Annotated in this window: 53 protein-coding genes (1 of these 53 running past the window's edge); 22 read left to right on the top strand and 31 right to left on the bottom strand. The window is 72.4% G+C overall.

The window, feature by feature from the left end:
* Positions 1-482, bottom strand: the 5' portion of a protein-coding gene (locus D7147_RS29590; RefSeq protein WP_120683590.1) for a S8 family peptidase. It extends 1,393 nt beyond the left edge of the window; only the first 482 of its 1,875 coding nucleotides appear in the window; the start codon lies at positions 480-482; the stop codon falls past the left edge of the window.
* Between the two features lie 215 nt (positions 483-697).
* Between D7147_RS29590 and D7147_RS29585 the strand changes: the two genes are divergently transcribed.
* Positions 698-1,297 (top strand): hypothetical protein, encoded by a 600-nt coding sequence (locus D7147_RS29585; RefSeq protein ID WP_120683588.1) that lies wholly within the window; start codon positions 698-700, stop codon positions 1,295-1,297.
* Here D7147_RS29585 and D7147_RS29580 read toward each other — a convergent pair.
* From D7147_RS29580 to D7147_RS29570, 3 genes are all read right to left on the bottom strand, one after another.
* A complete protein-coding gene (locus D7147_RS29580; protein ID WP_120683586.1) occupies positions 1,265-1,651 on the bottom strand; it encodes a hypothetical protein in 387 nt (128 codons plus the stop codon). The two genes, D7147_RS29585 and D7147_RS29580, sit on opposite strands and share 33 nt — an antisense overlap.
* Before the next feature lie 261 nt (positions 1,652-1,912).
* A complete protein-coding gene (locus D7147_RS29575; RefSeq protein ID WP_120683584.1) occupies positions 1,913-2,134 on the bottom strand; it encodes a DUF397 domain-containing protein in 222 nt (73 codons plus the stop codon).
* Entirely contained in the window at positions 2,104-2,985 is an 882-nt protein-coding gene (locus tag D7147_RS29570) for a helix-turn-helix domain-containing protein (protein ID WP_120683582.1), read from the bottom strand. Before D7147_RS29570 ends, D7147_RS29575 begins: the two co-directional genes overlap by 31 nt.
* A 668-nt stretch (positions 2,986-3,653) precedes the next feature.
* On the opposite strand from D7147_RS29570, the gene D7147_RS29565 reads away from it, so the two are divergent.
* Entirely contained in the window at positions 3,654-3,947 is a 294-nt protein-coding gene (locus D7147_RS29565; RefSeq protein ID WP_120683580.1) for a hypothetical protein, read from the top strand.
* Positions 3,948-4,047: 100 nt separating this feature from the next.
* Complete coding sequence (locus tag D7147_RS29560) at positions 4,048-4,530, top strand: hypothetical protein (protein WP_120683578.1); 483 nt, start codon at positions 4,048-4,050, stop codon at positions 4,528-4,530.
* A 47-nt stretch (positions 4,531-4,577) separates the two neighbouring features.
* On the opposite strand, the gene D7147_RS29555 is transcribed toward D7147_RS29560, so the two are convergent.
* Entirely contained in the window at positions 4,578-5,363 is a 786-nt protein-coding gene (locus D7147_RS29555; protein WP_120683576.1) for a PASTA domain-containing protein, read from the bottom strand.
* A gap of 144 nt (positions 5,364-5,507) precedes the next feature.
* The gene (locus D7147_RS29550) at positions 5,508-6,191 is read right to left on the bottom strand and encodes a PASTA domain-containing protein (protein ID WP_120683574.1); all 684 of its coding nucleotides are present in this window, start codon (positions 6,189-6,191) and stop codon (positions 5,508-5,510) included.
* A 122-nt stretch (positions 6,192-6,313) separates the two neighbouring features.
* On the opposite strand from D7147_RS29550, the gene D7147_RS29545 reads away from it, so the two are divergent.
* Positions 6,314-7,738 (top strand): hypothetical protein, encoded by a 1,425-nt coding sequence (locus D7147_RS29545; RefSeq protein WP_120683572.1) that lies wholly within the window; start codon positions 6,314-6,316, stop codon positions 7,736-7,738.
* A gap of 174 nt (positions 7,739-7,912) precedes the next feature.
* On the opposite strand, the gene D7147_RS29540 is transcribed toward D7147_RS29545, so the two are convergent.
* Positions 7,913-9,391: a glutamate--cysteine ligase family protein gene (locus D7147_RS29540; protein ID WP_120683570.1), complete on the bottom strand. Its 1,479-nt coding sequence runs from the start codon at positions 9,389-9,391 to the stop codon at positions 7,913-7,915.
* Between the two features lie 286 nt (positions 9,392-9,677).
* Positions 9,678-10,259, bottom strand: a complete 582-nt coding sequence (locus D7147_RS29535) for a YceI family protein (RefSeq protein ID WP_120683568.1) — start codon at positions 10,257-10,259, stop codon at positions 9,678-9,680.
* A 99-nt stretch (positions 10,260-10,358) separates the two neighbouring features.
* On the opposite strand from D7147_RS29535, the gene D7147_RS29530 reads away from it, so the two are divergent.
* Positions 10,359-10,865 carry a MarR family winged helix-turn-helix transcriptional regulator gene (locus D7147_RS29530; protein WP_120683566.1) on the top strand — a complete coding sequence of 169 codons (507 nt, stop codon included), beginning with the start codon at positions 10,359-10,361 and terminating at the stop codon, positions 10,863-10,865.
* A 239-nt stretch (positions 10,866-11,104) separates the two neighbouring features.
* Here D7147_RS29530 and D7147_RS29525 read toward each other — a convergent pair whose 3' ends face one another.
* The 3 genes from D7147_RS29525 to D7147_RS29515 all read right to left on the bottom strand — a co-directional run bounded on the left by D7147_RS29525 (position 11,105) and on the right by D7147_RS29515 (position 16,695).
* Complete coding sequence (locus tag D7147_RS29525; RefSeq protein ID WP_120683564.1) at positions 11,105-13,774, bottom strand: ATP-binding protein; 2,670 nt, start codon at positions 13,772-13,774, stop codon at positions 11,105-11,107.
* Positions 13,775-13,941: 167 nt separating this feature from the next.
* Positions 13,942-15,096, bottom strand: a complete 1,155-nt coding sequence (locus D7147_RS29520; protein ID WP_120683562.1) for an acyl-CoA dehydrogenase family protein — start codon at positions 15,094-15,096, stop codon at positions 13,942-13,944.
* 66 nt (positions 15,097-15,162) lie between these two features.
* Positions 15,163-16,695 carry an acyl-CoA carboxylase subunit beta gene (locus D7147_RS29515; RefSeq protein WP_120683560.1) on the bottom strand — a complete coding sequence of 511 codons (1,533 nt, stop codon included), beginning with the start codon at positions 16,693-16,695 and terminating at the stop codon, positions 15,163-15,165.
* Between the two features lie 268 nt (positions 16,696-16,963).
* On the opposite strand from D7147_RS29515, the gene D7147_RS29510 reads away from it, so the two are divergent.
* On the top strand, positions 16,964-17,533 hold the full coding sequence (locus D7147_RS29510) for a snapalysin family zinc-dependent metalloprotease (RefSeq protein WP_199716725.1): 570 nt from the start codon (positions 16,964-16,966) through the stop codon (positions 17,531-17,533).
* Positions 17,534-17,745: 212 nt separating this feature from the next.
* On the opposite strand, the gene D7147_RS29505 is transcribed toward D7147_RS29510, so the two are convergent.
* From D7147_RS29505 to D7147_RS29485, 5 genes are all read right to left on the bottom strand, one after another.
* Entirely contained in the window at positions 17,746-18,657 is a 912-nt protein-coding gene (locus tag D7147_RS29505) for a hydroxymethylglutaryl-CoA lyase (protein WP_120683556.1), read from the bottom strand.
* A gap of 159 nt (positions 18,658-18,816) precedes the next feature.
* A complete protein-coding gene (locus tag D7147_RS29500) occupies positions 18,817-20,154 on the bottom strand; it encodes an acetyl-CoA carboxylase biotin carboxylase subunit (RefSeq protein ID WP_120683554.1) in 1,338 nt (445 codons plus the stop codon).
* A gap of 176 nt (positions 20,155-20,330) precedes the next feature.
* Positions 20,331-20,930 carry a TetR/AcrR family transcriptional regulator gene (locus D7147_RS29495; RefSeq protein WP_120683552.1) on the bottom strand — a complete coding sequence of 200 codons (600 nt, stop codon included), beginning with the start codon at positions 20,928-20,930 and terminating at the stop codon, positions 20,331-20,333.
* A 113-nt stretch (positions 20,931-21,043) separates the two neighbouring features.
* Entirely contained in the window at positions 21,044-23,902 is a 2,859-nt protein-coding gene (locus D7147_RS29490; protein WP_233563565.1) for a hypothetical protein, read from the bottom strand.
* Between the two features lie 3 nt (positions 23,903-23,905).
* Positions 23,906-25,693 carry an HSP90 family protein gene (locus D7147_RS29485; protein ID WP_120683550.1) on the bottom strand — a complete coding sequence of 596 codons (1,788 nt, stop codon included), beginning with the start codon at positions 25,691-25,693 and terminating at the stop codon, positions 23,906-23,908.
* A gap of 119 nt (positions 25,694-25,812) precedes the next feature.
* Between D7147_RS29485 and D7147_RS29480 the strand changes: the two genes are divergently transcribed.
* Entirely contained in the window at positions 25,813-27,096 is a 1,284-nt protein-coding gene (locus D7147_RS29480; protein WP_120683548.1) for an MFS transporter, read from the top strand.
* Here D7147_RS29480 and D7147_RS29475 read toward each other — a convergent pair.
* Both D7147_RS29475 and D7147_RS29470 read right to left on the bottom strand, forming a co-directional pair.
* Entirely contained in the window at positions 26,987-27,556 is a 570-nt protein-coding gene (locus tag D7147_RS29475) for a VanZ family protein (RefSeq protein WP_120683546.1), read from the bottom strand. The two genes, D7147_RS29480 and D7147_RS29475, sit on opposite strands and share 110 nt — an antisense overlap.
* 9 nt (positions 27,557-27,565) lie before the next feature.
* A complete protein-coding gene (locus D7147_RS29470) occupies positions 27,566-28,723 on the bottom strand; it encodes an FAD-dependent oxidoreductase (protein ID WP_120683760.1) in 1,158 nt (385 codons plus the stop codon).
* A gap of 107 nt (positions 28,724-28,830) precedes the next feature.
* On the opposite strand from D7147_RS29470, the gene D7147_RS29465 reads away from it, so the two are divergent.
* From D7147_RS29465 to D7147_RS29455, 3 genes are all read left to right on the top strand, one after another.
* On the top strand, positions 28,831-29,412 hold the full coding sequence (locus D7147_RS29465; protein ID WP_120683544.1) for a TetR/AcrR family transcriptional regulator: 582 nt from the start codon (positions 28,831-28,833) through the stop codon (positions 29,410-29,412).
* Between the two features lie 70 nt (positions 29,413-29,482).
* Positions 29,483-30,010: a SigE family RNA polymerase sigma factor gene (locus tag D7147_RS29460; protein WP_120683542.1), complete on the top strand. Its 528-nt coding sequence runs from the start codon at positions 29,483-29,485 to the stop codon at positions 30,008-30,010.
* Entirely contained in the window at positions 30,007-31,191 is a 1,185-nt protein-coding gene (locus D7147_RS29455; protein ID WP_120683540.1) for a hypothetical protein, read from the top strand. The genes D7147_RS29460 and D7147_RS29455 overlap by 4 nt, the downstream gene beginning before the upstream one ends.
* 72 nt (positions 31,192-31,263) lie before the next feature.
* Here the strand turns inward: D7147_RS29455 and D7147_RS29450 are convergent, their stop codons facing one another.
* The 5 genes from D7147_RS29450 to D7147_RS29430 form a co-directional block, all read right to left on the bottom strand.
* Complete coding sequence (locus D7147_RS29450; protein ID WP_120683538.1) at positions 31,264-32,166, bottom strand: sulfurtransferase; 903 nt, start codon at positions 32,164-32,166, stop codon at positions 31,264-31,266.
* A 71-nt stretch (positions 32,167-32,237) separates the two neighbouring features.
* Complete coding sequence (locus D7147_RS29445; RefSeq protein ID WP_120683536.1) at positions 32,238-33,005, bottom strand: SGNH/GDSL hydrolase family protein; 768 nt, start codon at positions 33,003-33,005, stop codon at positions 32,238-32,240.
* A 171-nt stretch (positions 33,006-33,176) separates the two neighbouring features.
* Positions 33,177-34,304 (bottom strand): hypothetical protein, encoded by a 1,128-nt coding sequence (locus D7147_RS29440; RefSeq protein WP_120683534.1) that lies wholly within the window; start codon positions 34,302-34,304, stop codon positions 33,177-33,179.
* A 326-nt stretch (positions 34,305-34,630) separates the two neighbouring features.
* Complete coding sequence (locus D7147_RS29435; protein ID WP_120683532.1) at positions 34,631-35,812, bottom strand: TolB-like translocation protein; 1,182 nt, start codon at positions 35,810-35,812, stop codon at positions 34,631-34,633.
* Positions 35,809-36,339 (bottom strand): SigE family RNA polymerase sigma factor, encoded by a 531-nt coding sequence (locus tag D7147_RS29430; protein WP_120683530.1) that lies wholly within the window; start codon positions 36,337-36,339, stop codon positions 35,809-35,811. The genes D7147_RS29435 and D7147_RS29430 overlap by 4 nt, the downstream gene beginning before the upstream one ends.
* Before the next feature lie 154 nt (positions 36,340-36,493).
* Here D7147_RS29430 and D7147_RS29425 point away from each other — a divergent pair, with 154 nt between their 5' ends.
* Genes D7147_RS29425 through D7147_RS29410 form a run of 4 tightly spaced genes read left to right on the top strand, consistent with a single transcriptional unit; the run spans position 36,494 to position 39,882 of the window.
* Positions 36,494-38,257, top strand: a complete 1,764-nt coding sequence (locus D7147_RS29425; protein WP_120683528.1) for a proline--tRNA ligase — start codon at positions 36,494-36,496, stop codon at positions 38,255-38,257.
* A gap of 58 nt (positions 38,258-38,315) precedes the next feature.
* Positions 38,316-38,741: a CBS domain-containing protein gene (locus D7147_RS29420; RefSeq protein WP_120683526.1), complete on the top strand. Its 426-nt coding sequence runs from the start codon at positions 38,316-38,318 to the stop codon at positions 38,739-38,741.
* Positions 38,742-38,797: 56 nt separating this feature from the next.
* Positions 38,798-39,226: a SufE family protein gene (locus D7147_RS29415; protein WP_120683523.1), complete on the top strand. Its 429-nt coding sequence runs from the start codon at positions 38,798-38,800 to the stop codon at positions 39,224-39,226.
* Between the two features lie 20 nt (positions 39,227-39,246).
* Positions 39,247-39,882 carry a DsbA family oxidoreductase gene (locus D7147_RS29410; RefSeq protein WP_120683521.1) on the top strand — a complete coding sequence of 212 codons (636 nt, stop codon included), beginning with the start codon at positions 39,247-39,249 and terminating at the stop codon, positions 39,880-39,882.
* 118 nt (positions 39,883-40,000) lie between these two features.
* On the opposite strand, the gene D7147_RS29405 is transcribed toward D7147_RS29410, so the two are convergent.
* The 6 genes from D7147_RS29405 to D7147_RS29380 all read right to left on the bottom strand — a co-directional run bounded on the left by D7147_RS29405 (position 40,001) and on the right by D7147_RS29380 (position 44,280).
* Positions 40,001-40,549 (bottom strand): YbaK/EbsC family protein, encoded by a 549-nt coding sequence (locus D7147_RS29405; protein WP_120683519.1) that lies wholly within the window; start codon positions 40,547-40,549, stop codon positions 40,001-40,003.
* A 150-nt stretch (positions 40,550-40,699) separates the two neighbouring features.
* Positions 40,700-40,894 carry a hypothetical protein gene (locus D7147_RS29400; RefSeq protein ID WP_120683517.1) on the bottom strand — a complete coding sequence of 65 codons (195 nt, stop codon included), beginning with the start codon at positions 40,892-40,894 and terminating at the stop codon, positions 40,700-40,702.
* A gap of 37 nt (positions 40,895-40,931) precedes the next feature.
* Complete coding sequence (locus D7147_RS29395; protein WP_120683515.1) at positions 40,932-41,717, bottom strand: SDR family oxidoreductase; 786 nt, start codon at positions 41,715-41,717, stop codon at positions 40,932-40,934.
* A gap of 18 nt (positions 41,718-41,735) precedes the next feature.
* Positions 41,736-42,386, bottom strand: coding sequence for a GAP family protein (locus D7147_RS29390; RefSeq protein WP_120683513.1), 651 nt, complete (start codon positions 42,384-42,386; stop codon positions 41,736-41,738).
* Positions 42,387-42,556: 170 nt separating this feature from the next.
* Complete coding sequence (locus tag D7147_RS29385; protein WP_233563564.1) at positions 42,557-43,918, bottom strand: MFS transporter; 1,362 nt, start codon at positions 43,916-43,918, stop codon at positions 42,557-42,559.
* A gap of 101 nt (positions 43,919-44,019) precedes the next feature.
* Positions 44,020-44,280, bottom strand: coding sequence for a hypothetical protein (locus D7147_RS29380; RefSeq protein ID WP_233563563.1), 261 nt, complete (start codon positions 44,278-44,280; stop codon positions 44,020-44,022).
* A gap of 216 nt (positions 44,281-44,496) precedes the next feature.
* Here D7147_RS29380 and D7147_RS29375 point away from each other — a divergent pair, with 216 nt between their 5' ends.
* Positions 44,497-48,993, top strand: a complete 4,497-nt coding sequence (locus D7147_RS29375; protein WP_120683509.1) for a cation-translocating P-type ATPase — start codon at positions 44,497-44,499, stop codon at positions 48,991-48,993.
* Positions 48,994-49,304: 311 nt separating this feature from the next.
* Positions 49,305-50,165, top strand: coding sequence for an FUSC family protein (locus D7147_RS29370; RefSeq protein ID WP_120683507.1), 861 nt, complete (start codon positions 49,305-49,307; stop codon positions 50,163-50,165).
* A 269-nt stretch (positions 50,166-50,434) separates the two neighbouring features.
* Here the strand turns inward: D7147_RS29370 and D7147_RS29360 are convergent, their stop codons facing one another.
* Together D7147_RS29360 and D7147_RS29355 are read right to left on the bottom strand one after the other, a co-directional pair.
* The gene (locus tag D7147_RS29360) at positions 50,435-50,830 is read right to left on the bottom strand and encodes a VOC family protein (protein ID WP_120683503.1); all 396 of its coding nucleotides are present in this window, start codon (positions 50,828-50,830) and stop codon (positions 50,435-50,437) included.
* Positions 50,831-50,905: 75 nt separating this feature from the next.
* Positions 50,906-51,403: a cupin domain-containing protein gene (locus D7147_RS29355; protein WP_120683501.1), complete on the bottom strand. Its 498-nt coding sequence runs from the start codon at positions 51,401-51,403 to the stop codon at positions 50,906-50,908.
* Positions 51,404-51,538: 135 nt separating this feature from the next.
* Between D7147_RS29355 and D7147_RS29350 the strand changes: the two genes are divergently transcribed.
* The 6 genes from D7147_RS29350 to D7147_RS29325 all read left to right on the top strand — a co-directional run.
* On the top strand, positions 51,539-52,450 hold the full coding sequence (locus D7147_RS29350) for an alpha/beta hydrolase family protein (protein ID WP_120683499.1): 912 nt from the start codon (positions 51,539-51,541) through the stop codon (positions 52,448-52,450).
* Between the two features lie 27 nt (positions 52,451-52,477).
* Positions 52,478-53,089, top strand: coding sequence for a cadmium resistance transporter (locus tag D7147_RS29345; RefSeq protein WP_120683497.1), 612 nt, complete (start codon positions 52,478-52,480; stop codon positions 53,087-53,089).
* 165 nt (positions 53,090-53,254) lie between these two features.
* A complete protein-coding gene (locus D7147_RS29340; protein ID WP_120683495.1) occupies positions 53,255-53,767 on the top strand; it encodes an NUDIX domain-containing protein in 513 nt (170 codons plus the stop codon).
* 1,185 nt (positions 53,768-54,952) lie between these two features.
* Complete coding sequence (locus tag D7147_RS29335; protein ID WP_120683493.1) at positions 54,953-55,489, top strand: alpha/beta hydrolase; 537 nt, start codon at positions 54,953-54,955, stop codon at positions 55,487-55,489.
* Between the two features lie 422 nt (positions 55,490-55,911).
* Positions 55,912-56,223, top strand: a complete 312-nt coding sequence (locus tag D7147_RS29330; protein WP_120683491.1) for a putative quinol monooxygenase — start codon at positions 55,912-55,914, stop codon at positions 56,221-56,223.
* Positions 56,220-56,885: helix-turn-helix domain-containing protein (locus D7147_RS29325; protein ID WP_147437467.1), on the top strand; the 666-nt coding region annotated here is incomplete at its 3' end. The genes D7147_RS29330 and D7147_RS29325, both read left to right, overlap by 4 nt.

Genomic DNA, 56,885 nt, shown 5'->3' with positions numbered 1-56,885 from the left:
AATCGGATGCCGGTGTCGATGATGTAGGCGCGGACGTTGGACGCCGTGTTCGGGTAGGTGTAGGAGCTGTTCAGGGGCAGGTTCCGCTGGTCGATCCGGTCCAGGCCCCAGGACGGCGGGTTGGGCTGGGTGTCGGCGATCGAAACGGTGTGGTTCTGCTCGACGTACGCCACGGCGGGGTCGGCCGCGATCCGTGCGGCGGTCTTCTCGTCGACCCGCGCCTCGAATCCGCGCAGCGCGGCTTCGTAGGTGCGGGCGACGGATCCGCCGTGCCGCCCGGTCAGGCGGTGGGCGTTGTCGCTGACGGAGTCCCGGCCGACCGCGGTGTCCTTGAAGACGACGATGTAGCTGTCGGCCACGGCGGTGGCCCCGCCCGCCGCTCGGATGGTGCCGGTCGGTTCGGCGGCCAGTGCGGGCGTGGCGGCGGCCAGCATGCTGAGCGTGGCCACCCCGACGAGTACGGACCTGTGGGCAAGACCCATCTCTCTACCTCCCTCCGACTGGCAGCCGTCCGAAACGGGTACCCGATCGGATCGACGACTGCCGATCTAGCCGAGAGTAGAGCGAGGGGGTGCGTCATTGAAACATGTCGAATCTTTCATAACGCGTGAAGGATGACCCCTACGGGAGCACGTCCGGGGCCAACGGGGGCGCTGCCCGGATTCGCCGAGCGGGCGGACGGGCAAGGCTGTTCGGCATGGATAGTCATCTCGTCGTGCTGCTGCCGGTCGCCGCGGTCTGGCTGGCCGCCGGCCTCCTCGCGGACGGACTACCCCGGCTGGAGCGCGCCTGCTCGATCCGTCGGCGCAGCGGATGGCTGCTCGGCCTGGTCGTGAGCGGGCTCGCGCTGACCTCGGCCGTGCTGGTGGCCGGGCTGCTCAGCGGTGGGGACGCGCCGGCCGACCGGGCCGCCGCGGCCCTCGACGTGGCCGCCGTACCCGCCCTGGTCGTCGCCGTCTGCACCGTCCGCCGGGTGCGCCGGCTCTGGGCCGGAGCGGGCGCCTTCGCCACTGCCCCGGACACGCCGGCGCCGTACGGTCTGCGCGCCGCGGCAGCGCATCCGTTGATGGGCCTGCCCCTGCAGGTGACCGCTCTGCTGGCGGTGGCCGGGATGATCGCGGCGAGCGGCGGTGACCAACTCACCGAACCGGGGGTCACCGGGCCGGCGATCACCGCCGGTGCGCTCGGGATCCTCGCCGTCGGAATCCGGCACGCGCTGCGGCACAACCGGCTCAGCGAGCGGGCCCGGGTGCCGGCGCCGGCCTCACCGGGGGCGGCCCGCCCCCTGCATGTATAGCAGCTCCAGAATCGCGCGGGTCGCCTCGAACCAGCGGTCGAGCCAGCCGGGCGGCGGCAGGCTGCCCTTCGGCGGCAGCTCCAACAGCAGCCCTTGCAGCAGTGGGTGGTCGACCAGCGAGTCGCCCGGCTCGGTGGACCAGCTGGCCGGGAAGTTCGCGGCACCGTGCGAGTTCGGCTCCAGCGACGGCAGGTTGATCGCAGAGGCGGAGTGCTCGGCCGCCTCCTCCCGCTCGGGGTCACCCGCGACCACCTCCGTGAGGACGGTGTCCCGACGCGCACCGCGGTACTTGCCACCGAACCGCTCCGATTTGCTCGGACCGTTGGTGAGGTTCTCTGACCCGATCGTCGTCATGCGTCTCGCCTGCCTCGCTCGGTTGCCGATCCCCCGCGGCCGGTTTCTGCACCGGCGCCATACCGACGGGTTCAACGAGGCGGGGCGCTTGTGGCGACGGGACGCCCGGTGGATCGTGGCCCGCCGCGGCCTCTTCGAAAGGAAATGGAGCGCACATCCGTCGGTGATTGTTCGGGCGATCGGGCCCGGAACGCGGCAGCGGGCCCCCGTCCGGTGAATCCCGGACGAGGACCCGCCCCGTCGCCTTTGCGCCCGAGTGCTTCAGGCCGAACCGAACCCGCCGTTCCTGGTGCTGGCGACGAAGGCGTGCCAGTCAGCGGGAGCGAAGATCAGGGCCGGCCCCGTCTTGTCCTTCGAGTCCCGGACGCCGACCACTCCCGGCACGTACGCCACCTCCACGCAGTTGTCACAGTTCGGCCCGCTCTTCGAGCTCTTGAACCACGTTGCCTGCGTCAGGTCCACGGAGAACCCCTTGGTCGCCATTTCCACAGCGGCTCCTCTACCAGTTTCGCGATGTGTGCGATGGACTCCTCCGGACGAATGGCCGCCGCTCGAATGTGATCGAAGATGAAGCTGTACTTCTGCAGTTCGTCGCCCTTCTCGAGGAAGAGCCCACCCGTGGCGTTCTCCGCGTACACGACATCCGGATCACCGGGCTCGGGGAAGCTCAGGATCGTGAAGGTGCCATCCATGCCGGCGTGCGCCCCCACCTCGAAAGGCAGGATCTGCAACGTCACGTTCGGCAGCTCCGCGACCTCGACCAGCCGTTTCAACTGGTTCCGCATCACTTCGTCCCCGCCCACCGGACGGCTCACCACCGCCTCATCGAGCACCACCCACAGATCGACCGGATCATCCTGTGTCAGCAACGACTGCCGACCGAGGCGGACACGGACACGTTGTGCGACTTGATCCGGGGTGAAGTCCGGGCGGGCGGCCCGGATCATCGCGCCCGCGTACTCCTCGGTCTCGAGCAGACCCGGCACCACCTGCTGTTCGTACGCCCGGATCGAACTCGCCGCCGCCTCCAGCCCGACGTACGCGCCGACCAGCACGGTGCTGTACGGATGCCACCAGCCCTTCTGCCGGGCCTCCCGGGCGATCTGCACCAACTCGTCGCTCTCCACGCCGACCACTCCGTAGATCCGGAGCATGTCGCGCACGTCGCGCGGCGTGGCCGTGGTGTGACCGGTCTCGATCCGGGAGACCTTCGACGCCGAGCACTCCAGCTGCTCGGCCACCGCCTCGATGGTGATGCCGGCCGCCTCGCGCTGGCGCCGCAACTCGGCGCCGAGGCGCCGTCGCCGGATGGTCGGGCTGCGCCGCTCGCTCACCGAGCCACCCCGCTTCGCCTCGTGCCCGGCCCGCCTAGCGCGCGGAGGAGTGTCACCCCGACATGCCGGCTCTTCGCCCTCACCCGCCTGTACCTCCGGTCGACGCGCCGATGGTCGCCGTCCGCCGCGGCGCGCAGCTTCGACGGCGGACGGTTCGCGGCTCGGGGGGTGGTGCCGGTCGTCGACCGGCCGCGGGCGGGCGAAACCGGTCCTCAGTGTGACGCCCGAACGCGGATGGCTTCAAGCGCTGTTTTACGTGTCGCACTCACGTATCGGCAAAAGTCGACGTGCAACTTGCATGAAGCACGTCGCTGGTGCACTCTGTCCGTATGGCTCGGGTTACTCACCGTCTCGACAGCCTACCCGTTAGTGATCATCGCAGCGGGGGCGGCCTGCCGAACGGCCCGATCCGGCCAGCGACAACCAGATCTGCCCCGGGGTGATGACCCCACCGCTGCACGCCAGCCGGCTGCGGCGGTGGGCGCAAAACCCGGAAGCAGCCGGGTGATGGTCGGGTGGCGGCGCGCCACCAGCGGGTACGGCCCGACCACCACCACCCGCACCACCCACCGGTACGCGAGACACGACCTCGCCGTATCGACCCGTGAAAAGTCCCCCCGACGAGACTCGCCGGCGAGGCCGCCGGCCAACCTTCCTCAGGAGCCCATGTGCTTCCCCGCTCCGGTGACGTACTGCACGTGACTCGCGCGGCGAGTGTCCAGTTCCTCCGGCCCATCAAGTTCCGGGTGATCCGGGTGCTCGACTGGCCAACCTACGACGGTTGGCTCTGGCTCGACGGCTACGAGTTGAACGCGGCGGGGGACGCGGTCAACCGGCGGTCGATCTTCGTACAGCGGGAGGGGCTGCAGCAACTGCCGCAGCACCGGCCCGTGCCGCAGCAGCGACCGCACACCGCGCGGCAGCGCAGGCCGGTCTCCCGTACGCCGGTCCGGGTGGGCTGAGCACCGCGAACCCGCAGTTTGTGGGCGTGTCTCGCATTAGACTCAGGGCACGCCCACCCCGGCAGGTTCCACCCCGCGCGTCCAGGACCCCGAACCTGGGATGGCCATGCTCAATCTGCCCGCCGCGCGGCGGCAACACCGCTCACCTATCACCTATGCCTTCGTACTCCTGGCGTTCTTCGGCGCCGCCACCACCCTCGCGGTCGTGGTACGCGACCCCGCCCTCTCCTCGACCACCCATCTGCCGGAGCCGGTGCCCGCACCGGAGATCACGGTGATCGGCGAGGGGTCCTCACCCGACCCGGACGACGGACCCGGCTGGGACGGAACGCCCGGCGTCGCTGATCCGCTCGACGACGGAAGCAGCACGGTCCCGGGCGACCCGAACAACGCGGCCGATCCGGCCGGCGAAGACCCGGCGAACGGCTCCGGAGCCGGCGCGCTGGCCGGCGAGAGCGCCCCGCACACGGGACGACACTCACCGGACGACGTCCGCCGGGCACTCTTCTGGTCCGGCGTCCTCGGGTTGACCATCTCGCTCGCCGGGCTCGGCCTGGTCGGCACCCGACGACGGATGTGGTGACCGCACCTCCTCAGCCCCACCGGTCCGGCCCGCGGGAACGCCCCCGATCAGGGAGTAGCCGTCGTCGTGGGGGCCGACGTCGGCAGGCCGGTCGGGGCGGCCGAGGTGGCATCGGCCTGTGAGATCAGGAGCGCGATCTCCTCCTCCTCGGTCACCACCTCACCCGCCTCCGGGTCGGTACCGATCACTCGCCCCGGCGGCAGCTCCGACGGACGGAACTCCACCCGATAGCTCAACCCGAGCCGGTCCAGCAGCGCCTCAGCAGCCGCCTGCGGCAGACCGGCCAGCGGCGGCACCGGCACCTCGACCGCCTCGGTGGCGGTCGGCGGAGCGCTGCTCGGGGACTCGGTCGTCGGCTCGGCCGAGGTCGGGGCGGCGCTGGTCGGCGCGGCCGTGGTGAGCGAGGGCGACACTGACGGCTCCGGGCCGGGCCGCTCGTCCGCGGCATTGCTCAGCAGCCACAACGCGACGCCGAGCAGAGCCACCAGGAGCAACGCGAGGATGCCCCAGAGGATCGGCAGCCACCAGCGCCGGCCACCCTGCTCCTCCTCGTACCACTCGCCGGCCGGCTCGGGGTAGTCGGACGGTCGAGGCGGCGGCACCCCGGCCCGCCCGGACCAGGGCGCCACCCGCTCCGGCTGCGCCGGAACGTTCCGATCGGTGGGCCGGCCCAGCGGGGTCGTCGCGTCCGCCGACTCAGGGGAGCTCGCCCCGGCGCGCTCCGCCGGACCGGGCAGCCGTTGGGTCTGGTCGTCCGGCTCGCCGCCGGAGCGCGGAAGCGGGCGGGTCTCGTCGCGGTCGCCGGCGGGTGGCTCCTGGCGGTCGTCGCTCATGGCACGTCCTCTCCCGAGCCGGGCAGGCGTCCTGGCCTCCTGTCCGCCAACCTAGCTGGCCGCGCAACCATCGGCCCGGATCAACGTGCCGACCCGCCCACGGACGACCGTCGCCGACCGTCCGTCCAGTTCAGGCCGTCTGCGTCACGGGGCCGGAAAGAACGGTGGCTGGTTCGACTTCTCCGCCCCGCACCAGATCCGCACCTGGTCGTTCCAGCGCGCCGAGCCCCCCTCGGACGGCTCCTGGCGGGTCACCTCGCCGCGCTTCCCATTCGGGTAGTCCGGGTAGAAGCCCGACTCGCCCAGCTCGTCCGCCGCGTCGGCGCAGTCGTCACCGACGACGTCCGGCACCTCACTCTCCGGTGGCGGTCCGGCCACGTAGAGCGTCACCGTCGTCCCCCGCCGTACCTCGCGGCCGACCTCGGGATCGGTGCGTTCGATCGAGCGGCCCGCACCGTCACCGAAGACCAGACGCCAGCCCAGCCGGAGATCGCGCAGCTCGTCGCGCGCGTACAGGAAATCCGTGCCGATCACCGGCGGTACGGTCAGCCCCGAGGCGGTCGACGCCGAGGTGCGCGGCGCCGACGGGGTGGTCCGCGTGGGCTCCGGGCGGTGGCTGGGTCTTCCGCTCGCCGCTCCGGTCGCGCTCGGCGCCGCCACCGGCTTCTCCGGGGACTGCTCGCCCTCGCCCGCCAGCAGCCAACCGCCGGTCGCGCCGATCGCGGCGAGCAGCACGGCGACCATGCCGCCGCCGAGCACCACGGTGAGTCGTCCCGGGCTGCCCTCGCGTCTCTCGCCGAGATTGCCGTTCGTGTTCCCGTCCGTCATACCGACACCGCCTCAGTCACCCGCGACCGTACCGAGTCCCGCCAGGTCGCCGCCGCCACCGTCCAGACGGGACGGTTGTCGACGACTCGCCGCGCCGACGACGGGACGTTACGCTGCCCGGCATGGCCAGACGCGGCTGGGGAGGATCCATCGCGACCGCCGTCGGCGTTGCTGCCGGCACCGGCGCGGCCCAACTGGGCTTCGGCTACGGGTTGGGCATCATCAACTGGGCACCGGCCGACGCCGGTGCGGCCCGGGGGGCGTGGGTCGCCAGCCTGGTCTGGGCCACCTGGATCGCCGGCACCTCGACCATCCTCGGCGCGGTCTGCGCGTACCGCCTGCACGAGCGGGCGCGCGACGCCGCGAGGGTGACGGCCCACGAACCGAGCCCGGCGAGCTCCGACGTCACTTCCGACGCCGCCACGACCCGACTCGACGGTTCGACCGCCCCGACCGGGTCCGGTGCGCCGCGGCAGGCCGACGAGGGTGACCCGGTACCGGCCGGCCGGGGGACGGAGGAGACCGCTCGCGCCAGCAGTCTCCGGCGGATCGCCCTGTCGATCGCGGCCGGGCTGGGCGGCCTCGTCACCGTGCTGCTGGTCGCGGTTCCCGCCCGGGTGGCGGTGGCCGCGGACACCGCCACCCCGCAGCGGCTCGCCGCCGGGTACGCGGCGATCGGGGTGCTGTTGGGGGTGTTGACCGCGCTCTGGGCGCTGCGCTCACGCGCCGCCGCCGCCAACGTGATCGCGACGGTCGCCTGGCTCTGGCTGCTCGCCGTGGTCGCGGTGGTCGACGGAGTACTCGCCGGACGCGGGCTCGCCAGCGCCCAGCTCGGCATCTGGCAGATCAGCTCGGACCGGCCGGGATTCTGGATCCGGGACTACCTCTACTGGCCGGGAGTGGTGCTCTCGCTCGGCTCCGCGCTGCTGATCGGCGTACTGGCTGCCCGGCGCACCGCCCGCTCGGCGGAGCACCGGATCGGCGCGGCCATCTCCGGCGCGGCCGGGCCGCTGCTCGTCGCGGTGGCCTACCTGTTGGCCGTACCACGGCTGTCGGCGATCACCCCGGAGCAGGTGTCGGCGCATCTGATCGCCCCGTACGCGGTGATCGTCGGAATCGGCGGTTCGGTGCTGGTGGCAGCGCTCGCACAGGGCCGGGCCCGGCGGGCGGCGTCGCGGGCCGGCGCGAACTCGACCGGCACGGCGAGCGGGTCGGGGCCGACGGTCGGCACGACCGAGCCGGCGACCGGACCGACGATCCCGACCGAGGCCGAGACGGCGGTGGGGGCTCGGACGACCGGCGACTCGACCGGGACGTACCGCCCGGCTGCCACGCCACCGCCGGACGCCGTCCGGCCCACCGACAGCGGGGAGTTCGCGCCGCCCGGCAGCACCCCTCCCGTGCCGAAGGTGCCCGCGCCGCGTACCGGGGAGGCCGATCGACTCGACGACCCGGGCGAGCCGGAGGCGGCCGCGGCCACCGCGGAGCCGGTCAAGCCGGAGACCCGGTCCGGTCGCCGTGCCCGGCCGCCGCGTCGCACCGGCTGACGAACGCTCACCCTCGATCGGGTCGGCTCCCACCGGCACCGGCCCGGCCGGAACGCTCTCGACGTGCCCAGCGCGGTCGGCGGGTCAGGCGCGGTCGCACGTCCGGCGTGTCGACGGGTCAGGTGTGGTCGACGGGTCCGGCGCAAGCGCGCCCGACGCTCCGGTCGACGGAAGTCAGTCAACCGGCCAGGTGTGCACCGGCTCGTTGCTGCGCTGGAGCTCGGCATAGCGCTGCACCATGTGGTGCAGGGCCGCCTCGCGGTCCAGGCCCCGGTGCCGCTCGGCCGCCCAGACCGCCTCGGTCTGCCAGGTAGCGCCGTTGCGGCCGGTACGGCAGCGTTGTTCGATCACTCCGAGCAGGCGGTCCCGCTGCGCCGGGGCGACACCGAAACCGTCCAGACCGGCGGCGGCCTTGGGCAGCAGCACGTCCAGCACGAGTTCGGTCACCGGCACGTCGCCGAGCCTCGGCCAGTGCAGTACGGCATCCAGGCCGCGCCGGGCGGCGGCGTGGAAGTTCTCCTCCGCGGAGCTGAACGTCAGCTGGCTCCAGATCGGGCGGTCCGCCTCGGCCAGCGCGCGGGCCAGACCGAAGTAGAACGCCGCGTTGGCCAGCATGTCGACCACCGTCGGCCCGGCCGGCAGCACCCGGTTCTCCACCCTCAGGTGGGGGCGGCCGTCCATGATGTCGTAGACCGGCCGGTTCCAGCGGTAGACGGTGCCGTTGTGCAGGCGCAGCTCACCGAGTTGGGGCACCCCGCCGGCATGCAGCACCTCCACCGGGTCCTCCTCCTCGCAGATCGGCAGCAGCGGCGGAAAATACCGGACGTTCTCCTCGAAGAGATCGAAGATCGAGGTGATCCACCGCTCCCCGAACCACACCCGGGGTCGTACGCCCTGCGCCTTCAGCTCGTCCGGGCGGGTGTCGGTGGCCTGCTCGAAGAGGGCGATCCGGGTCTCCGCCCAGAGTTGGCGACCGTAGAGGTAGGGGGAGTTCGCGCCGACCGCGACCTGCACCGCGGCGATCGCCTGGGAGGCGTTCCAGTAGTCGGCGAAGCTGTCCGGCGCGACCTGGAGGTGGAACTGGAGGCTGGTGCAGGCGGCCTCCGGCGCGATCGAGTCGGTGTGCGTGCGCAGCCGCTCGACGCCGTTGATGTCCAGCTCGATGTCCTCACCCCGGGCGCCGACGATCTGGTCGTTGAGCGCCCGGTAGCGCTCGTTCGTGGAGAGGTTCTCCGCGATCAGGTGCCGCTCGGTGAGGGTGGGCAGGATGCCGACCAGCAGGATCTTGGCGTCCGACTTGGCGGCCCGCTCGTCCGCCCGGGCGAGACTGCCGCGCAGGTCGTGCGCGTAGTCGGCGAAGCCGGTGCCCTCGATGAGCCGGGGCAGCGCGTTCAGTTCGAGGTTGAACTGGCCCAGTTCGGTCTGGAAGAGCGGGTCCGCGATGTGGGCGAGGATCTCCTCGTTGCGCATCGCCGGCTCGGCGGTCGAGTCGATCAGGTTGAGTTCGATCTCCAGCCCGGTCATCGGCCGGTCGGCGTCGAAGCCGAAGTCGTCCAGCATCAGGGCGAAGACGTCCAGACAGCGCCGGACCTTCTGCCGGTAGCGGACCCGGTCCTCGCGGGAGTAGGCGCCCTGCGAGACGTCCCTGCCCATGTGCCCCTCCCGGCATAAGGCGCGACCGGGGCCGTACCGTCCCGACGCGCGTTGTCAGCCCATAACGTTAAGAGCGCTCACCTCGTCAGGACCAGAGGCGGAGAGCGGCCGATCCGTTCGACGCGGCCGCCGGGCCGGTCGTGGGATGAGCGCTGGTCGTATCTCTACCCAGTCGACCTGCTGCGTCATCGGTTCGGGCGGCACGCGGGCCGTGACGATCCGCACATGCGACGACGCCGGGTCCACGCCGCTTTCGCGAGGTGGACCCGGCGTACGGGCCGGGGGGTCAGGCCTGCCGGACGGCCTCGCCCTCGATCTCGATCTTGACCTTCTTGCCGACCAGCACGCCGCCGCCCTCGATCGCGACGTTCCAGGTCAGGCCGAACTCCTCGCGGTCGATCTCCGTCTTCGCCGAGAAGCCGAAGATGTCCTGGCCGTACGGGCTACGACCGACGCCCTCGAACTCGACGTGCAGCTCGACCTGGCGGGTCACGTCCTTGATGGTCAGCTCACCGAGGAGGACGAACTCGTTGCCGTGGCGGGACTTCACCCCGGTGCTGCGGAACTCCAGGGTCGGGAACTTCTCGACGTCGAGGAAGTCGCCGCTGCGGAGGTGACCGTCCCGGTCGGCCGTGCCGGTGTGGATGCTGCCAGCCTGGATGGTCGCGGTGACGGAGGACTGCATCGGGTCCTCGGCTACCGTGATGGTGGCGGCCGCCTCACCGAACTCGCCGCGCACCTTCGACACCATCATGTGACGGGCAACGAAGCCGACGCGCTTGTGTGCAGCGTCCAGCGCGTAGGTGCCGGGGGTGGGGATGGTGAGACCCTCCCACTGGCGGGTCGCGGCCTCGGTGCTGCTGGTCATGGCGTTCCTCCGGATTTTGTTTAGTAGCCCAACCGCTGACGCAGCAACTATAGCCAGGTCAATATTCCCCGTGTCAAGAACTGATACGATGGATCGGTGATGAACGTGTTCGACGCCCCCGGGATCACCGCCATCGGGCTCCTGTACGAGGTGCACGCCGCGCTGTCGACCCGGTTCGCCGCCCAGTTCGAGGAACACAAGCTCTCCACCGTCGAGTTCGAGGTGCTGACCCGCCTCGCCCGCTCGCCGCAGCACCAGCTCCGGATGACCGACCTCGCCGCCCAGACCACCCTCTCCACCAGCGGTGTGACCCGGGTGATCGACCGGATGGAGCGCGACGGCCTGGTCACCCGCCGCGCCTGCCCCTCCGACCGGCGCAGCTCGTTCGCGGTGATCACCGCGGCCGGCCTGCAACGCCTGAACGAGGTGCTCCCCGGGCACCTGCGGATCATCGAGGAGTGGTTCACCGGCCAACTCGACCCGGAATCGCTGCAGGCGCTGGTCGGCGCCCTCCGTCAGGTCCGCGACGCCGTACACCCCTGCGCGACCGCCGGGAGCGACAGCAAGTGCGACGACGAGACGAAGGAGCCCGAGCCGGCGGCGTGACGGTCGGCGACCGTACCGGCAGAAAGACCGGCAGAACTACCCGGGCCACCGGACACCGATTGCGAAACCGGACCAACCGGTTGGTACCCGCTGGCTAGTCTTCGGCTCAGCGGGGGATCACCGGGGGGTGACGGCGCGGGCGGAGAGCGAGGGGTTAGCAACAAAGGGGGCTGTTCGCCCGCGCCACCCCGACCCGGGCACGCGCTGCCGGCCGCCGGGCCCGCCACCGGATTCCCCGGTCACCGTGACGCCCGACCATCACGGTTCGCGGCCAACGCGTACAGCAGCTCCTCCTCGTGCGGCAACAGCCGGATGGCGCCCTCCCGACACACCAGCTCCAGCCGATCCAGCACAGCCGGATCACCGGTGCTGGAGGCGAGGCCGACCAGCGCCTCCACCGTGTCCCGACGGTCGTAGTCGTCCGCGCCCGCCTCGACGGCAGCGCTGAACCACTCCGCCGCCAACTCCCGGTCACCCTGGTGCAGCGCGAGGTTCCCCTCGACCAGCGCGCAGATGCCCGCCTCCGGATGCGGCCACCGCCAGCCGGCCTCCCGCGGGGCCATACCGGCCGTCGGAACGACAGATCGCTGCCGGGGCACGACCTGCTCCCCCGGTGGACGCAGCCGCAGCCGCATCGGGGCACAGGTACGGAGTTCGGCAAGCACCTCGGCGGCCTCGTCGGCCCGGCCGTCCTGGGCGAGCGCCAACCCGACCCGGCCGAGCACCCGGCGCCGGTGCCCCGGGTCACCCAGCTCCGCGAGCATCGCCAGCACCCGGTGCCCCTGGTCGATGGCGTCGCAGTACCGCCCCTCCAGCCGGGCGACCTCGGCCAGATTCGCCCGCGCGAGCACCCGCAGCCGCGGCTCCCCACACTGCGCGGCGATCCGGTCCACGGCGGCGAGCCGCCGCCGGGCCGCCGCCAGGTCGGCGAGGCGGACCTCGTGCCAGGCCAGGTTGTTCTGCGCCACCGCCACGTCCCGGATCCGTCCGTGTCGCGTCGCCAACCGCAGCACCGCTTCGGCCTGCTCCCGGGCCTCCACCGGGCGACCGGTCCGGATCAGCAGACTGCCGAGAACGGTGCCGGCCGCGAGCTGTCCGGAGACGTCACCGGCGTTCCGGAACGCGGCCACTGCCGCGCGCCCCCCGGGTAGCTCCTCGTCGGCAGCCCCGTGCTCGGCGGCGAGCCGGGCCGCGCCGAGCGCCGCCCACGCCCGCAGCGCCGGCTCCGCATCGGCGGTACGCGGATCGGCCAGCAGCCTGCGCAGCCACTGCCGACCGGCCACGTCCCGCCCCCGGAATCGCCACCACCGGGACAGCCCCGACGCGAGCCGCAGGGCGGTCAGCGGATCGTGGGTGGCGGCGTACGACAAGGCGGAGCTGATGTCGCCGTTCAGGTCGTCGAGTCGGCGCACCGCATCGGTGAGGCGGGCGCCGACCAGATCGGGCACGGTCCGGGCGACCAGCCCGGCGATCACCGCGGCGTGCCGGCTGCGGATCCGCGCCAGCTCGCCAGTGCCTGCGGCCTGCTCGATGGCGAACTCACGGACCGCGTCGAGCAGGCGGAACCGCAACGGTCCGGGGCCGGATACGCTCAACAGGCCCAGCTCGACGAGCCGGTCCAGGACCGGAATGGGATCGATCGCCACCGTGCCGTCCGCGTCCGCGTCGCAGACGAGCATCTCCTCGGCCAAATCCACCGACCAGCGGTGACCGAACGCGGCGAGCCGCCGCAGCGCCAACCGCTCCTCGGGAGCGAGCAGCCGGTAGCTGGCCGCCACGGCATCCCGGAGCGTCACCGCCACCGACGGCCCGTACGGCTCCGCGCCACCCGGCTCCCAACCCCGGCTCTGCGTGCCCCGGTCCGGAGTGGCGAGATCGAGGACTCGGTCGCCGTATCTGTCGAGCAGCTCGGCCGGGTCGAGGATCCGGCCGCGCGCGGCCATCAGTTCGATGGCGAGCGGCAGACCGCCGAGGCGGCGTACGAGCGCGGCGATGGCCGGCAGCTCGGCGGGCACGGGCGGTTCGCGGCGCACCTGGGCGAGCCGCGCGAGAAAGAGTTCGACCGCCGGCCACCCGGTCAGCGCCGCGGGCCCGCCCACCTCCGCCTCCGCCGGCGGCACCTCGAGCGGGGTCACCGGCCACACCCGCTCCCCGGACAGCCCGACCGGATGCCGCCCGGTGACCAGCACCCGCAGTGACGGCACCGCGGCGATCAGGCGGTGCAGCACCTCGGCCACCGGACCCGGAGCGCGCTCGGCGGCGTCCACCACGAGCAGCACCGGGCGGCCCGCCAGCCGGGCGACGAGCTCCGGCGCACGGCCCGCGCCGAGCACGGCCATCGAGGTGGCGAAGACGTCGTAGGCGTCCGACCCCTCGCCGATCAGCACCCCGGCGACTCCGGCGGGATGGCTCTCCGCCACCGCATGCCCCACGGTCAGCGCCAGCGCGGACTTGCCGACACCCGCCAGGCCGACGAGGCTCACCAGCCGGGGGCCCAGCTCGTCGGTGAGCATGGTGACCAGCTCGTCGACGTCCCGATCGCGACCGATCAACTCGACCGGCGGCGGAAGCGTCACCGCGAGTCCGGCTTCGCCGGGCCCGGATGCGGAGGGCTCCACCGGACCCGGGGACGGGTTGGCCGGTTCGCCGGTCGGGCCGCGAGCCGCGGCCAGAAAGGCCGTACGGGCCGCACCGGCGAGATCGAGCGCGCCGGCCAGCAGCTCGACGGTCGTCCGCTGGGGCCGGGAGGAGCGGCCCCGCTCCAGGTCACGCACCGTCCGCACGCCCACCCCCGCGCGGTCCGCCAACTCGGCCTGGGTGAGAGCGGCGGCCAGCCGGTGCCCACGCAGCAGTTCCGGCAGGGCGGCGCCGCCGTCCGGGTCGGGCGAGCGATCACGAGCCGGGGTCACGGAGTGGAAGAGTACGGACCAGGTGCGATCCTCGGCAGCTCAGCGTCGGGCTGCCGACGTTCGCCCGCCGAAATCCGACAGCAGTCGCCCGCCGCCCGCCTCGGCGGTCGGCGTCCACCGGTGGTCGGCTCTTCGCGGTCGGTGTCCCGCCGGCGCGGTCGGCGTCCTCAGAGGCCGAGGTCGCGAGCGATGATCATCCTCTGCACCTCGCTGGTGCCCTCACCGATCTCGAGGATCTTCGAATCCCGCCAGAACCGGGCCACCGGGTACTCGTTCATGAAGCCGTAGCCGCCGTGGATCTGGGTGGCCTCCCGGGCGTTGTCCACGGCGATCGTGCTGGCGTGCAGCTTGGCGATGGCGGCCTGCCGCTTGAACGGCTCGCCCGCGAGCATCCGCGCCGCGGCGTCGTAGTACGCCAGGCGGGCAATGTGCGTCTTCGCCTCCATGTCGGCGATCTTGAACTGGATCGCCTGGTAGTTCCCGATCGGCTGACCGAAGGCGTGCCGCTCCTTCGCGTACTTGATCGACTCGTCGACGCAGCCCTGGGCGAGGCCGACGGCGAGCGCCGCGATGGCGATCCGCCCCTCGTCGAGGATGCGCAGGAACTGGGCGAAGCCGCGGCCGCGCTCGCCGAGCAGGTTGCCCGCCGGCACCCGGCAGTCGTCGAAGGTCAGCTCGTGGGTGTCGGAGGCGTTCCACCCCACCTTCGAGTACGCCGGCGCGACGGTGAAGCCCGGCGTGCCCGAGGGCACGATGATGGTCGAGAGCTCCTTCGAGCCGTCCGGCCGGGTACCGGTGACCGCGGTGACCGTGACCAGCGTGGTGATGTCGGTGCCGGAGTTGGTGATGAACGCCTTCGAGCCGTTGATCACCCACTCGTTCGTCGCCTCGTCGAGCACCGCCCGGGTCTGGGTGCCACCGGCGTCCGAACCGGTGCCCGGCTCGGTGAGGCCGAAGCCGGCCAGGGCCTCTCCGCTGAGCAGCTTCGGCAGCCACTGCGCCTGCTGATCAGCGGTACCGAACCGGTAGATCGGCATCGCGCCCAGCGAGATCGCGGCCTCCAGCGTGATGGCCACACTGGAGTCGACCCGGGCCAGCTCCTCCAGCGCGAGGCAGAGCGCGAAGTAGTCACCGCCCATCCCACCCTGCTCCTCGGGGAAGGGCAGGCCGAAGAGACCCATCTTGCCCATCTGCCGGATCACCTCGTACGGGAAGGTGTGCTTCTCGTAGTGCTCGGCGATGACCGGCGCGACCACCTCCCGCGCGAAGTCCCGCACGCTCTCCCGCAGCGCCTCTTGCTCCTCGGTGAGCCGGAAGTCCATCTGGTTCCTCCTGTACGTACGGGCGCCGGGCGTTCGTGACGTCGCGGCGAACGCGGGAATGGTCGATCAGACCGGGGTGACGCCGTGCCGGCGTCGGGAGAAGTGGCGGTCCTTGCCACGCGCCGCGGCGAACCGGCGGACCAGTTCGTCCCGCAGCTCGTACGGCTCGACGATCGCGTCCACCACCAGCTCGCTGGCGAGGCGGACGATGTCGATGTCGCGCTCGTACTCCTCGCGCTTCGCGGCGACGAAGTCGGCACGCTCCGCCTCGTCGGCGATCGCGGCGATCTTGTTGGCGTAGACGGCGTTCACCGCCGCCTCGGCGCCCATCACCGCGATCTTCGCGGTGGGGAGCGCGATCGTGGCGTCCGGCTCGAAGCCGGGGCCGGCCATCGCGTAGAGGCCCGCGCCGTACGCCTTGCGGACCACGACGCAGATCTTCGGCACCGTCGCCTCGGAGATCGCGGTGATCATCTTGGCGCCGTGGCGGATGATGCCCTGCTTCTCCACCGCGCTGCCGACCATGAAGCCGGGTACGTCGGAGAGGAAGAGCAGCGGCACGTTGAACGCGTCGCAGAGCTGTACGAACCGGGTGGCCTTGTCGGCCGAGTCGACGAAGAGGACTCCGCCCTTGAACATGGAGTTGTTGCCGACCACGCCGACGACCTCCCCGTTCAACCGGCCGAAGCCGATGGTCAGCTCCTTGGCCCAGAGCGCCTGGATCTCGAAGAAGGAACCCTCGTCGAGCAGGCCCTTGACGTACCGCCGCATGTCGAACGCCTGCCGCTCGCTCGCCGGCACCAGCGCGGCGAGGTCGGCCTTCTCGGGCGCCGGCGCGGCTTCGACGGTCGGCGGGTCCTGCGTCCAGTTCGCCGGCAGGTACGACAGGTAGCGCTTCACCACGTCGAGCGCCTCGGCGTCGGTCTTGCAGAGGAAGTGCCCGACGCCGGACTCGGTGCAGTGCACCTTCGCCCCGCCCATCGCCTCGAGGGTGGTCTTCTCGCCGGTGACCATCTCGACCATCCGGTCCGAGCCGAGATACATGCTGGCGTTGCCGTCGACCATGGCCACCACGTCACAGAACGCGGGGATGTACGCACCGCCGGCGGCGCTCGGCCCGAAGAGCGCGCAGACCTGCGGGATCGAGCCGGAGGCGCGGACCTGGTTCCAGAAGATCTTTCCGGCGCCGCGCCGGCCAGGGAAGAGCTCGACCTGGTCGGTGATCCGGGCGCCGGCCGAGTCGACCAGGTAGACCATCGGCACGGCGGTGGTGTACGCCCGCTCGATGATCCGGATGATCTTCTCGACCGTCCGGGCGCCCCAGCTGCCGGCCTTGACGGTGGAGTCGTTCGCCATCAGGCAGACCCGCCGACCGTCGATGGTGGCGGTGCCGGTGACCACCCCGTCGGCGGGGAGCCCGTCGGCGAGCGCGTTGGCGTAGAGGCCGTCCTCGACGAAGCTGCCCTCGTCGACCAGGAGCGCGACCCGTTCCCGGGCGAAGAGCTTGCCCTTCGCGGCGTTCGCCGCATGGTACTTGTCCGCCCCGCCGGCCTTGGCCCGCTTGCGCAGCTGCTCCAGTGCCTCACCGTCGAGCGTCACGCCGACTCCCTCGCCGTACCGACCTGAACGATCGTTAGGTTAGCGCATCGCGGCCGCAGCGGACCACTCGACCGGCTGGCGGCGCCGACCTGAGTTCGACAGCCGTGGGTCCGGCCCGGCCGGCGGCGCCGAGCCGAGTCGGACGGCCCCGCGCAATCCGAGCCGGACGGCCCCGCCCGACCAGAGCCGGACCGTGCAGGATATTGATATCTGCCTATCTCTATGGCTAGGCTCCTGGCACCCCACACCTTCCGGATTGGAGTGAGTGATGACCTCACGAATCGGCCGAGTCGTGGCCGCGTCCGCAGCGACGGCGGTGGCCACCCTCGGCGTGACGGTGGCCAACCCGGCACCGGCCTCCGCCGCCATGACCATCTGCTACAACACCAGCCAGGCGGGGAGCTTCGCCGGCATCGCCGGCCAGGCCGCCTCGATCTGGAACAACGCCACGACGAACCTCACGCTCTCGGCGAACTGCGGCTCGAACCTCCGGATCTACCAGATCACCGGCGGTGGGTCGTACGCCATCCGGACCAGCCTCGGCAACGGCCGGGTCTACATCGACACGCAGCAGGCCCAGCAGTACAGCCCACTGCGGATCATGACCCACGAGATCGGGCACATCCTCGGCCTGCCGGACAACTACAACGGCAACTGCTCGCTGCTGATGTCCGGCGGCAGCGCCGGCACCAGCTGCACGAACCCGTATCCGAGCACGACCGAGGCGAACCGGGTCAGCAACCTCTTCGCCGGCACCCGGGCCGCCGAGCGGGCCGAGGGCAGCGGTAGCGCGGTCTTCCGCGACAGCTGGCCGGCCGTAGCCGCGACGGTCGGCTGACCGACCGGAGGACCGGCACCACGCCGGTTCGCAGGGGCCGGCGTCCTGCCGGCCCCTGCTCCGTTCGGCGGCGAGCCCGGTCCGCCGGGTCAGGCCCTGCCTGGCTCTGTTGCGCAAGGCTCGCCCGAGCGAGCCGAGGCCCTGGCGGTCGCCCGCCGGTCGTCGCCCCCGGGCCAGCGCAGCCGGGCCGGGCCGGCCGCCGGCCCCGGGCTCTAACTCGCCAGGCGGGTACGCGGACCGGCGCGGAGCACGCCGGAGGGCAGTTGCCGGCCGACCAGGCGCTCGGCCAACTCGGCCACCTCGACGAGGGCGTCCAGGTCGATGCCGGTGTCGATGCCCATGTCGTGCAACATGTGCACCGCCTCCTCGGTGGCGAGGTTGCCGCTCGCCCCCGGGGCGTACGGGCAGCCGCCCAGGCCACCGACGCTGGCGTCGAACTCGGTGACGCCCAGCTCCAGCGCGGTGAGCAGGTTCGCCAGGGCCGTGCCACGGGTGTTGTGGAAGTGCAGCAGCACCGGGACGTGGGCGTTGCGGTCGCGTACCGCCGTCAGCAGCTCCCGGACCCGGCGCGGCGTGCCCATCCCCGTGGTGTCACCGAAGGCGACCCGGTCGGCCCCGTCCCGCACCACCCGGTCCACGATGCCGGCCACCCGCTGCGGGTCGATGTCCCCCTCGTACGGGCAGCCGAAGCTGGTCGCCACGATCACCTCGGCTCGGGCCCCCGCGCCGTGCAGCAGGTCGATCAGCTCGGCGATGTCGTCGAGCGACTCCTCCGTCGAGCGGTTGACGTTGCGTCGGTTGTGCGTGTCGCTGGCCGAGACCACCACCTCGATCTCGGTGAACCCGGCGGCGAGCGCGCGCTGCGCCCCGCGCGTGTTCGGCACCAGCGCCGAGTAGCGCACCCCGTCGACGCGGTCGGCGCGCTGCCACACCTCGTCCGCGTCGGCCATCTGCGGGATCGCCTTCGGGTGCACGAAGGAGACCGCCTCGATCCGCTTCACGCCGGTGCGGGAGAGCGCGTCGAGCAGACGTACCTTGGCGTCGGTCGGGATCGGATCCTCGTTCTGCAACCCGTCGCGGGGTCCGACCTCCCGGATCGACACGGAGTTCGGCAGGCTCGTCATAAGGGGTCACCTCACTGTGACGCGGTGCTGGTCCTGGTCCCCCCAGCATGTCACCCCACCCGCCGGACGACGTTGATCAAGAGGTTTGCGTCAGACGGAGCCGGAATCCCGACGCAAACCTCTTGATCAACGAGAGCTGGGCAGAAGGAGCGGGCGGGGTCAGCGCATGCGGGTGATCAGGGCGGTGTCGTAGTCGCCGGAGATGAACTCAGGGTTCTCCAGCAGCTCGGCGAAGAAGGGCAGGTTGCACTTCGGACCGGCGACCTCGAACGCGGCCACGGCCGCCCTCGCGCGCTCGATCGCCTCGGCCCGATCCGCCCCGCTGACGATCAACTTCGCCATCAGGCTGTCGTAGAACTGGGTGACCGTGTTGCCGGCGACGTACCCGGAGTCGACCCGTACGCCCTCGCCGACCGGCTCGGTCCACGCGCTGATCGCGCCCGGTCCCGGAATGAAGCGCTTCGGGTCCTCGGCGTTGATCCTCAGCTCGATCGCGTGCCCGCGCGGGGTGAGCGCCGCCGGATCGAACGTCGGGGCCAGCCCGGAGGCCACCCGCAGCTGCTCCGCCACCAGATCGATGCCGTAGACCAGCTCGGTGACCGGGTGCTCGACCTGGAGCCGGGTGTTCATCTCCAGGAAGAAGAACTCGTTCGTGGCCGGATCCAACAGGCACTCGACCGTGCCCGCGTTGCGGTAGTTCACCGCCTCGCCGGCCCGCACGGCGGCGGCGAGGAACCGCTCCCGCAGCTGCGGGTCGACCGCCGGCGACGGGGACTCCTCGACCAGCTTCTGATTGCGCCGCTGCACCGAGCACTCGCGTTCGCCGATGGCGACGACCCGGCCGTCGGCGAGGCCGAGGATCTGCACCTCGACGTGGCGGACACGCGGAAAGTACCGCTCGATCAGCACCGAGCCGTCGCCGAACATCCGCTCGGCGAACGCGCGCACCTTGTCGTACTCGGTGCGCAGCGCCGCCTCGTCGGTGGCCACACCCATGCCCATGCCACCGCCGCCGGCCGCGGCCTTCACCATCACCGGGTAGCCGATCTCGGCCGCGGCGGCCGTCGCCGCCGCGAGGTCGGCGGCGGGCTCGGTGGTGCCGGGCGCGACCGGAACACCCGCCGCCGCCATGAGGTTCCGAGCATTGATCTTGTCGCCCATCGCGGCGATCGCGTCGGCGCCGGGCCCGACCCAGACCAGCCCGCTCGACTCGACGGTACGAGCGAAGTCGGCGTTCTCCGACAGGAAGCCGTAGCCGGGGTGGATGGCCTGCGCACCGGTGGACTTCGCGGCGTCCAGGATCGCCTCGACGTTGCGGTAGCTCTGTGCCGGGTTCGCCGGCCCCACGCACACCGCCTCGTCGGCCTCGGCCACGAACGGCAGGTCCGCGTCGACCTCCGAGTGCACCGCGATCGCCCGGACGCCGAGCCGCTTGGCGGTACGGATGATCCGGCGGGCGATCTCCCCCCGGTTGGCGACCAGCAGTGACTCGATCATGGCTCCTCCAGCGTCCAAGGGTTGGGACGGATCTCAGCGAACCATGCCACCCCGGCCGCGCACGACCCCCACCCCCCAGGACGCGTTGATCAAGAGGTTTGCATCAGTACTCGCGCGGAAGATGACGCAAACCCCTTGATCAACACGGTGCCAGGCGAAGGCCCGAGGGGGTGGGGTCAGGCGAGGAGGGCGGCGAGGGTGGCGCCGCGGAGCAGCTCCGCCCGACGTCGACGGTCCACCTCTCCGCCGAGGAACGGAGTGGAGTTCATCAGGCCGAACGCCGCGTGGGCCAGCACCCGGGCCTCACCGTCGGGCATGCCCGGGTGCAGGGCCGTGAGCACCGTGACCCACTCCTCGACGTAGAGCCGCTGGAGGCGGCGGATCCGGCGGCGCGGCTCGTCGGGGAGGCGATCCAGCTCGTGCAGGTGCAGGGCGATCACCGCCGGATTCGCCAGCGCGAAGTCGACGTGGAAGTCGATGAGCGACTCCAGCGCGGCCCGCGGGTCGTCCGGGTGGGCGGTGGCGCGCTCACGGCCACCGTCGAGCAGCCCCTCGCTCACCGGAATGAGCGCGGCGACCAGCATGGCTTCCTTGCCGGCGAAGTGGTGGTAGAGCGCCGGCCCGGTGACTCCGGCCGCCGCACCGATGTCGTCCATCGAGACACCGTGGTAGCCGCGCGCGGCGAAGAGACCGACCGCGATCTCCAGGATCTCGTCCTTACGAGAACGACGCCGGCTCGCGCCGGCCGCGCCCCGCGCCTGCTGCTCCACCGTCACGGGGCAAGCGTAGACCTGCGCGGACGGTGAGGAGGAGGCAAGGTTGCCGGATGGTCGATCAGACCCGGCCGATGGCCCGGGCCGACCGGTACGACGGCCGGCCCGGGTCACGATCAGTGGTCGTGATCGAGGTTGTGCTCGGCGCGCAGCTCGGCGGCCTCGTCCGACCGGCCGAGACCATCCAGCGCCTGGGCGAGCAGCCAGGCCGCCTGCTGCACCGGCCGGCTCCCGACGGGCAGCCCGCCCAGCACGTCGCGCAGCAGCCGCTCCGCGTCGGCCGGCCGATCCGACCGCAGCAGCAGCTCCCCGGTGAAGATCTCCACCTGCGCCGCCTCGCCGAACGCCTCGATCGACCGGAGGCGGTCCGGCAACCCGGCCAGCCGGTCCAGCGCCTCGCCCTCACGGCCCTCGCCGGCCAGCACCCGCGCCGCCGCCTCGGTCGCCATCGCCCGCTCGTACGTCGCCGGCGGCTCCGGATCGTCGGCGAGCGCGGCCGAGAGGCCGTCCATCACCTCCACCACCCGCAGCGCCGTCGCACCGTCACCGGCCCACATCCAGGCGTACGCCTCACGTCGACGGGCCCGCAGTTCGTCCACGGCGAGCCCGGCCAGCTCGTACGTGCTCGCCGCCGCGGCGAACCGCTCGGCGGCCAGCGCGTCCCGGTCGACGCCGTAGAGCAGCCCACCCGCCTCCTCCAGCATCTCGGCCCGGTGCGGCAGATTGTCCGGACCGTCCAGGTTCTCTGCGAGCTGTTCGAGCAGGGCGAGCGCGGGCTCGGTCTCGCCGAGCCCCTGGTAGACGCCGGCCAGCAGGTACCGGCAACGGTCCGCCTGGACCTGCGCCCCGAGCTTGTCCAACCCGAGCACGGCCTCCTCGGCGACCTCGGCCGCCTCGTTCAACCGCCCGGCGACCCGGTACGCGTTCGCCAGCTCCCAACGGAGCAGGGCGTCTCCCGTGGCGCCCTGCTCCACGCAGAGCGTCACCGCCTCGGCGAAGTCGTCCACCGCCTCGTCCGCGCGCCCGGCCGCCATCAGCGCCCGGGCCCGGGTGACCCGGACCGCGAGCAGTGCGTTCGGTGGCGCGACGGCCAGTGCCTCGTCGCAGGCGGTGACCGCCTCCGCCGGGTCCTCGGCCGAACGGGCGTACGCCAGGCAGGCGCTCATCAGCAGCTCGCCGACGCCCAACTCCCGAGCCAGCCCGCGGGCCCGCTCGGCCGCCGAGCGGAACTCCTCCGCCTTCTCCGACTCCTCCAGCGCATGGGCGCGGTGCAGCGCGACTCGCAGCTCCAGGTACGGGTCGGCGACCGGCGGAATCCGCTCCAGCTCGGCCAGCGCCTCCGCCCAACGCTCGCCGTGCATCAGCGCCAGCGCCACCCGGTCCCGCGCGGCGGCCCGCTGCCGGTCGTCCCCGAGCCGGTCGAGGGCGTCGGCGGCGGCCTCCACCAGCGCCAGCCCCTCCTCCCGGCCCGTCTCGGTCATGGCGAGCAGCACCCCGAGCCGGCTGGCGACCACCTGCGCGCGGAGTTCGTCGCCCAGCTCCCGGTAGGCGGCCGTGGCCGCCCGGGCGGTCTCGATGGCGACCGGGACCTGCTCGTCGTCGCTCAACTCGGCCGCCCGCAGCTCCAGCCGCCGGGCCGTCGTGACCGCTGTGGGTTCCGTCGCGCCGAACCGCTCGTCGTAGGCGGAGAGGGCGGCCTGGAAGCCGGGACGGTCGTGCCGGTGCCAGCACGACTCGGCGAGGTCGAGCAGCTCGTCGGGTCCGGCGTCGACCGGGATCTCCGGCGTCGCCGGTCCGGAAGCGCTGGTGTCCTCGACGCCGATCGGCGGCACGGTTCCCGCCGGGGAACCCGGGACCGGCACGCGACGGCGCACGCTCGCCGAGAGCGGCACGTGCTCACCGCTCGGTTGCATCGCCAGCCGGGCGGCGATCAGCTCGGACTGGCGGGCGGTGCCGTTGCGGGCGTCGAACCGGGCGGCCAGCTCGGTGGCGGTCTCCGCCAGCTCCGCGGCGAGCCGGGCCGCCGGCACGTCGGCGGCCGGGCGGTCGGCCGATGCCCGCCGGTAGACGGTCAACCCGCCGTCGACCTGCCACAGCGCCGCGGCGGCGGTCGCCGCGAAGTGCATGGCCGCGGCCGGGGAGGGCGAGCGGTCCAGCCAGTCCAGGTGCCGCTCGACCAGCTCCAGCGCCCGCGCCTCGTTACCGGTGACCGTGCAGAACTCGATGTGGTCGCCGATGTCCCACAGGTCGGAGAGGTTGCCCCGCATCCGGCGGTACGCCGTCCGGTGCGCGTTTAGCGCGTCGTCGTGCCGACCGGTCCGCAGGTAGGGCACGAGCAGCGCGGTCAGGATCGCCTGGGGCTGCTCGTTGCAGGTGAGCCGCCCGGCAAGCACCGGCTCGGCCAGGCTCGCCGCCTCGGCGTACCGGCCGGTGTCGGCGAGGTACTGCACCTCGGTGGTCGGGTCGCAGCCGGCGCAGTCGGAGAGCTGGTCGCGCGGGGTGGTCTGCCAGAGCCGGTACCAGTGCGACGCCGCGTCGGTGTCCCCGACGTGCTCGGCGACCCGGAACCGGTGCTTGTGGACGGCCTGGAGGCTGTGCCCGCCGGCCTGGTACCGCCGCTGCATGTCGTCGAGGACCGCGTACGTCCGGTCGAGCGGCACCTCGGGGAACTTCAGCATCAGGTTGACCATGTACTTGAAGTGCCAGAGCAGCTGCCCGGCGTGGCGGGCGTGGTAGGGCTGCGGGTCGCGGTCGAACTCGGCGAGGCACCAGGAGAAGGTCACGAAGGACTTCGCCGGCTCACCGCCGTACGTGTACGCGGTGGTGCCCTGCATCCGGGTGACGAAGGCGAGTTCCCGGTCCTCGGCCGTGTCGACCCGCCGGAGCAGCTGCTCCAGCGCGGCGATCTGCCCCGGCCCGTACGGCATGTTGCTGACCTCGCGGAGCACCCGCCAGAGATCCTCGGTGGTCCCCACCGCTCACTCCTGTCCTGGTACGGCCCGGCCGAGCAGGCCGAGGAAGGAACTGTTCAGCAGCGCGGCGTCGGCCGCGCGGATCGGATGGTGCCCGAGCAGCAGCGCCTGCCCGTAGAGCGCCTCGACGGCGAGCCCGACCAGGTCCGGGTCGGTGAGCGTGGCGACCCGGCGGACCAGCGGGTTGCGGTGGTTGAGCACCAGCTGCGGGCGGTCCGGCGGGGCGGACGCGGCGAGCGCGTCGAGCACCCCGCCCCACAGCTCGTCGGCCTTGTCGCGGCTCGCCGCCAGCTGGTCGTTGAAGGCCGCCGAGCGGCTCACCAGGTAGAGCGCGGGCAGCGAGACCGGCTCGTACGCCCGGATCACCACCTCGCAGCCCGACCGCTCCAGCGCCCGCTGGGCGGCGGTGAGGAAGGGCCGCAGGGCCAGCTCGACCTTGGGGTCGAGGTTGTCGAACCGGGTGGTCAGGTCACTCGGCTCCAGCCGTTCGATGAGCACCGACCGCTCCACGGAGGGCAGCCGCTCGATCAGCTCGGTGTCGTACGTGTAGCCACCGTTGACCACCGCCAGGTCCTGGGCGGCGGCGACCGCGGCGAGCTGGCGGAACTCGTCCAGGCTCGCCGCGTACCGGATCAGGCCGTGCCGCTGGCGGAACTCGGCCAGGGTGAGGGTGCCGACGTTCGTGTCCATGGGCCACCACTGGTCGACCAGCCGGAGCATCTCGTCGTCGTGCAGCGCCAGCGCCTTCACCCCGAGGTGGTGGATCTGGAGGAACTCGGCGAGCCGGCGCGGATCGTGCTTGGCGAGCCGCACCAGCCAGCCCCGCACCTGGTCGCCGAGCGCCTCCCGGGCGGCGTTGAGCAGGGTGTCCTCGTAGAGTGCCTCCCGGCTCGCGGTCGGCCGCAGCTCGCTGGCGTCCACCACGCAGTGGGCGAAGAACGCCCAGTCCGGCAGCAGGCCGTCGGCGTGCTCGGTGAGGAGCATCCGCTTCAGGTAGACCCGGTGGCCGGCGCGGACCGCCGGGTTCACCGGCTCCGGGAGGATGAACGCCGCGCCCGTCAGCCCCGCCTCCGGCACCGAGAGCGGCAGCACGTCGAACGGGTCGAAGCCGAGCGTCTCCCGGGCGTACCGGATCAGGGCCGGACGGTCGACCGGCGTGCCGGGCGTGGTCGGCCAGGGCGGTGCCCCGACGGTCGTGACCGCGTCGCCGACCCGCACGGTGACCGGCAGCAGCGAGCCGAAGAGCCGCGCCAGGTCGGTGACGGTCGGGGTGGCGAACCACTGGTCGGCGTCCCGGCGTGGAACCAGGGTGACGGTGGTGCCCGGTTCGCTCCGCCCGGCCCCCGGCGGTGCGGGCTCGACGGTGTAGCGGCCGTCGGAGTAGCCGGTCCAGCAGACGGTCGGCTGGTCGCCGTGCCGGGTGAAGACCCGGATCTCCTCGGCGACGAGGAAGCAGGAGAGCAGCCCGATACCGAACTGGCCGAGAAAGTCGTGCCGGGAGAAGCCCAGCTCGTCGCGCTTGGAGCTGCGCCCGATCGTGGCCAGCAGTTCGTGCACCTGCGCCTCGGTGAGGCCGATGCCGGTGTCGTGCACCCGGAGCGTCCCGTCACCGGTCAGCTCGGGCGGCTCGACCCGGATCAGCGCGGGCGCGTCCGGGTCGGACGTCCGCCGCGCGGTGATCGCGTCGACCGCGTTCTGCAAGAGCTCGCGGAGGTAGACCCGCGGGCTGCCGTAGAGGTGATGACTGAGCAGGTCGACGACGCCACGAAGGTCGACCTGGAAAGTGTGGTCCACGCCTTTGCGCTCCCCGGTCCGAATCCGGCGCTCACCGTACCGATGATCACCGACAAGCGCGTCCTCCTTTCACCCGGCGGCTTGACCCTCGACCGGCTCGAACCGGCACGCTGCCCGGCGTGCCCACGACCCGCCTCGGCCGCGACTTCCACCTGCTGTGGTCGGCCGCCGTCTCCTCGCGGCTCGGCGATGCCCTGCGTACGCCGGCGCTCGCCCTGCTCGCCGCCACGCTCACCCGCGACCCCCGGCTGATCGCCGCGATCACCGTGGCCGCGCAGCTGCCGCCGCTGCTCTTCGGTCTGCTGGGTGGTGTCTACGCCGACCGCTGGGACCGCCGGCGCACCATGGCGCTGGTGGACGGCGCGCGCGCCGCCCTGGTGGCCGCGTTCGCCGTGGCGATCGTCACCGGTCGGGCCGGTGTGGTGACCCTGCTGCTGGTCGCGTTCCTGCTCGCCGCGCTGGGCTCCCTCTTCGACGCCGCCTCCTTCGCGCTGCTGCCCTCGGTCGTGCCGCCGACGGCCCTGCCCCGGGCCAACGGCCGCCTCCAGGCCGGTACGGCGGTCGCCGGAGGCTTCCTCGGCGCGCCCGTCGCCGGGCTGGCGTTCGCCGCCTCGCCCGCCCTCCCCTTCGCCGTCGACGCCGTCACCTTCGCCCTGGCCGCACTCCTCGTCCTCGCCCTGCCCCGGGGCGGTCACCCGCCCGTCCCGGCCGGTCCGCCGAATCATCGGGCGAGACGGCCGTCGGTGCTGGCCGAGGTCACGGCCGGCCTCCGCCGGCTGCGCGACGACCGGACACTGTGGCAGGTCAGCCTGCTCTCCGCGGGCTGCAACCTGGCGATCAGCGGGCTGCTCGCCGTCCTGGTGCTCCACGCACTGGACGTGCTGCGGGTGCCACCGGCGGGGTACGGGCTCTTCACCGCGAGCGCGATCGTCGGTGGCGTGGTCGGGGCGTTGACGGCCGGCCGGATCGCCGCACGGTTCGGCACCCTGCCCGCGCTGCGCGTCGTGCTCGCCGGGCAGACCGTGGCGCTCGCCGGGTTCGCGTTCGCCCGGCACCCGGTGCCGGCCGGTCTCGCGCTGGCCGTCTTCGCCGCCGGCACCTCCGTGTGGAACAGCCTCTGGACGTCGTACGGGCAGCAGCGGGTGCCGGCCGCCCTGCTCGGTCGGGTGGGCGCGGCTCAGCGGATGCTCGGGCTGCTCGCCGCCCCCGTCGGCGCGACGCTCGCCGGGCTGGTCGCCGGGGCGTACGGGACGGTGCCGGTCATGGTGGCGGCCACGGGGACGTTCGCGCTGGTCACCGCCGCGGCGTGGCGGATGCTGCGACCGGTGGCACCGACGCCGCCCGTCGACCGGCCCACCACGGCCGGGACAGCAGTCCGGCCAGGACCGCCCCCGTCGCGTTGAGCAGCACGTCGTCCACGGAGGAGACCCGGCCGAGGTCCAGCGCGTACTGGAGGAGTTCGACGAGCACCGAGCCCGCCGCGCCGAGCAGGAAGAGCCGGCCGGGCCCGGCCAGCACGGTCAGGCGTACCGGTGCGAAGAAGCCCAGCGCGGCGAAGACCAGCAGGTTGCCGACCACCTGGACCACGGCGGTGGTGGGCGACCCGGTCAGCAGGTCGAGCAGATCGTGCAGGGGCACCGCGTCGACCTCGCGGGGCGCCGCGCGCGGGGTCAGGATCATCCACACCCACGGCACCGTCCCGGCGACCGCGCCCACCTCGGCGACGCTGCGCCACCAGGCCTCACCGGGAGGGACGGTGCTCCGGCGCGTCCGGGCCAGCCCGGCGACGAGCAGGGCCAGCAGCGGCAGCGCGGCGCACGCGGCGAGCAGGACGCCGCCCCAGTCCCGCCAGACCTGTGTCACCGGCGCAGCCTATTCGGCGCTCGCGCTCCGATGGGAGAGTCCGGAGAGGCGCAGGGCGATCCGCTGCCGAAGGGGCGGCACCGCCCCGGCGAGCCGCAGCAGCACGTCCCGCACGGGCCGCCCGGCCGGGGGGAGGGTGGCGAGCCGGGTGAGCCCGGCCGCGAAGCGCAGGACGTCCTCGGCCATCGGCCGCTGCCGGGCGGTGTACCCGTCGAGCCCCGTCGCGGAACCGTCGGCGAGCACGTCGGCCAGGGCGGTTCCGAGCGCGACCGCGTCGCAGATGCCGAGGTTCATGCCCTGCCCGCCGGCCGGGCTGTGCACGTGCGCGGCGTCCCCGGCGAGCAGGAGCGGCCCGGCCCGGTAGGTGTCGGCGACCCGGTGGTGCACCCGGAAACGGGACGCCCACAACACCTCGGTCACCCGATCCGGCCGCCGCACCGGCCCTCGCTCGTCGAGCAGCGACTGGAGGTCGGCGAGTCCGGGCTCGGCGGCCGCCTGCGGCACGGCGGCCACCAGCCGGACCACCCCGTCGGGCAGCGGCGCCCAGATCAGCGGCCCGGATCGGGCGAGGAAGAGAGCCGCCTCGTCGCGGGGCAGGTCGCTGTGCACGCGGACGTCGGCGAGCACGAACGATTCCTCGCCGGTCCGCCCGGCGAAGCCGATGCCGGCGATCCGGCGGACCGTGCTGTGCATGCCGTCCGCGCCGACCACGAAGCGGGCGCGGAGCTGTTCGTCGTCGACCTGCGCGAGCACGCCGTCTCCGGTCGGCGTCACGCCGGTCAGTCGGCACGGCCGGCGCACTGTCACGCCCAGCCCGCTCAACTGCTCGGTGAGCGCCGCCTCGGTGACCGACTGGGAGACCAGCAGCGCGTAGGGGAAGCGGGTCGGCAACCGGTGGAACGGCACCGCCATCAGCACCCGGTCGTGGTCGCGCACGGTGAAGCGCGGCGCCCGCACACCCTGGGCCACCAGCGGCGTCGCCGCGCCGATCCGGTCCAGCACCTCCAGGGTGTACGGGTGCACGACGGCGGCCCGGGAGGTGGTCGGTGGCCGGTCCGTCTGGTCGAGGAGTGTCACGTCGACTCCTCGCCGGGCGAGGGTGAGCGCGGTGGCGAGCCCCGTCGGGCCGGCTCCGACCACCAGGACGTCGGTCTTCGTGGGCAGCATGACCACCTCCGGAGCAACTTTGCCAACAGTCGTTGGCCAACACTTGTTGGCAAGTTTGACTACTGTGGACTGGAAATGTCAACGGGTGTTGGCCTACGGTCGTTGGCATGACAGCGACAACCGAGCCGGCCCGTCCCCGCCGATCGGACGCCACCCGCGCGGCGATCCTCCGAGCCGCCCGGGACCGGTTCGCCGCCGAGGGCTACGAGCGGGCCACCATCCGGGCGATCGCGGCGGACGCCCGGATCGACCCGTCGATGGTGATGCGGTACTACGGCAACAAGGAGGGCCTCTTCGCGGCGGCAGCCGAGTTCGACCTGCGCCTGCCCGACCTGACCGCCGTACCGCCCGGACAGCTCGGCGAGCTGCTCATCCGCCACTTCCTCACCCGGTGGGAGGGGGACGAGACGCTGGCCGCACTGCTCCGCACCGCCAGCACGAACCCGGGCGCGGCCGAGCGGATGCGGGCCCTCTTCACCGACCAGCTCACCGCGGCCGTGGCCGCTTTCGGCACCGACCCGGCGACGACCGCCCGGCGGGCGGGCCTGGTGGCCTCTCAGACCCTCGGCATCGCCTTCACCCGCTACATAGTCAAGCTGCCACCGATGGTGGCGATGGCACCGGAGGAGCTGGTCGCCTGGGTGGCGCCGACCCTCCAGCGTTACCTGACCGGGCTGCCGGAGAAGTGACCCAACCTTTTCCGCCCTCCCGTGCGTCTGCCAGGTGACGTGGAACGCGACGGCCGGGAGAGGGGGGCGGATGGGACCGGCGGCGAGCGACGGGCGGGACGGCTACATCGCCTTCGTGGAGAGCCACCAGCACCGGCTGCTGCGCGCCGCGTACCTGGTCTGCGGCAACCGGCACCAGGCCGAGGACCTCCTCCAGGACGCGCTGCTGAAGCTGGCGCTGCGCTGGCCCAGCGTGCGCGACGGTGACCCGGCCGCCTACGTACGGTCGATCCTCTACCGGGACGCGGTCTCCTGGTGGCGACGCCGCCGCCGGGAGTGGCTCAGCGCGCAGCCACCGGAGCGGTCGACCGCCGACCGGGACGGCGCGCTCCGGCTCGCGCTGCACGACGCCCTCGGGCAACTCCCGCCGCGTCAACGGGCGGTCCTGGTGCTGCGTTACTACGAGGACCTGACCGAGGCGTCCACCGCCGAGGTGCTCGGCGTGACCGTGGGCACCGTGAAGAGCCAGTGCCACGCGGCGCTGCGCCGACTCCGTGAGGTCGCGCCCGACCTGGGCCGCGACGACGGCCTCGCCAACGGGATGGAGGTGACCCGGTGAGGGAGGAGGAGCTCGGCCGCCTGCTGACCCTGGCCGCCGACGAGATCCGACCCGAACGCCCGGCCGCCGAGGGCTGGGAGCAGGCCCGGCGACTCCGCCGCCACCGGCGCGCCGGTGCGGCCGCCGCCGTCGCCGTCGTCCTGCTCACCGGCGGTACGGTGCTGACCCTGCGCCCCGCCGACCCACCGGCGCCGACCACGCCCACCACCTCGACCGCGACCCCGGCCCCGAACGCGTCGCCGGTGCAGCGACCGCCGACGGAGCTCAACTACCCCGGCGACCCGCTCGGTCGCCTCGGTGATCCGGTGACCGCGTCGCTCTCCGGCCGTCCGGTCCGCCAGGCGCTGGCCCTCTACCAGCCGATCGACCCGGAGACCGGTGTCGAGGGGCGGATCCAGGTGCTCGGCGACGACGGCGTGGTGCGGGACCTCGACGTGGTCACCCCGGCCCGAACCCGGGACGCCAGCGGCAACGAGGCGGTGCCCCTGAAGTCCGGCAGCCTCTCCCCGGACGGACGGCTCGCCGCGTTCGCCCAGACCGACGAGGTGATCGTGGTCGAGCTGACCACCGCCCAGGTCCGCCACTACCCGCTCAAGGGCTACCTGGAGCACGTCCTCTGGGCCGGCGACCGGCTCTTGGTCGGGGACGACGACACGACGTACGAGCTGGACCGGCAGACGGGTGCCACCCGGACCGTGCCGCTCTCACCCTGGGAGCTGGTCACCCCCGACCCGGCCGGCCGAGACGACGACCTGCTGGCGTTGGGGGGCCTCCGGGACGGCGTCACCCTGACTCGTTGGACGCGCAGCGCCGACGGCACCGATCGGGGCGACCGGCCGCTCGACCTCCGCGCCCTGCCGACCGGCAACTCGGTGAACGAGTTCTACGGACGGGGCTGGCAGCGCGGCGACGAGATCGCCCGGGCGGCCTGGATCACCACCGGGATCATGGACGGGGCGGAGGGGGTCGCGGTGTTGGACGCCCGGACCGGAGTGGTGACCCGCCTGCTCGACCTGGGCCGCGACCGCTCGAAGGGCTGCTGCGAGGTGCTCGGCTGGGACGGCGACGCCGTGCTGCTCCGCCACGACCCGGGCGGGCTGCTGCGCTGGCGGCCGGCGACCGGCGAGATCACCGGAGTGGTCCGGGACCTGTACGGCAAGCTCTCCCTCGCCGCCCGCTGACCCACCGGCGCTACGTCGAAGGGCCCGGTCGCACCGGAACCGGCGCGATCGGGCCCCTTCCGTCGACCGAGGTCAGGGGTTCAGGCCACCGGGCTGGTCACCCTGCACGACGGGGGCGCGGACCAGGTTGCCCCACTCGGTCCACGAGCCGTCGTAGTTGCGCACCTGCGGGTAGCCGAGCAGGTGCCGCAGCACGAACCAGGTGTGGCTGGAGCGCTCCCCGATCCGGCAGTAGGCCACGATGTCGTCGTCCGGGCTCAGCCCGAGCTGGTCGGCGTAGATGGCACGCAGCTCGTCCGGGGACTTGAACGTCCCGTCGTCGTTGGCCGCGGACTTCCACGGCTTGTTCACCGCGCCCGGGATGTGCCCGCCGCGCAGCGCGCCCTCCTGCGGATAGTCCGGCATGTGCAGCATCTCGCCGGTGTACTCGCCGGGCGATCGGACGTCGACCAGCGGACGGCCTGCGGCCACGTGCGCCATCACCTGCTCGCGGTACGCCCGGATCGGGGCGTCGTCCCGCTGCGGCACCGGATAGTCGGCCCGCGGTCGGCTCACCTTGTCGCGGCTCAGCTCCCGCCCCTCGGCGATCCACTTCTGCCGGCCACCGTCGAGCAGCCGTACGTCCGCGTGGCCGAAGAGGGAGAAGACCCAGAGGGCGTACGCGGCCCACCAGTTGAAGTTGTCACCGTAGAAGACGACGGTGTCGTCGCGGCCGATGCCCTTGGCGGCGCAGAGCTCGGCGAAGCTCTTGGCGTCCAGGTAGTCCCGGGTCACCTGGTCGTTCAACTCCAGGTGCCAGTCCACCTTGACGGCGCCGGGGATGTGGCCGGTGTCGTAGAGCAGGACGTCCTCGTCGGACTCGATGACGACGAGGCCCTCGTCGCCGAGGTGCTCGGCCAGCCAGGCGGTGGTGACCAGGCGCTGCGGGTCCGCGTACGCCTGGAGACGGGAATCAGGATCGCTCGGCACAGACATGATGCCCAAGGTACGCCGGACTCCCCGGCGTCAACCCGTAAACGTGACCGGCCAGGCAGGCCGGGCAGCGGTCAGTCGGAGATCGGGCCGAGCAGCGGGCGTTTCGCGGTGACGGTGTCCCCGGACGAGCGGCCGGTGAGCCGACGCTTGATCCACGGTGCCAGGTGCTGGCCGGCCCAGCGCGCGTCGGCCGCGCGGGCGGCCAGCCACGGCGTCGGCGCCGGGTGTGGTGGGACCAGGAGCCACTGCTCGTCGCAGCCGACCCCGAGCGCGTCGAGGACCTGGCCGGCGACCCGCCGGTGCCCCGCCGCCGAGAGGTGCAGCCGGTCGATGCCCCAGAGCGTGGGGTTGAGGTAGGTGTCGTCCGCGTACAGGTCGACCATGATCGCGCCGTGCCGTTCGGCGGCCTCGCCGACCGCCCGGTTGAGCAGCTCCACCCGGGGCTTGACCAGGCGCTGGCCGGGCAGCCGGGCCATCACGTCGGCGAACCGGAAGATCACCACGTCGGCGCCGGTCGCCCGGAACCTTCCCACGATCTCGTCGAACCGGGCGACCAGCGTCTCCGGGTCGAAGGTGCGGCGCAGCACGTCGTTGCCGCCGGCGGCGAAGCTGACCAGGTCCGGTTTCATGGCGAGCGCCTCGGGAACCTGGTTCGCCACGATGTCCGGGAAGAGCCGACCGCGGATGGCGAGGTTCGCGTACCGGAAATCCGGGCCGGCCTCGGCGGCCAGCCGGGTCGCGACCAGGTCCGCCCAGCCCCGGTAGCTGCCGTCCGGGTACGGATCGTCCATTCCCTCGGTGAAGCTGTCGCCCACCGCCACGAAGCTGCGCCAACGCACGGCGGCCTCCTTCACGCTCCCTGGTTGCCTGCGGCGACCAGTTTGGCACCGAGGGCCCGTCCGGCGGTGCCCTCCAGCGGAGGAACGTGGCACACGTGACACCCGCCCAGCGGACGTACGACGACGGGCCACCCCCCGTCGGTGTGGCCCGTCGTCCGTCCGCGTCCGTGGTCAGCCGAGCAGGCGGCCCCACGGGGTGCCGGCCGGGACCGGCAGGCTCGCCAGCACCCGTCCGTCGGCGGCGTACCGGACCAGCCGGTAGGCGGGCGCGTCGTCGGTGGGGGTGGCGGTGTTGATCTGCGCGAGCAACGTCCCGTCCGGCCGGAACGTCACGTGCTCGGCAATCCCGTGGCCGGTCGCCTCGCGCCAGGCCGGGTCGAGCGGCGCCAGCTCGGTGGCCGCACCGGTGGCGAGGGTCACCTGGTAGTTGCGGATCCGCCAGGTGCAGGCGCACTCGCCGGCGTTCGGCACGTGAGCGCTGATCACGAGGCTCCGGCCGTCCAGGGAGAAGCCGGCCAGGCCGTGGATCCTGAGGTTGGCCGGAATGCGCGGCGCCACCGTACGGAAGGCGCCGCTGCCGTCGCCGACCCGCAGCGTCCGGTCCTGGACGAAGCCGATCAGGTTGTGCCCGGCGATCGGGCAGGTGGCCTGGTGCGTCGCGATGACGTTTCGGGTGGCGCGGTCGGCCCTGGTCTCGATCACCGTCCAGTCACCCTGCTGGCCCTCGGCGTAGACGAGGGTGAGATTGTCCAGCCACTGCGGCGCGCAATCGAGGGTGCCCTGGAGCGGAACGGAGACGACCGACCCACCCTCGAAGCGGCTGATCGCCAGCCGGTTCGGCTTCGCTGAGAGCCAGGCCGCCCGCCGGCCGTCCGGAGAGGCGACCACCTTGCCCTCGACATCCGGGTCGGCGCTGCTCGCCTCGCGGACGAGCTCCCAGCGCCCGTCCGGCGTGCTCCGCCAAACCCGAGCGGGCGCACCGCCGGCGACTCCGTACTCCGGCTCGGAGTGCCAGGCGAGCTGCGGCCAGCTCTTCCCGGCGGCGACGGCCGAGGGGGACGGCGACGTCGGACGGGATGCCGCCGCCGGCGGAGTGGACCCGCCGGCACCGCCGCTGCCGGCCGCGAGGACCGCGTGCGCCGGCTCGGTGGCGGGGGCGGTGGCCGGCAGCGGGGGAATCTCGTTCGCCGGTGCCGGCGCGGCGCACCCGGAGGCGGCTACGGGAAGCAGCACCAGCGCGGCGGCAGCCATCAACGCGCGCGGGGCGACGCGGACACGGGGGGTGATGTTGCGATCCATGGGGTTGCCTCCGGGAAGGTGATCTCGTTGTGACGCCACCCATGACGCGTCTCCTGTGGAGCACAGTTGCCGCTGGTGAATGCTGTTATCCGACAGCTTTTTCCGGCCCTGGACGGCAACCATCCGGGCACTGGCAGGCGTCTGGACCCAACCACCCCGGCGTCGTCATGGAACGCGACAGGAAGAACCCGTGCTCACCACGCACCTGGAAGTCGTTCGACCACGCCGATCGCCTCTGACCCAGAACCCGCGCCGGAACGGCGATGTGGCGGCATCCCAACGCGGGGACACCACCACATCGCCGACTCGGAGTCGATCAGCCGTGCCTAGCCGGCCGTCCCGATGATTTGCATGTTCGTGAGGCTCGACGGCTCGGCCTCCTCGCTGATCTTCGTCCCGTCCTCGTCCACGAGGATCAGGGTGGAGTGGCCTCCGCTGCGCACTCGGACCACCATCGAGCCGTCCGCTTGGAAGAAGACCTGACGCAGTTCCCGCCCACCCAGGGGCAGACTGACCGCCTTGCCGGTACGCGTGTCCAGCACCGCGCTGGCCCGCAGGAACCTGGCGACGTCTCGCTGGTCCTCCTCCTGCGGGTGGAAGCGGTACAGAGCGATCCGGGATCCGTTCGGGGCGATGCTGGCGATGTGACCGCTCCACCAGTTGCCGTTGTGGCTCAGCCCCGGTACGTCACGCTTCCGCTTGCCGTCCGGGTCGAAGAGGGTCACCCCGGCGCTGGTGTTCATGGCGATGGTGTTGCCATCGGCCGACCAGAGAGCGTGGCACGCCTCGGGTTCGGCGGTCCACCAATGCACCGTCTTCTTCGCGGACCGTGTGTCCAGGACGCCGTAGCGGCGCGGAACTCCCGTGTCGTCCGCGCTCTCCCGGAACAACAGATGGCGGGAATCCGGTGACCAGGTCGGGGTGACGCAGGCGCGGTCCGCCCCGACGACCATCGGCTTCCTGCCCGAGCCGTCGACATTCGCCACGTACAGAGTCGGCTGGTCGCCATCCTCCACCCAGGCGACCCGCTGGCCGTCCGGAGAGACGCTGGCGCTGGTCAGCGCCGGAACCTGCGGCAGCGACGCCAGTCGCGTCGGGTCGTCACCGGGCCGCCAGGAGCGCAGCCGCACACTCTGCGCCCCGGGCGTCACGTCCTCCGGGACGTAGAACAGCCGGTCGAAGGTGGCGGTGTCGCCCAGTGACGCCGGTGCGCCAGAGCTGGGGGTGGACGGGTCGGTACTGACCGACGGGGTCGGGGACGCGGAGGGTGACGGGCTCGCGGTGATGGACGGGGTGGTCGCCGGAAGCGGGTCCGCCCCTCGGCCGGGCAGGATCGCAAAGGCGGTGCCGGTCGCCGCGGCCAGCATCAACACGACTGCGGCGGAGGTGGCGACGGCGCGCTGAGTGCCGATTCGGCGGGACGTCCGCAGCGCGCGGTCCCGCAGGTCGACCGGGGTGACCTCCTCAGCCAGGTCGGCCAGGTCGAGCCGAAGACGCTGATCGTTCATCGGGCGCTTCCTTCCAGGACGTACAGCTCGGCGAGCTCGGGGGCCACGCTGCGCAGCTTGGCCAGGGCCTTGGAGGTCTGGCTCTTCACGGTGCCGACGGTGACGCCGAGCAGCTCGGCGACCTCGACCTCGGTGCGGTCCTCGAAGTAGCGCAGCACCAGTACCGCGCGTTGTTTCGGAGACAGCTTGGCCAGAGCGGCCCGCAGCGTGAGTCGCAGAGTCGTCTGGCTGGCATGGTCGGGGCCCGAGTCGCCTCCGCGGGGTTCGGGCAGGTCGCCCGTCATCGACTCGGGTACCCGCCGCCGCCTCCACCAGGAGACCTGCAGGTGGTACATGGTCTTGCGGGTGTACGCCTCGGCGTTGCCGCTGTGGTGCAGCCGGTTCCACGACCGGTGGGTACGGGCCAGCGCCGACTGGACCAGGTCCTCGGCGAGGTGCTGATCACCGGTCAGCAGGTACGCCGAGCGCAGCAGGGCTGGCGTTCGGGTACGGACGAACGAGTCGAACTCATTCAGCAAGGGGTCCACACAAGCCGATCCTTGGGTAGTCGTTGACGACCTCCCAGACGCGAACTCGGGATCGCCGAGTTGCCGTCCGGGCAGCCGGATTCGCGCGAAAGTCTCGACGACAGACGGCGCAATTGGGTCGCCGACCCCTTCACACCGCTCGTAAGCTGCGCCAATGCTGCTGCGCATGTCGACCCTGCTGCTCCGGACCCTCCGCGAGGACCCGGCGGACGCGGAGGTGCCGAGCCACCGGCTCCTGCTGCGCGCCGGCTACATCCGGCGCGCAGCTCCGGGCGGCTACACCTGGCTGCCGCTCGGCAAGCTGGTGCTGGACCGGATCAGCGAGGTGGTCCGCTCGGAGATGGCGGCCATCGGCGGCCAGGAGGTGCACTTCCCGGCGCTGCTGCCGGCGGAGCCGTACCGGACCAGCGGCCGGTGGGCCGAGTACGGGGACGACATCTTCACTCTCGCCGACCGCAAGGGTGCCGAGCACCTGCTCGCCCCGACCCACGAGGAGATGGCCGCGCTGCTGGTGAAGGACCTCTTCACCTCGTACCGGGACTTTCCGGCGACGCTCTTCCAGCTCCAGACCAAGTTCCGGGACGAGGCCCGGCCGCGGGCCGGCCTGCTGCGTGGGCGCGAGTTCCTGATGAAGGACGCCTACTCGTTCGACCTGGACGAGGCGGGCCTCCAGGCCGCGTACGACCGGCACCGAGACGCCTACCGGAGGATCTTCGACCGGCTGGGTCTGGACTACACGGTGGTGCACGCGATGTCCGGTGCGATGGGCGGCTCGGCGTCGGAGGAGTTCCTCGCCGCCACCCCGGTCGGCGAGGACACCTTCGTGGGCTGCACGGTGTGCGACTACGCGGCGAACACCGAGGCCGTCACCACCCGGGCCCCGGCGGCCGGTGACCCGGAGGCGTACCCGGACGCCGAGGTGCACGACACGCCGGAGACGCCCACCATCGCCGGTCTGGTCGAGCTGGCCAACGCCCGCCGCCTCGCCGGTCGCGGCGACTGGACGGCGGCCGACACGCTGAAGAACATCGTGCTCTCCGTACACCGGCCGGGCGCGGACGAGGTCGAGCTGCTGGTGATCGGCGTGCCGGGCGACCGGGAGGTCGACCTGAAGCGGGTCGGCGCGGCGCTGCACCCGGCCACGGTGACCGTCTTCGAGGAGTGGGCCGGGCATCCCGAACTGGTCCGCGGCTACCTCGGCCCGCAGATCCTCGACAAGCTGGGCCTGCGCTACCTGGTCGACCCGCGGGTCGCGCCGGGCACTGCCTGGCTGACCGGGGCCAACGAGCCGGGGCGGCACGCCACCGGAGTCGTCAGTGGCCGGGACTTCACCCCGGACGGCACGATCGAGGCCGCCGAGGTGCGCCCCGGCGACCCCTGCCCGGCCTGCGAGTCCGGCGCGCTGACCATCCGGCGCGGCATCGAGATCGGGCACATCTTCCAGCTCGGCCGCCGGTTCACCGACGCCTTCGCCGTCGACGTGCTCGGCGCGGAGGGCAAGCCGGTCCGCCCGACCATGGGCTGTTACGGGATCGGCGTGTCCCGGGCGGTCGCCGCGGTCGCCGAACAGCACCACGACGATCGCGGGCTGGTCTGGCCGGCGGCCGTCGCACCGTGCGACGTGCACGTCGTGGCCGCCGGCAAGGGGCCGCAGCTGGAGACGACGATCGACCTCGGGACGCGGCTCTCCGCGGCGGGCCTGCGGGTGCTGGTCGACGACCGCTCCGGCGTCTCGGCCGGGGTGAAGTTCACCGACGCCGAGCTGATCGGTGTGCCGCGCACCGTCGTGGTCGGGCGCCGGCTCGCCGACGGGTACGTCGAGTTGCGCGACCGGGCCACCGGCGAGCGGGCCGAGTTGCCGCTCGACGGGTTGGTGCGGCGGATAGTCGACGAGGTGTCTGTCACGCACCGGGTGTAGTCGGCGTGTTACGGGGTACCGAATCCGGATCGGCGCGTACGTGTTGCGGAGGACTCTCATGACCGGTTACCGGGTCAGTGACGTGATGACGAGGCAGGTCGTCTACCTGCCGGCGGAGACCACGTTGGACGAGGCAGCGGCGGTGATGCGGGAGGCTGACATCGGCGATGTCGTGGTCACCGACGGCGCCAGCCTCGCCGGCATGCTCACCGACCGGGACATCGTGGTCCGCGCGGTGGCCGAACGCGCGAACCCGTCCACCACCACGATCGGCTCGATCACCACCCGGGAGGTGGTGATGATCGAGCAGCACGCGACGGCCGGGGAGGCGGCGGCGCTGATGCGGGAACGCGGCATCCGGCGGGTGCTGGTCTGTGACAGCGACCGCAAGCTGGTCGGCATCGTCTCCCTCGGCGACCTGGCGATGCAGCTCGACCCGCAGTCCGCCCTCAGCGAGATCAGCGAGCAGTCGCCCACGGTGTGAGGAGGGCCTCTTCCTTGCCGGGGAGGCCAGGTGTCGACGGGGGTAGCCTCGACCGCATGTCCGCCATGCCGGCCAGGTTGGCCGAGATCGTCGACGAGTTCGCCGCCGCACCCCGCGACCTGGTGCTGGAGATGCTGCTCGAGTACGCCGACGTCATCCCGCAGCTTCCGCCCGACGCGCCGGAGCGGGAGGGGATGGAGCAGGTGCCGGAGTGCCAGACCGCGTTCTTCCTGCGCGCCCGGGTGACACCCGAGAAGACGGTGGAGACGCTCTTCGACTGCCCGCCCGAGGCGCCCACCACCCGCGCCTTCGCCGGCATCCTCGCCGAGGGGCTGGCCGGGGCGAGCGCCGACCAGGTGCTCGCCGTCCCGGACGACCTCTACCAGCGGATGGGCCTGGCCCAGGCGATCAGCCCGTTGCGGGTGCGCGGCGGCACGGCGATCCTGGCGCGGCTGAAGCGCCAGGTGCGGGAACAACTCGGCTGACCCGGGAGTTGCCACCGATCATGGAGATCGAGATCTACGCCGATGTGGTCTGCCCCTGGTGCTACATCGGCAAGCGCCGACTGGAGGAGGCCCTCGCCTCGTACGACGGCGAGGTGACCGTGCGTTACCGGCCGTTCCAGCTGGATCCGTCGCCAGTGTCCGAGCCGGTGCCCGTGGTCGAGGCGCTCGGCGCCCGCTTCGGCGGCCCGGCGAACGCCCGGCAAATGGTCGCGCGGGTCACCGAGGCGGCGGCCGGGGCGGGGCTGCGGCTCGACTACGACCGGGCTATCGCCGCGAACACCTTCGACGCCCACCGGCTCGTCGCGTACGCCACCGAGCGCGGCCGGTCCGGCGAGATGGTGGAGGCGCTCTACCAGGCGCACTTCGTGGGCGGAATCGACATCGGCTCGCGGGACGCGCTCGCCGAACTCGCCGAGCAGGTCGGGCTGGACGCCGCCGACGCGCGCCGGTTCCTCGACTCGGACGAGGGCACGAAGGAGGTCGCCGCCGAGCTGGCCAAGGCCCACGACCTCGGCATCAGCAGCGTGCCGATGTTCGTGCTCGCCAGCAAGTACGGAATCAGCGGCGCGCAGGAGCCGCAGACGCTGCTCGCCGCGCTGGCCGAGGTCGAGCGCCTGGAGTCGGGCGGGCAGTGAGCCCACGCTCGCCCGGCCGGCGGTGAATCCGCCCGGCCGGGCGAAATCGACATCGATGATGTTTCACGTGCAACGGTATCGACGCCGGTGAGCGTCCCGGCCGGGAGTTGGCCGCCGGTCAGGCGGGCCGAGCCAGCTCCTCGACCACCCGGGCGTTGGGCAGCGCCCCGAGCGCCGGGCCGGGCAGCGCGATCTTGCTGTGCCGTACGCCGGAGCCGATGATGACGTGCGGCGTGGCGATCACCCGGGAGTCGACGAGGATCGGCCACGCGGCCGGCAGGCCGATCGGGGTGATCCCGCCGTACTCCATGCCGGTCAGCTCGACCGCCTCCGCCATCGGCGCGAAGCTCGCCTTGCGCACGTCGAGCGCGCGCCGCGCGACCCCGTTCACGTCGGCCCGGGTGGTGGCGAGAATGATGCAGGCCGCGTAGCGGACCACGCCCTCCCGCTTGCCGGCCACCACCACGCAGTTGGCCGAGACGTCCAACCCGACGTCGTACGCCGCGCAGAAGGCGGCGGTGTCGGCGAGCTCGGCGTCGATCGGCGCGACCAGCACCTCGTCCACGTCCACCGGGGCGTCGGCGGGCCACTCCCCGAGCGCCGCGGCGACCGGCGGGGCGAGCAGGTCGGGGCGGTTCCGGGCCGGTTCGGTCTTCAGCGTCCCCATCACGGGTGTGATCCTTCCACCCGTCGGGCCGCACCGACCAGCCGGTCAGCCACGCCACGCCCACCGATCCACGACCGGGACCGAGGCCGACCGAACACCACCGCCGACACCGAGTGGCCACGCCGGTGGCGTGGCCACTCGCGGGCGCACTCAGCTCCCGGCGAGGAAGGCGTTCTCCTTGAGGAACGTACGGTCCCGGTGGGCCGCGAGCTCCTCCGCCCGCAGCGCCTGGGCACGACGCACCTCCAGGTCCTCCAGAGCCTGCCGGACGGCGAGCCGGATCACGCCGTAGAGGAAGACGAAACCGAAACAGTAGAGGATGACAGCGACGAAGACAGCGACCATGTCGTCACGCTAGGTCGAACGTGAACCAGACACGTTCTCATCTCCGCCCGGTTCCCCCGTACGTGTCCGCCAGATAGTCGCCCCAGGTACGGACGCCCCGGGGCAGGGCCGTGCTGACCAGCCCGCCGTCACGCAGCGCCCGGCCGAGCCGCCCCGGTACGCGCACCGGCAGCAGCGGTCGACGCGAACGCCGGGCGGTCCGCCAGGCACGTACCGCCTCGTCGAAGCGGAGCACCTCGGGGCCGCCGAGCTCCTCGACGCCGCCCAGCGGTCCCGCGGCGAGCCGGGCCGCCAGCCGTACGCCGACCTCGCCCCGGTCGACGGGCTGAGCGAGTATGCCCGGGTCACCGATGGTCGGGCCGAGCCGGCTGGCCGTCCGGAGCAGTTCGTCGAGGAACTCCGGGAGCTGGGTGGCGCGCAGCACCGACCAGGGCACCGGGCCGGCCGCGACCACCTGCTCGGCGGCGAGCTTGTGCCGGTAGTACGGGATGGGCACCTTGTCCACGCCGACGATCGAGGTGTACACCAGGTGCCGTACGCCGGCCCGACCGGCGGCGACCACCAGCCGGCGGGTGCCGAGCACGTCGACCTGGTAGGCGCGCCGCCCCGAGCTGGGCTCGGTGGCCAGGTGCAGAATCGCGTCCACCCCGGACACCGCCTCGGCCAGCCCCGTCCCGGTCGCCAGGTCGGCCACCGCCCACTCCAGCGCCGGATCGCTGCGCGGCCGCCGGCTCGTGGCCCGCACGGTGAAGCCGTCGTCGAGCAGCCGCGGCAGCACCGCCTGCCCGAGGCGACCGCCCGCTCCGGTGACCAACACCCTCATCCGATCCTCCTCGAACTCTCAGCGCAGCAGGTCGAGCACGGTCACCAACACGTAGAACACGATCACGACCTCGCTTATCACCCAGGCGTTCCGATCGGACCACTGCCGGATCCGGGGCAGCAACGGGGCGGCCCGCCGACCCGCCAGCAGCAGGGCGAGCAGGGGGAGCGCCAGCAGCCCGAGAGTCAGCCCGACGAACGGCAGCAGGTGCCACCACGAGAGGTCGTGCCGGGCGACGCTTGCGCCGACCGCCGCCATGGTGAGGTCGTCCGACGGCGAGGTGGCGACGAGGAACGCGCCGAGGCGGGCCGCCCGACCCGGTCCGGCGTGCTGGAGCGTGGTCAACCAGCGTGGCGTGCCGGTCTGCCGGCGGCGCAGGTAGACGACCACCGCGAGCACGGCCAGCAGCGCCAGCACCGCCCAGTCGATCCGCCGCGCGGTGCGCTCCAGATGACCGACGTCGGTCGCCGCCCGGTCGGCGAAGCCCCGCACCACCCTCGTGACGAGCCAACCGACAGTCACCCCGACGGTGACCACCGCACCCACCCCGCCCAGATATCCGAGCGGCGCCGCGCGCGGGCGATCGGCCGAGGGGAGCAGCACCGCCGCGACGAACTGCGTCCCGGCGACCATCACCACGGCCAGCGGCAGGACGGTCAGGAAGTTCATCCTGCGCCCATCCTTCCCGCCCCGGACGCCCACCGAGGCCGGTTCGCCCCGGCCCCGGTCGCTCCCGGCCAATTCGGCCGCTACCCGAGCGGCCCCGACCGGGTCAGGCGCCACCCCGAGCAGCCAAGACCGGGTCAGACAGACGCGGGCCGGGTCAAGCGCAGGCCGGGTCAGGCGCGGGCCGGGGTCACGCGGTTGGAGAGCAGGACCCCGCAGAGGGCCAACGCCGCCGAGATCGCGAGGGTGACCAGGAAGCTCCCCGCGGCGGGAGCGGAGCCGGAGGCGAGCACGGCGCCGGTGAGCGCCAGCACGGTCGCCGCGCCGAGCGAGTCGCAGAGTTGCAGGGAAGAGCTGCTGCGGCCCTGTTCCCCGGGGGCGGAGAGCTCCAGGGTGAGGGCCGACAGCGACGGGTAGAGCAGGCCCATGCCCAGCCCGGCGACGGCCCAGCCGAGAACTGCCACGGCGACCGGCGTACCCGGCACGAGCGTGAGCGCCACCGTGCCGATCCCGGCGGTGAGGCAGGCCAGCCCGGCGCGCGGAAGGCTGGCCCGGGAGGCCGGTGCCGTCCGCCGCCCCTGTATCCAGGAGCCCGCCGACCAGAACAACGCCCCGACCGTCAACACCAGCCCGGCCGCCGTCGGTGAGAGACCACGCTCCCGGGAGAGCATCAGCGGTATGACCACCTCGGCGCCGACGAACGCCGCCGAGGCAAGCCCGCGCAGCCCGATCACGGTGGGCAGCCCCCGGGCGGCCCGCAGCGAACCCGGCGGCAGCAGGCGCGGTGCGCAGACCAGCAGGCCGGCGATCGCGACCGCCGAGAGCGCCACGGCGGACGCGCCGCGCTGCTGGCCCCCGATGTGCAACAGCGCCGCGCTCACCCCCGCCCCGCACGCCCAGCCGATCCGCGCCACCGCACCGGCCGGCACCCTGGTCACCGCCGTTACCGCGATGGACCGCAGGCCGGGCCGGATGAGCAGCGCCGCCGGCACGGCCACCACCGGCACCGCGAGGAAGACCCAGCGCCAGTGCAGGTGCTCCACGACCAGCCCGGCCAGCGCCGGACCGACCAGCGACGGCACGACCCACGCCGCGGCGAACGCCGCGAAGATCCGCCGATGCAGCTCCTCCGGGTACGCCTGCCCGACGATCACGTACAGCGCCACGGAGAGCAGCCCCGAGCCGAAGCCCTGCACCACCCGGCCGACGACCAGCACCTCCATCGCCGACGCCGTGCCGGCGACGACCAGCCCCGCCACGAACCAGAGCAGCCCGTGCCACATCGGCGCGGCCGGTCCACGGGTGTCGCACCAGATGCCGGAGAGCACCATGGCGAGCACGCCCGTGGCGAAAGGACCGCCGAAGGCCAACCCGTACAGGGCGAGACCGTCCAGGCTGCGGGCCACGGTCGGCATCGCCGTACCGACCGCCAACGCCTCGAAGGCGAGCAACGAGATGAGCGCGACGCTGCCCACCGTCATCGCACGCAGCCGTGGGGTGAAGAGACCCGGTCGGGGAGCGAGGGTTGCCGTCACTTCGGGCCCGAAGGGCCGGAGCTGAACGCTTCGATCGACATGCGCTCAGCTTGCGACCTCAACCCCGATTCAGGTCAACCCGCGTGTGGGCGGATCCCGCGTCAGGCGCTCTCCAGCGCCTCGCCGATGCCCTTCACCAGTCCGGAGAAATGCTGGTCGGCCAGGAGATGGCCGGCGGTGATCACCAGCGCCACCGGCCACTCGATGATCTGGAGCGCGGCGAGCAGCCCGAGCCCGCCGTAATAGGCGATCTTGTCGGCGGGCGGGACCGCCAGCTCGCCCAGCAGCGGCACCTGCACCCGCCGGTTGTACATCTGCACCGTCTCGCGGGCCCCGTTGAGATGTCGGGTCACTGTGCTCATTTCGGCCTCCCCGTTGACTCCTACCAGCGACCGCATTCCACCGGCGATCCGGTCCATGCGCCGTCAACGGCGGGAATTTCCCCCACCGGGAGGGCATAACGGACGGCAGTGCGGGAAGCCAGGCCGCCGGACGCGACGGGTGGGAGGCGAAATGGCGTACGCCAGGGAGAGCTGGGCAGGGGAGTCACGCCGGCACCGGTCCGGCCGTACGCCTCGATGATCCCGCCGACCCGCGCCGCCGCTCGACTCCTCGCACCGGTCGGCGTGCCGAAGCTCGTCGAGGAGGCGACGCAGACCGTGGGCTCCGCGGCCGCGCGGATGGCTCGGCTGGTCGGCCTGACGGGCCGGCGGGTGTGGTCCCGGCCGGGACGGCACCACATCGAGGTGCACGGCGTCTGCCAGGACGGCGGCGACACCCTCGCCCGGCAGGTCGAGTCGGCGCTGGAGCAGACGCCCGGCGTGGCGTGGGCCCGGGTGAACGCGCCGTCCGGGCGGGTCGTGGTGGCCGTCGAGTCGCCCGAACCGAAGCTGCGCGACCTGATCGCCACGATCGTCCGCGCCGAACGCGCCTGCCCGTACGAACCGGATCGGGAGGTGCCGCCGCCGCATCCGCCCGAGGAGGGCCCGCGTACCCCCCGTACCCTCGGCGCGCTCGCCTCCGACGCGCTGGGGCTGACCATCTCCGCGGCCACCCGGATCCTGCCGTTCACGCCGGTGCCCGGCGAGGTGGCCGGCCTGCTGGGCGCCGTGGACCTGCATCCGCGACTGCACGCGTTGGCCGGCCGGGGGCTGCGCGCCGATCCCCGAGCGGACCTGATCTTCCCGCTCGCCGAGGCGGTGGTGCAGGGTCTCACCGGAGGGTGGACCGGGATCGTCCTCGACGGCGCCCAGCGGATCCTCCAGTGGGGTGAGGACCGGGCCCAGCTGGCCCTCTGGGAGAAGGCCGAACCCGAGCTGACCGGTGACCCGGAGCGGGCCGTCTCCCGCTGGCCGGTGAGCGAACGGCCCAGACCGAAGCCGGACAGCCCGCTGGAGCGGTACGCGATCCGGATGCTGACCGCGGGCGCGGTGGCGGCCACCGGAGCCGCGCCGGTGGTCGGCCGGAAACGGGCCGCCGCGCTCGGGCTCTCCGCGTTGCCGAAGGCGCCGGGGAGCGGCCGGGAGGGGTACGGCGCCCAACTGGGCCGGGTCCTGGCGCGCCGCGGTGTGATCGCGATGGACCGCAGTGTGCTGCGCGAGCTCGACCGGATCGACACCCTCGTCCTGGACGCCGCCGTGCTCGGCTCGGACCGGGGTGTCCTCGCCGATCTCGCCCCGTTGCCCGGCGCGGACACCGGTCAGGTGGCCGAACGCGCGTTCGCCCTCTTCGACCCCGCCGACCCGGACGGCGAGTACGAGGTCGACGGCTGGCGGATCGGGCCACTGGACCGGCTGGGGGCCGACGACCCGGGTGACACCGACGAGAGCGCCCGGCTCCGCTCCGGCGGTGGCCGGCTGCTCGGCCTCGCCACCGGGGGCACGCTGGCCGCGCTGGTCCGGGTGGAGACCGAGCCCGCCCCGGGTGGCGACGGCCTGCCCGCCGCCGCCCGCCACGCCGGTCTGCGGCTCGTGGTGGCCGGCGGCGACGAGCAGCGGTACGACTTCGCCGACGCCGTCCTGCCCGGTGGTGACCGGTTGACGGAGACGGTACGCACGCTCCAGCGGGACGGCGCGACGGTCATGCTCGCCTCCGGCGACCGGGAAGCGCTCGGCGCCTCGGACTGCGGGCTCGGCCTCTACGGCCCGGACGACCTGCCGCCGTGGGGCGCACATCTGCTCATCGGCGCCGACCTGCGGGTGGTGGCGCTAATCATCGAGGCGGCCGGCGTGGCCCGGCGGATGACCCGACAGAACATCCGAATCGCGATGGCCGGGACGGGTCTCGGCGCGCTCAACGCGTTCACCGCCGCGCCGCAGCAGTTGCCGAGCCGGAGCCTGCACGCGGTGAACGGCGCGGCGGCGATGGCGTTCGGCAACGGCGTGTGGCGGGCGAGCCGGCTGCCGAAGCCGGACGACACACCGGCGCCGGTCGCCACCGCCTGGCATCTCATGCCGGTGGCGACCGTCCTGGACCGGCTGGCCACCACCGCGGACGGTCTCTCCGGCGACGAGGCGGGGCGGCGGCACCGCGGCGAGGCCGGCGAAGCGGGGGGTACGGGCAGCCTGTTCCGGGCGTTCGTCGACGAGCTGGCGAACCCGCTCACCCCGGTGCTGGCCGCCGGCGCGATCCTCTCCGCCTCCTTCGGCTCGGTCGTCGACGCCGCCCTGGTCGGCGGGGTGGTCGGCGGGTCCGCGCTGATCGGCGCGGTGCACCAGCGCAACACCGAACGCTCCCTCGCGGAGCTGCTGTCCCGCTCGGCGGTCACCGCCCGGGTCCGGCGCGACGGCGCCGACCAGGTGATGGCGGCGGACGACCTGGTCAACGGCGACGTCATCCGGCTGGAACCGGGCGACGCGGTGCCGGCCGACTGCCGTGTGATCGAGGCGGTGGGCCTGGAGACGGACGAGTCCTCACTGACCGGGGAGTCGCTGCCGGTCAGCAAGACCGCGCAGCCGGTGGTCGCCGCCGCCGTCGCGGACCGGCACTCCATGGTGTACGAGGGCACCACGATCGCCGCCGGGAACGGGACCGCCGTGGTGGTCGCGACCGGCACCGAGACCGAGGCGGGCCGGAGTCTCGCGATGGCCCGGCAGGCGCCCTCGGCCGGCGGGGTGGAGGCCCGGCTCGGGCAACTGACCCGGGCGTCGATCCCGCTGGCGGCCGGCTCCGCGGTCGCGGTGGCGGGGGCGGGCCTGCTGCGGGGCGTACCGCTGGCGCAGACCGCGGCGACCGCCGCGAACCTGGCGGTGGCTTCCGTGCCGGAGGGGCTGCCGTTCCTGGTGAGCGCCGCCCAGCTGGCGGCGGCCCGGCGGCTGGCCGAGCACGGCGCGTTGGTCCGCAACCCCCGTACGATCGAGGCGCTCGGCCGGGTCGACGTGCTCTGTTTCGACAAGACCGGCACCCTCACCGAGGGTCAGCTGCAGCTGGCCGGGGTGGGTGACGGCGACCGGTACGCGGCGGTGGGCCAGCTCGACGACCGGCTGCGGCTCACCCTGGGGGCGGCGTTGCGGGCCACTCCCGGTGCCGTCGATCCCGAGGAGCTGACCCAGCAGACCGATCGGGCGGTACGTCACGGCGCCTCGGCCGGGAACGTGGTCGAGCAGGCGGGCGCGCCCGGCTGGCGGCCGGTCGGCGGGCTGCCGTTCGAGCCGTCCCGGGGTTACCACGCGAGCGTCGGGGAGAGCGACGACGGCCTGCTGCTGAGCGTTAAGGGCGCCCCGGAGTCGGTGCTGCCGCGTTGCGCGTACCGCCGCCGCGACGGGCGCGACGAGCCGTTGGACGACGGCGGCCGGGCGGAGCTGGAGCGGATACTCGCCGAGCGGGCCGGCGCCGGGCACCGGATCCTGGCGGTCGCCGAGTGCGGGGTGCAGTCTCCGACCATCACCGACGACGAGGTGCGCGACATGAGCTTCGTCGGGTTCCTGGCCCTCGCCGACGGCGTGCGTAAGAGCGCCGCCCCGGCGGTGCGCCGGATCCGGCAGGCCGGCGTGCACACCATCATGATCACCGGGGACCATCCGGCGACCGCCGAGGCGATAGCCGCCACCATCACCGAGCACGACGAACAACGGGTGGTGACCGCGACCGAGCTCGACCAGCTCGACGACGAGGCCGTCGCCGAGCGGCTGGCCCACACCGACGTGGTGGCTCGCTGCACCCCGGCCCACAAGGTGCGGATCATCCAGGCGCTGCAGAAGTGCGGACGCACCGTCGCCATGACGGGGGACGGCGCCAACGACGCCCCCGCCATCCGTCTGGCCGACGTGGGCATCGCCCTCGGGCAGCGGGGCACCCCGGCCGCCCGCGCCGCCGCCGATCTGGTGGTCACGGACGATCGGCTGGAGACGATCATCGCGACGCTGGCCGAGGGGCGGGCCATGTGGTCCTCGGTCCGGCACGCGTTGAGCATCCTGGTCGGCGGCAATCTCGGCGAGATCGCGTTCAGCGTGCTGACCGCCGCGGCGACCGGGCAGTCGGCACTCAACGGACGGCAGCTGCTGCTGGTGAACCTGCTCACCGACCTGGCGCCGGCGCTGGCCATCGCGGTGCGCCCGCCGAGCGCCGACCGCGCTGACGGGCTGCTCAAGGAGGGGCCGGACACCTCGTTGGGCGGGACGCTCAACCGGGAGATCGGGCTGCGCGCCGGGGCCACCGCCCTCGGTGCCACCGCGGCCTGGGCGCTGGCCCGGTATACCGGTTCGCCCCGCCGGGCGGGGACGGTGGCCCTGGTCTCCCTGGTCGGTACGCAGCTCGGTCAGACCGTCCTGGCCGGGGGTACGAGCCCGGCGGTGCTCGCCTCCACTGCGGTCTCGCTCGGCGCGCTCACGGCGGTCGTGCAGACACCGGGGCTCAGCCAGTTCTTCGGCTGCACTCCGCTGGGGCCGATCGGCTGGGGCATCGCCACCGGATCGGCGTTCGGCGCGACCTTCGCCAACGGCGCGTTGAGCCGGCTGGTGGAGCGGCTGCCGCAGGTTCAGGGCGGCCCGGCGGACCCGGACGGCTCGGACCCGGACGGCTCAGACGCGGACGGCTCAGACGCGGACGACTCCGACGGCCCTGCCTCGTCGCGGTGACGGGCTCTCGGAGCACACCGCACCGGATGATCCGGTACCCGCAGCCCGGCCGCACCCGCGATTGCGGGCGGTGTATTCCGGGTAGCCGCCGCCGGTGAACGGAGGGCGGCAGCGGAGGGGTGGCCGACGCGGTTCGCGGCGCGCGGGCCTCGATTCGGAGCGGTTCGACGAGGCCATGGAACGCGTCGACAAGCGTGGCCGGAGCGCGGGCCGCGCCCGGATCCAGCAACTTCAGATCAAATTCCTGCTCGCTGTCCAAGCAGGTCTGGCAGCGGCGCTGGCCTGGGCGGCCGCACGCTGGCTCACGGGGCATGCCGAGTCCCATCTTCGCCCCGGCCGCCGCGGTAGCCGTGATCACGTCGTCCCTCGGGCAGCGCCTGACAAGCACCATCGAACTGCTCGCCGGGGTGACGCTCGGCATCTTCGTCTCGGACCTGCTGATCGAGGTCACCGGTGTCGGCGTGTGGCAGACCGGCGTGATCGTCGCGGCGGCCATCCTGGTGGCCCTCGCGCTCAGCACTCGCGGCGGCGTCGTCGGCAACGCCAGCGGTACCGCGGTGCTCCTGGGTGCCCTCTCGTCGTCGCGGCACACCCTCGAGTTCCCCCGCTTCATCGACGCGGTCATCGGTGGCGGCGTCGGGCTGGCGGTGACGTTGCTGCTGTTGCCGATCAACCCGCTCCGGATCATGCGACGGGGGGCGGCGCCGACCCTGCGGCAGCTCGCCGACCAGCTCGGGCAGACGGCGTCCGCGCTGCGGAGTCGCGATCACGAGCTGGCCAACCGGGCGCTGAGCCGGTCGCAGGGGGTCGGTGCCGAGTTGGGGAGGTTCTGGGACGGCTTCGGCGGCGCGAAGGAGACGGTCAACTTCGCTCCGGCTCGGTGGCCCTGGCGGCGTGCCCTCCGGCACTACCAGCTGGGCGCGCCAGAGGTGGACCAGACCGTCTGGAACACGCGGGTCCTGGCCCGGCGGGTGGTCGTGCTGATCGAGGACGGGAGCCGATACCGGAGGGCCTGCCGAACGCCGTCGACGAACTCGGGGCGGCCGTGCACGCCCTGCAGAACGAGGTGCTCTCCGGCTGGAGCCCCGAGGCCACCCGCCGGCACGCGCTGCGGGCGGTGGCCGAGGCGACGCAGGCCGAGCTCGCCGGGACCCACCTCTCCGGCACCGTGATCGTGGGGCAGGTCCGGACCGCGGCCAGCGACGTGTTGCAGGCGACCGGGATGGACCGGACGGAGGCACTGCGGAGGATTCGTGAGGTGGCGTCGGCGCAGTCCGACCCGCACCGAACCCCGCCGGCCGGCTGACCGGCTCCGCTGAACCGCTCCGCCTCCGCACGGTCACCCTCGGCTCCGGGGCGCCGACCGGTGCGGCCGAGACGCGGCGACGAAGAGGCGTCGTCCGGCAGGTTCGCACCGTCGAGCGCGGCGAGACGTTCCCGCTCAGCCCACCGGTCGACGCTGCACCAGCTCGATCGGGTTGTCGTCGAGATCGGCCACCCAGGCGACTCGAAGGGTCCCTAGCCAGTCGTGCGGCTCCGAGAGCACCCGGGCGCCGGCCGCGACCAGCCGGGCGAAGGCGGCGTCCGTGTCATCGGTCCACAGTGCGATCTCCATGCCCCGGCCGGGCATGGCCAGGTCGAGGTCGAGCCCGTGGTCGGCACGGGCCGACTGCACCGAGGCGACGCCGAGCGTGAACCCGTCGAGCTTCAACTCGACGTGGATCGGGATGCCCTCGCTCGGCGTACGGAAGGACTCCTCGAAGCCGATCTCGCGATAGAACTCGACCGCGCGGACGACGTCGGCCGAGTAGATGTTGACCTGCGGCGCGGAGAACATCCGCCGACGCTAGCAGCGCGCAAGCGACCGGCCAATGGCTGGCTGACGTCGGCGCCACCACCCTCCGCCCGGCGGTCAAGTCCAGTTGTCATGCCGCTCTCCGAAGGCGTCCAGCTCCGGTTCGGTCAGCTCCAACGACCCGTCCCGCAGCTTCAGCAGGGTCTCGAAGTACGACTCCCGGGGCGCTCCCGGAGTGAACATGAGCAGCATCGACGCCGGCTCGCCGGACTCGTTGCGGAAGCCGTGCAGACCGCCCGGCGGTACGTGCATGAAGTCGCCGGCGGTGCCATCGATCCAACGGTCGCCCGAATACAGCCGCACACGTCCGCTGAGGACGAAGAACGATTCGGATATTCCCCGGTGGAAGTGCGGGCCCGGTCCGCTCGGCTCCGGGCTGAAGTCCCACCGGTAGAGGCCGAAGTCGCCGGACGTCTCCGAGCCGCGAGCGAGGTAGGTGACCCTCACCCCGTTCGGATAGGTGATGTCCGGTGGTTGGTCCGCCCGGCGCAGGTGCGTGTGGGTGTGCCCCTGCTCCCCGTGGTAGCGGGGAGGCGGATAGTCGGGTGCTGACAAAGGGGGTTCCCTCCCAGGTGCAGTTTGCCTGCCGCCCGGGGTTGGCTGCTCCGGGTCTCGGTCGGCCGATGCCGATCTGCCGGACGGCGCGGACCAGCCCGACGCTAGCAGTCCGGTCGTGCTTGACTGCCGGGCATGGAGCTGAGCATCGACGTCGACGGCGGGCAGCTCCCGGCAACGCTGGACCTACCGGCAGGTCCGGTTCGCGGTGCGGTGGTCGCCCTGCACGGCGCCGAGGCCGGGGAACGCTCGTACTTCTGCTACACGCACCTGGCTCAGCTCCTGCCCGGCTCCGGCATCGCGGTGCTTCGCTTCGACCGCCGGCCGGGGGTGCGCGGAGCCGACGTGCCGCTGTCCCGGCAGTCCGACGACGCCGCCGCCGCCATCCAGTGCGCGCGGCGGTACGTGGGGGACGCCCCCATCGGCCTGTGGGGCTGGAGCCAGGGGGCCTGGGCGGCCTCGCTGACCGCTGCCCGCCAACCCGACCTGGTCGACTTCCTAATCCTGGTGTCGTCCAGCGGAGTCAGCCCGGCGGCGCAGATGCGTTATGGCACCGCCGAGCAGCTGCGCCGTTCCGGCTTCCCGGAGCCGGACGTCGCCGAGCTGCACCACCTCCGGGCCGCCGTGGAGGACTACCAGCGAGGACGCCTCGATAGGCAGACCGCCCAACGCGTCGTGGACGGCGTGGCCGAGCGGGCCTGGTTTCCGTTGGCGTGGGTGCCTCGGCAGCTCGCGCCACGCCCCGGCACCTGGGCCGACCTGGATTTCGACCCGGAGCCGATCTTCGCGCGGGTGTCCTGCCCGGTGCTCCTCTGCTACGGCACGACGGACGCGTGGGTGCCGATCGATGCCAGCATCGCGGCCTGGCGACGTGCGACTGCCGCCAGCGGGACGCCGGTGAGCGTATGCCGGCTCGACGGTTGTGATCACCTGCCCACGCTCGACGGTGGTGAAGACCTCGCCGCCATCAGCGGGCAGTACAGCGCCGAGCTGCTCAGCTGGCTCGGCTCCCAGCTCGGTCGACTCGGTTCGACGATCACTGATTGAGCCCTGATCGCCGTAAGCTGCCCGACTGTGGGGGATCTTGCGGGCACCCTGGGCACGGCAGTCGGCGTGTTCGTCGGCACCAACGTCGACGACATCATCGTGTTGACGGTGCTGTTCCTCTCCGCCCGGGCATCCGGGCGGCCTCGGCCGTGGCAGATCTGGGCCGGGCAGTACGCCGGCATCTCGGTCCTGGTGGCGCTCTCCGCGGTGGCCGCTCTGGGTCTGACGATCGTGCCGGACCGGTGGGTGGGGCTGCTCGGCCTGATCCCCTTCGCCCTGGGCGTACGCGGCATGATCGGTGCGATCCGAACGCGCGGCCAGGAGGATCTGCCGAATCCGGCAGTGGCCACCGGGTTGGTGTCGGTGATGGCGGTGACCATCGCCAACGGCGCGGACAACCTCTCCGTCTACACGCCTGTGTTCCGTGCCATCGGTCTGGGAAACACCCTGGTCACCGTGGCCGTCTTCGCCGTCGGCGTCGCCGTCTGGTGCGCGGCGGGATCCTGGCTGGGCTCCCACCGGAGGATCATCGACGTGGTGCAGCGGTTCGGGCACTGGATCGTGCCAGCGGTCTTCATGACCATCGGCGCGGTCATCGTGATCGAGTCCGGCGTCCTGGCCCACGCAGTCGGGCGATAGCCATTCGACAGTCTGGACCGCGGCTCGGGCGCGCGTCGCGGCCTGGCCGAACCGCTGGCGATGGGCTGCCACACCCCGTAGCAATCGAATCGTGGCAGATCCGGACCTCCGGGTGCCCCGTCCGGCTGGATCGAGCATGTCCTATGCCCGTGCTCTAATCCCGTCATGCATGTCGTCGTCACAGGCGCGCTCGTTGAAGACGGTGCGATCCTGCTGGTACACCGCAGGCCGACCAAACGGGCGTACCCCGATGTCTGGGATCTGCCTGGGGGGCAGGTCGAAGCGGGTGAGTCGGAACTGCAAGCCCTCGCGCGTGAGATGCACGAGGAGCTCGGTGTTCACATCGTGGCGGAGTCCGCTTCACGGTTGGGCGTCGTGCATGACGGCAGTGGTGACGACGCCGTTCACGTGGGCGTCTGGCAAATCGGAGAATGGGTCGGCTCTCCCACCAACCGTGCACCTGACGAGCATGACGACATCGCCTGGGTCAAGATCAGCGAGCTGGGCGGCCTTCCCCTCGTGCACGGTGTCTTGGCGGCCATGGTTCATTCTCTGCCTGAGTTTGAATATGCCCCCAGGCACTCGGATATCACCGGCTGTATCCAGGACGACCGAGGAACCAAGGCCGACTGTCGTGCATGTGCCGGGATGGATTCGTCGAGCGACGGAGTGCGGTAGGCAACGGTCGCAGCTACGACTCGGTACAGAGAACAACCAAGGGAAGTGCTGGTGGAGCCCAGGGGACTCGAACCCCTAACCCCTGCCTTGCAAAGATCAAGACGCTTGTCGGCCAGCGTCGACCATTGTCGCTGACCTGCTCATCCTGTCGGCTTACGTCCGCCGCTGACCGGGCCGGTCGGCTGGCTTGGCTGTACGGATGGCTGTACGGCGGCGCTCGGATTTCCTACCGTCATAGAACCCGCCGTTCAGGAGGTAGCGCGTGCGAAGGACCAGCCGTTTGGTGTGGTGGGCACCCGTCATCTGCCTGATGTTGACGGCGGTTGCCTGTACGTCCCCCAGGAACACGAGCCAAGGTGAGGCCGAAGCACCGCTACCAACTCCATCTCTCGGGGTCGACCCCAGCGCATCCCCGTCACAGGGCGGGAGTACCAGGCAGGAGCCATGCACTGTGTCGGTCGATGCGATGCGGGAACCGCCGGCAGGTTATCGGCTCGTGGGAGAGGACGTGGCGGTACCTGACCGGACGGTGCTCGACGTACACGAATCGGGTGAAGCGGATCCGGCAGCCCGCTTGTTCGCCAAATGGGGCTTGGTCGTACGTAACGGCGCAGCGGTCGATCTTCGAGTGGCACCAGGGTGGGAGGACAGGGCACGTCTCGGCTGGGGTTCGCCAACGGCACCAGCCGTAAGCACCCAGGTGCGTGCCTGCGCACCTGCCGGTGAACAACCTCAGTGGTTGGCGTTTGTTGGCGGCACTTGGGTTGCGCAGGCAGCATGCCTACCGCTGACAGTTCGGTCACGGGGGCAGACGACGCGAGTGCAGCTCGGTATCGGTGTCGCATGTGACGGGACCGGCACGCATAGGTCATAGGTTCCCAAGACCACTCCGCAGCCGTTCGGCAACGTCCGCGTCGCCCTGGTCGCCGCGTTGTCGACAACTCGATCGGTCCGGGCTCGTCCGGCTCCGTTCGCCTCGGTGGCTCCCACGCGTGGCTCCCGGACTGTCAGCTTGGGAATTGGACAACGTTGGCCCTTGGACCAGCGTTTCCCCTTGCCGGCATGGTCTCACCTGGCCTGGTGTGCCCCCTGGTGACACCGTCTTGTGGCCCGTGAATGGCCGAAGATGCCGCCCCCGTCGCACACGGACTTCACGCTGGACCTGTCTTGAGTAAGGTCCTCCGCATGGCTGACGCTGTCGTGATTCCCGGCGGGAGGTTCGGACCGGGCGCTCCCCTGCTGATGTATGCCGGCGATGTGGCGGAGCTGCGGGGCGCAACGGTACATCGGTACTCGTGGTCCCAGAAGTTTCCGGCAGCCGGTCAGCCCGAAATCGAGGGCTGGGTCGGCGGTGAGGTGGTTCCGCTGATCGACACCATCGGCGGTCGCCCACTGCTGATCGGCAAGTCGCTCGGCACGAACGCGGCAGCGATCGCCGCCGAAAGATCCTTGCCCGCCGTGTGGCTCACACCCCTGCTCGACCTGCCGTGGGTGGCCGATGCGTTGGACCGCGCAACTGCGCCGTTCCTACTCGTGGGTGGCACTGCCGACAAGCGATGGGACGGTGACATCGCCCGCCGGCTGTCACCCCATGTGCTGGAGGTGGAAGGCGCGGATCACGGTATGTACGTACCCGGCCCGCTTACCGAGTCGATCGCGGTGCTCAGTCGAGTCGTGCTCGCCGTGGAGGAGTTCCTCGACGCTATTGGCTGGCCGGGCTAGTCACCTGGTCCCGCATCGCTGCTGGTACCTAGAAGCGGATCTCCTCGTCGGGCAGTCGTAGACCGTCCAGCCTCCCCGGACGGGGACAAGGTGGAGCGCCCTACCGGACGAACGACCTTGGCCCCGTCCGGGGAGGCTGGTAGCCCTCGTGGTGCCCGACGAGGTGAGCCGCGGCGGCATCTCTGAGGAGGGTCGGGGTTCGGGGCGGAGCCCCGAGGTCTTCATGGTCCTGGTCGTCCGTCAGCGTGGCCGGCCGGCCCGGCCGATGCCGGCCGGAGGTCGCCAGCAGGCCGGGGCCGGGCCGGCGCGGCCCGCTTGCGGGCCGCCTTGATCTGATAGAGCGCAATTCGGCAACCACCTATGCCCAGCATCGCCGGTACCATGGCGTACATAGAGTGCGGCTCGCTATCCGGAGGTTGCCCATGTTCGCGTTGGTAGTCCGTTTCGACCTCAAGGATGAGGACGCTGCGGCGGGCTTCGATCGGCTCGCGGCAGAGACGTTGCCCGGGATCCAGCAGGACGAGCCGGGCACGCTCGTGTACGCCACGCATCGGGTGGAAGGCGAGCCGTTGGCGCGTGTCTTCTACGAGGTCTATCGGGACCGTGCGGCCTTCGACGCGCATGAGCGTCAGCCTCATACCCTGCGGTTCCTGTCGGAGCGCGAGCAGTACTTGTCGGGTGTCCGGGTGGAGTTCTTGGAGCCGCTTGGGAACAAGGGTGTGAGTGGCTCATGAGTGACGGCACACCCTCGGAGCGGGCCGTCGGTCGACGGATCGCGTTCTACCGGCAACGTCGTGGACTGTCGCAGCGGGAGTTCGCCCGCTTGATCGACCGTTCGGAGACGTGGCTATCCCAGGTCGAGCGCGGCGTACGGAAGATCGACCGAATGACGGTCCTTGAACGTCTTGCAGGCGTCTTGGAGGTGCCGCTGTCGGAGCTGGCCCCCGAGGCACCGGTTGTCGCTGCCGCCCATGAGGAACTACCCGCCGCAACCGAGCTGGGCCTTGCGCTCAGTTCCAGTCACGCCCTGGCGGCGGTGCTCGGCACGAGCCACGAGCCGGCTGACGTTGATGAGCTGTCGGCCAGAGTCGCGGAAGCCTGGACCTACACGCACGCCTCCGAATTCAGCCAGGTGGGCGCCATGCTGGTGGGCCTGCTCCCAGACCTGGAAACCGCGGCTCGGACGACGGAGGGTGAAGCGCAACAGGCAGTCTTTGCGGCTCTCGCGCGGGCTTACCACGCCTGCGCTGCTGTGCTCGCCAGGATGGCCGAACCGGGCGCAGCATGGGTGGCCGCCGACCGGGCGATCAGTGCCGCCGAGCGCTCCGGAGACACACTGCTTATGGCCGAGGGAGCGTTTCGCCTGACGCTGGTATTCCAGGCCGCTCGGAGACTT

The organism is Micromonospora musae, from assembly GCF_003626545.1.
Classification (GTDB): domain Bacteria; phylum Actinomycetota; class Actinomycetes; order Mycobacteriales; family Micromonosporaceae; genus Micromonospora; species Micromonospora musae.
The sequence above is the reverse complement of the archived record's forward strand: the minus strand, read 5'-3'. Positions and strand labels throughout refer to the sequence as shown.

Bases quoted from the DNA above. Each gene is read 5' to 3' on its own strand.
- D7147_RS29585 (WP_120683588.1), top strand. From the start codon at position 698: ATGGATAGTCATCTCGTCGTGCTGCTGCCGGTCGCCGCGGTCTGGCTG.
- D7147_RS29580 (WP_120683586.1), bottom strand. From the start codon at position 1,651: ATGACGACGATCGGGTCAGAGAACCTCACCAACGGTCCGAGCAAATCG.
- D7147_RS29575 (WP_120683584.1), bottom strand. From the start codon at position 2,134: ATGGCGACCAAGGGGTTCTCCGTGGACCTGACGCAGGCAACGTGGTTC.
- D7147_RS29560 (WP_120683578.1), top strand. From the start codon at position 4,048: ATGGCCATGCTCAATCTGCCCGCCGCGCGGCGGCAACACCGCTCACCT.
- D7147_RS29555 (WP_120683576.1), bottom strand. From the start codon at position 5,363: ATGAGCGACGACCGCCAGGAGCCACCCGCCGGCGACCGCGACGAGACC.
- D7147_RS29550 (WP_120683574.1), bottom strand. From the start codon at position 6,191: ATGACGGACGGGAACACGAACGGCAATCTCGGCGAGAGACGCGAGGGC.
- D7147_RS29545 (WP_120683572.1), top strand. From the start codon at position 6,314: ATGGCCAGACGCGGCTGGGGAGGATCCATCGCGACCGCCGTCGGCGTT.
- D7147_RS29540 (WP_120683570.1), bottom strand. From the start codon at position 9,391: ATGGGCAGGGACGTCTCGCAGGGCGCCTACTCCCGCGAGGACCGGGTC.
- D7147_RS29535 (WP_120683568.1), bottom strand. From the start codon at position 10,259: ATGACCAGCAGCACCGAGGCCGCGACCCGCCAGTGGGAGGGTCTCACC.
- D7147_RS29530 (WP_120683566.1), top strand. From the start codon at position 10,359: ATGAACGTGTTCGACGCCCCCGGGATCACCGCCATCGGGCTCCTGTAC.
- D7147_RS29520 (WP_120683562.1), bottom strand. From the start codon at position 15,096: ATGGACTTCCGGCTCACCGAGGAGCAAGAGGCGCTGCGGGAGAGCGTG.
- D7147_RS29510 (WP_199716725.1), top strand. From the start codon at position 16,964: ATGACCTCACGAATCGGCCGAGTCGTGGCCGCGTCCGCAGCGACGGCG.
- D7147_RS29505 (WP_120683556.1), bottom strand. From the start codon at position 18,657: ATGACGAGCCTGCCGAACTCCGTGTCGATCCGGGAGGTCGGACCCCGC.
- D7147_RS29500 (WP_120683554.1), bottom strand. From the start codon at position 20,154: ATGATCGAGTCACTGCTGGTCGCCAACCGGGGGGAGATCGCCCGCCGG.
- D7147_RS29470 (WP_120683760.1), bottom strand. From the start codon at position 28,723: ATGCTGCCCACGAAGACCGACGTCCTGGTGGTCGGAGCCGGCCCGACG.
- D7147_RS29465 (WP_120683544.1), top strand. From the start codon at position 28,831: ATGACAGCGACAACCGAGCCGGCCCGTCCCCGCCGATCGGACGCCACC.
- D7147_RS29460 (WP_120683542.1), top strand. From the start codon at position 29,483: ATGGGACCGGCGGCGAGCGACGGGCGGGACGGCTACATCGCCTTCGTG.
- D7147_RS29450 (WP_120683538.1), bottom strand. From the start codon at position 32,166: ATGTCTGTGCCGAGCGATCCTGATTCCCGTCTCCAGGCGTACGCGGAC.
- D7147_RS29440 (WP_120683534.1), bottom strand. From the start codon at position 34,304: ATGGATCGCAACATCACCCCCCGTGTCCGCGTCGCCCCGCGCGCGTTG.
- D7147_RS29435 (WP_120683532.1), bottom strand. From the start codon at position 35,812: ATGAACGATCAGCGTCTTCGGCTCGACCTGGCCGACCTGGCTGAGGAG.
- D7147_RS29425 (WP_120683528.1), top strand. From the start codon at position 36,494: ATGCTGCTGCGCATGTCGACCCTGCTGCTCCGGACCCTCCGCGAGGAC.
- D7147_RS29420 (WP_120683526.1), top strand. From the start codon at position 38,316: ATGACCGGTTACCGGGTCAGTGACGTGATGACGAGGCAGGTCGTCTAC.
- D7147_RS29415 (WP_120683523.1), top strand. From the start codon at position 38,798: ATGTCCGCCATGCCGGCCAGGTTGGCCGAGATCGTCGACGAGTTCGCC.
- D7147_RS29410 (WP_120683521.1), top strand. From the start codon at position 39,247: ATGGAGATCGAGATCTACGCCGATGTGGTCTGCCCCTGGTGCTACATC.
- D7147_RS29405 (WP_120683519.1), bottom strand. From the start codon at position 40,549: ATGGGGACGCTGAAGACCGAACCGGCCCGGAACCGCCCCGACCTGCTC.
- D7147_RS29400 (WP_120683517.1), bottom strand. From the start codon at position 40,894: ATGGTCGCTGTCTTCGTCGCTGTCATCCTCTACTGTTTCGGTTTCGTC.
- D7147_RS29395 (WP_120683515.1), bottom strand. From the start codon at position 41,717: ATGAGGGTGTTGGTCACCGGAGCGGGCGGTCGCCTCGGGCAGGCGGTG.
- D7147_RS29390 (WP_120683513.1), bottom strand. From the start codon at position 42,386: ATGAACTTCCTGACCGTCCTGCCGCTGGCCGTGGTGATGGTCGCCGGG.
- D7147_RS29380 (WP_233563563.1), bottom strand. From the start codon at position 44,280: ATGAGCACAGTGACCCGACATCTCAACGGGGCCCGCGAGACGGTGCAG.
- D7147_RS29375 (WP_120683509.1), top strand. From the start codon at position 44,497: ATGATCCCGCCGACCCGCGCCGCCGCTCGACTCCTCGCACCGGTCGGC.
- D7147_RS29370 (WP_120683507.1), top strand. From the start codon at position 49,305: ATGCCGAGTCCCATCTTCGCCCCGGCCGCCGCGGTAGCCGTGATCACG.
- D7147_RS29360 (WP_120683503.1), bottom strand. From the start codon at position 50,830: ATGTTCTCCGCGCCGCAGGTCAACATCTACTCGGCCGACGTCGTCCGC.
- D7147_RS29350 (WP_120683499.1), top strand. From the start codon at position 51,539: ATGGAGCTGAGCATCGACGTCGACGGCGGGCAGCTCCCGGCAACGCTG.
- D7147_RS29340 (WP_120683495.1), top strand. From the start codon at position 53,255: ATGCATGTCGTCGTCACAGGCGCGCTCGTTGAAGACGGTGCGATCCTG.
- D7147_RS29335 (WP_120683493.1), top strand. From the start codon at position 54,953: ATGGCTGACGCTGTCGTGATTCCCGGCGGGAGGTTCGGACCGGGCGCT.
- D7147_RS29330 (WP_120683491.1), top strand. From the start codon at position 55,912: ATGTTCGCGTTGGTAGTCCGTTTCGACCTCAAGGATGAGGACGCTGCG.